Raw genomic sequence first — 47945 nt, 5'->3', positions numbered from 1 at the left:
ACATCCAGCCGATACATCCAGCCGATACATCCAGCCGATACATCCAGCCGATACATCCAGCCGATACGTCCCATCCAATGTATCCTAACAGACTACACACTTGCTATTCTGGGTAAAACCCCAACGGGGTTTCGTAATCCAGCCCGGGGTTGTGACCCGAAGGGGCGCTACCCCGGGGATTCTTTCATATTTTTATACGACCCCAACGGGGTCGCGTAAAACATCTAGCCGACTGTGAGATTCATTTCTCCATCACGGCACCACCTCAAAAGCCCTCTCGCCCTCAGATCACAGGCATGCTAGGCTCTGCCATCATGAGAAAGACCCTCATTACCCTGCTGGCTGGAATGGCCCTGCTCACTAGCTCTTCCTTGGCCACTCCCTGGACCCACCGCTTTGAAATGGGCGAGGATGCTTCCAGCACCATCTACCATTTCTATCAGGTCAAGCAGAACGGCCAGACCACCCGGATCCGCGCCGTCTGGAACGGAGGTGCGCAGAACAAGCCCACCGTCACCGACTACCTGCTAGAGGACGGCAAGATCACCATCCGCCACTCCACCGGCGAGCGCAAAGACATCGCCAAGCTCACCGCTGGCCAGGACGCCCCGCTCAAGCTGGACGAAGAATACACCATAGACGACAAAAGCACCAACGCCCCCACCGCCAAACCTAACATCAACAGCAGCCAACTCGTCGACCTGCAGAACCTCATCTACCTGCTCTCCCAAGAACGCGAGGCCATCAAAAAAGTCGCCAAGTAGGCTCCTGTCTCCATTCTCTCACCATGTGGTTCAAACACCAGAAATGCCCGGACTGTGGCAAACGCCATCCGGATGTACCACTCAGCTTCGGAAGCAACTGTCCCTGGGAAGACTATGCCCCCGCAGAGGAGTTCGATGACTTGGTCGACCTCACCGATGACCTCTGCGTCATTGGTGATGAGATCTTCCTGATTCGCGGACACATCGAGCTTCCCATCCATGGTCAAGATGAGCCCTTCATCTTCTCCGTGTGGTCCTCCCTGAGCGAGCAAAGCTTTGCGCATGTGACTGCGCGATGGAATGAAACTAAACGGGCACAGGATCCGCCCTACTTTGGCTGGCTGTGTACATCCATCCCCATCTACCCGGAGACCATGCATCTCAAGCTCTCAGTCCAGTCTTGTGCACCGGGGCTTACCCCCCTCTTCACCGTAGAGCCCACAGATCACCCGCTGGCCATCGATCAACACCTAGGCATCTCCGTGAAGCGATGGCACAAAATCGCCTCCCAATTGCTCAAGCAGAAATAAGAAACGCTCGATTTCCGCTACTCTCGGTATTCATGGCAAACCAAGAAGCAGCACCAGCATTCTGTCATTTTTGTGTATTCCGTGGTAGATCCCGCCCCTTTACCCTAAGAAACCCCCTGTCTCGTACGTTGCCCCATGCAACACACCTCAAACCATGAACGCCAAATTCCCGGAACTCCAAGGACTGAATGCTGAGCAGAGCAAGACCGCGCTGCGCTATGCCAACAAGCACTCGCTCCGCCAGCCCACCTTCCTGATCACCGTCATCATCCTCATCGTGGTGGCCATAGGTGCCCAGTCCCTGCTCACCCAGCACCTGAGCCCGGCGATCAGCGGGGCAATCATCGGCGCCTTTGCGGGACTGGTCCTCACCGTCTTCCGCATTCCTCTTATCAGGAAGCTCATCATCAAGTGGCGCCGGGAGAACAATCTCTAACACAGCGCTTACAAAAACCGGTCAGATTTCCCATCGACACCTTCGGCAGGGCCATGGCAAGCTGACGCCATGACTATCGCCCTGGCACTTGGACTCCTGCTACCCCAGCCTTCACTGGCTCCGGACACCGCCAACTACCATCTGCGCAAAGTCCGCCAGCACATTTACTATTGCTCTAACCCAGCGAATTTTGAACGCCAGGGGGGCTACTTGATGCTAGACCCCTCAGCCAGCGGCATCGACCAGGATTACCATCTCAAAAAGCTCGTCAAGATGGGTGCCGTCACCAAAAAGACCTTCACCTACCCCCACCTGAAGAACACCCGCATGAATACCCTTCATTGGATGCAATTCACCCACAATCAGCTAGAGATCCTGGACGCCATCGCCCCGGCCGGTGATGGCCCCGGTGAGGATCAGCTTAGCTTCACCCTTCACTACACCTGGCTTGCCAAAGACAAAGTCGAGGAGCTCGACCAGTACTTCCGCCAGCTCGAGTACTAGGCCGCTTTCATCCACCTAGTCAGAAAACCATTCCTCATGCGCCTGGACTCCACCACCATTCAACGCACGCTCTCGCTGATCATTTTCAGCGCGTACATGATCTATGAGTTCAGGTACGTAGGGGAGTACTCCCCCTACTACGTCAGCCCAGAGATCGCGATGGCCCTGGCAACCGGCATGATCTGGTGGCCTGAGCAATTTATCAAAGGACCTAGTCTGCTCTCAGTCATCCGGGGCATTGGGTGGTTCTTGCTGCTCATCATCCCCTTCGCTATCCTGCAGGCCCGCTACTGAGTGAGAGGAGGGTAACTACTCCCATCATTTCCCGTTGCAACGCATGCATGAAAATCGTTTTGCTCCTGCTCCCCCTGCTAACCCTGCCTCTCTGCGCCCAGAAGGCAGTCAAGCCTGTCACCGAACAGCAACAAACCCTCAAAAAGATCGAGTCCATCATCATCCCAGTCGTTGATTTCAACCAGATCAGCGCGAATGAAGCCTTCGACTTCCTCCGTATGCGCTCGCGAGAACTCGACGCCAGAGAAGACCCTAATAAAAAAGGCATCGGATTCGTTATCCAAACCCCGCCAGCCGCACCTCTAGCAGCCGGAATACCAGAGGATCAAAAGCCACAAACCATCGCCAAGCTACAGCTCAGAAACGTCACCCTTGGTCACGCGATCCGGGAAGTCTGCAAACACACCCAGCTGGATGCCTACATCACCCCCGGCAGAATTGCTATCATCCCCAGAGGCCAAGCCCCCACCACTGAAGACGGCAAGGCCATTCCAGATGTCATTCCTATCTACAAGCATCCCACCTCTAACAAACCCATCACAGACAATAAAGCGCAGCTGGCTTTTGAGAATCTGGATCACACCCTCCTCAAGGGCATTGATATCAGAGAAAAACCGCTCGACGAGGCGCTTGCCACACTCAACTTGGACAAAGAACCCAAAGAGAAGGCCCGGCACTATATCAATACTGTGATCCGCAGAAAGCCGGAGACGAAGAACCTGCCCAAGGTCACTCTGAGAACGCCCTACACTACCTTCACGATGGCCATAGACGAACTCTGCCGTCAGAGCCACTACCACTGGACCATCGAAACCAACGGCGACATCCCCATGCTGGTTCTCATGCCAGCCGAGTAGACTGCCTACTCAATCTGCTTCAGTCTCTTCACACGCGCTGCATTCGCGACGGCAGCCAGTCGCTCACGCAAACCATCCAGCTCTCGACCTTGCTGCCAGCTCAGCAATACCCGGTGCGAATAGGCAAACTCAAATCGTGTCGCATCCCCCCGGTAAACCACATGCAGATCATCAGATTCTGATCCGAGTTCTCGGAAATAAGCCCGCATCTCCAGCTCCAGCCTATCCTCCATCAACTGAGCATAGGCTTCACTGCCAAGCTCCTGGTACTGCTCGTAGCCTGTTCCTCCCTCAGTCACATACATGGGGACATCCGAAGACACGTAAGCGCCTCCACGCCACTTGGAAGTCTTCAGCCCGCAAGCTAACAGAAGAAACAAACCGCCTCCTAAAATGAGACAGGTCACGAAGCCCAGCACATAGGAACGCAAGTTCATCTCCCTATGAACGTCTCATCAGGCCGCTTTCTTAGATATCAGGACCTCTCCTCCAGTCCTAACAGCTCAAAACCCTTCTTGACGCTGAAGATAAAGTTCGCGTTCCCCACCAGCGGACCGCCAGCTACCTTGGCAAAGCCAACCTGCAGGCGCACCGTGCCGCCATTGGAATCAAAGAAGAGGCTCTCCACGGCACCCAGATGGAGCACGCCGGGCACCCCTCTCATCATCTCCTCCGGCACCACACATTCTTTCTCCCCGATCACCACACGGATGCTTGGCACCTCGCCATTCTCCAGCGTGTAGCTGTAGCCCTCGAAGACCTGGCTTACCTTAGCCGGTCCCGGATCCACCGCAGGCTGCTGCACCTGATTGTCAGCATTTCCATCGCAGCCCACCATGATCACACACAGGGGAAGAACTATCATTCTTCTAAACATCCCCAGCCAAATACACAATCAGCCCAAACTCACCAAGCCCAAAACCTACAGACCCAGCCTGCTGGCAAAATCACCAGCAATCCAGACTTTCTGGACACCCTCACTCAGCGCAAAAACCGCAATCGGAAAAATATAAAGACCCCTTAATATACAATCGTTTAGACCACGATTTTATTTGAGAAAACGCCTGCGTGGCTGATTTTTTATCTAGCTAGCAACCCACACACCCACCAAATGCTCAGTAAACTCAAACATAGTCTGGCCCTCCAGATGCTATTGATCACCATCCTAGGCTGCGGACTCTTCGTCCTGGCCTGCTGGCTGCGCTATCGCACGGACGACCAGGAGCAAAAGTACAAGAATCTCCAAACCCAGTCGGAGAAAACCTCTTCCCTCTGGCGCGGCTGAATCTTTTTCCCAATTTAAACACACACGGCCACCAGGCCCCATCACAGCAAAGCAGGAGCCCGTAGCGATTCGGGCTCCTGCCATTTTACTCATTTGTCACACTTCAGCCAGGGTCACCACCCTGGACCGAGTACTCAATCAACGATACGTCGCCAGCAGGCTTCATTGGGACAACCGCGACGAAAAAAATCCAAGGCCGGCGTGACATCCGGACACAAAGCAGGAGCCCACTCCTCAGTAGACCCCTGCTTACACTTAATACACAAGCATGAGGATACGTGCTCCTCACATACTCACACAGATCAACTGCTCAATCTGTACTAGTATATGTCTCAAGCTAAGCAGACGTTACGAAAAAAGTTTCGAAAAATGATTCTTTTAAACAAAGAGGCAGAGGCCCGCGCTCCCACGAACCTCTGCCCATACTCATAACACGCAGGGCTTGAATAACCCTGTTTACTCACGTGGATGCATGCACATTCCACAATGATAGATGATCATTCCCCAACATCCATTACACAAATTCTCACCACACCCCCCAAAAAAAGAAACCCCCGCCGAAGCAGGGGTCCCCTAAACACATAACCTCTATACCCTGTACCTCCCTCGGGTCTACTCAAACCATGGGAAAGTACACAATACTCGGTACAACAGCTACCAACTGTTGTTACTAGTAAATACCCAAACCCCACCAAATCTGACAAAAAATCTGAGATTATTTTACGCTTTTCTGTCTTCCTCAGCTGCCTCATTACCTCGTCTCGGAATATCTCGGCAGTTCTGACCCGCCGATTTTTTGCCATTCATGATGACCATTTGGAGCCTCTTCCATCCTCTCCTACCCTCATACACAGGCATCCGTTTTCCATGATTTTGCATTTTTCCGGCCCTGAATTCGCGCTCGCTAAGCACTCGCCGAGGCAAAGCCATCGCCTGACCGTAAATTTTTTGTCGCGACTGTTAGAAAAATGGAATTAGTCACCTTTCGGCACGCTAAATCCTCAAACCACTCTAATCAGACAAGATAGAAAAGACACCCACTAAGCCCTAGGGATGCAAATGCATCCGTTTTGCATGCACTTTGCATACCTGTTTGCATACCATTTGCAATGCTCTACATCTCCATCTTCATCTACGGATGAAGATAGAGAGATAGAAAAAAACGCGTGGGCGCGCGCACAAGAAATAGTTAACTGTTAGGTAACTCCCAGCACACTCAAAAATACCTGTGGACAGGAATTCCCGGCCTGGGCTAAGGTCGGTTTAGTGCTTCAGTTGTTTTCCATCATCACCGCCCTAGCCGGCTTCATCGCCACGCTCACTCTCCCACTCAGTGCTGAGGTGAAAAAGGAGAGCAAGCCCATCGAGCATCAGCTGACCGGCCGCATCACCATCCAGGGCGCCACAGACATCGTGGACGGCAAGCAACTCCCTGGGGAACAGATCGTCTACGGGGCTGACCTCAGCTGCACGGAGTACTTCAAGTACACCGTCACCGAGAAGAGCAAATTCGTGAACATGGTGGACGGAGTCAAAACGAGCTACCAGTCCGACACGATCACCGTGAAGCTCGGTCCCATCAATTACTCTACCCTGCTACTCATCTCCGCTCCCATCATCTGCCAGGCGGTCCCTCATCGCACCACCATCCAGCCCTTGGCAAATAACGCCAAGCAACTGAACGCCAGAGACGTCCTTCACATGGGAGCCAACCGAGGCATCGTCAAGAAGACCACCGCCACCCACCAGCTCACCTCCCCGGAAGGGCACAAAATCACCATCACCGTGGACCTCCTACCGCTCAAATTTCCGGCGAACAAAACGCTCTTCACCAAGATCCACTCCCCTAAATAAAGGCTCTCCGCGACTCCGCACCATCCCTTATGAACACCTTTCTCAAGTACCTTCTAGCCTTCGTGTTAGGCTCTGCAGCCACTTCGTTCAGTATCACGGGATACCAAGCATATCAGACATTCAAGAAGGTGCAGCCGGGAAGCAAGACCGGTGGCAGTTTCGAACCATCCCCAGACGAGAAGTATCGTGCTGAATTTTTTACGTACATAGAAACCCTCAAAGACGGAAAAAAATCCTACTACTACGAGCTCAAGGTACAGGATAGGTCCACCGAACAGATCCTGCTCTCACACCGCCAGCCAGCTGGCAACGATGCGATCAATCCTCGCGGCCCTGAGCACATCTTCTGGTCTCCGGACTCCACTGCCATCGTCTTCGGCACGGCAGACGTAGAAGTCTTCTCCCATCATTTGAGCACCTATGTTTCCCCCTTTGACCAGCATGACGACCAGACATCCGGCATAGAAAAACCAGCCAACGACATCGCCGAGCTGCCGGCTCTGCTGAAGCTCATTGAAGCCGATCCGCAAATCTACCTCTTCGAAGGGCCACCCACTGGGTACTATCGCCACCCTAACAAAATCAACCTCCCCTTGCTCACCCGCTTCGGATACCTCTTCAAACGCCAGGGCGACCATGTGCTCAATGACGAGCACGAGAAGGAGTTGATCCAAGTACTCACAAACCCATCCCACTACAGCCCCCTAACGAGTAGAAACCACCACAAGCCTTATCGCCCCGATTACGCCATCCAATTCAGCAGCGGCCTAGGCAAGGTAGAAATCGCTCTCAGCTACCGCAATCACAGCGCACGCATCTCACACAATGGCAAAGAGACCCACTACCTCAACTTCCATTACACCACAGAGGATCCATCCGAGGACCCGTTCAAAACGGTTTTACACGAATACCGGGATTTCATCTTCGTCACCCCACTCACACACCCCGAGGAAAACAGTGATTTCGAGCACTAGGCATTAGCTCCAAGTAAGTACGAGATAGCCGCCCAGTAACCACACTGTATCGTCACCTTATTACCAATACATGGGCCACGTCTTGAAATACCTGTTAGCAGCTGCCTTGGGTTCTCTGGTCACCCTGTTAGCCATCTCAGCCTTTCAGAAACCCAAGATAGAAACTCCAACTCAACCAGCGGAGATTCCTACAGCCACAATCAGCAAGGACTCACCAGACGGCCGCTACCACCTGTCCGTCTGCTACACAGAGGAAACTCTCTCAGACGGCAGCACAACTCACTACAATCGCTTCACCCTCACAGAGAAGTCCACCGGCAGGATCCTCGAGTCCCTGAAAGAACCAGCCTACCTGAGCCCCGATAGTCCACAGTGGAGCCCATCCTATCTTTATTGGTCACCGGAATCCACCACTGTCATTGTTGGCACCTTTCCTCTATTCCGATCAGAAAAACCATACACGGCTATCTACGCCCATGATATCGAATACTACCACTCGCGCTTTGACGAACCACTTGACGAATACATTGGCCTCTCCGCAGGTAACGACCCTTTTACAGACCTCGCAGAGAACAAGCCATCCGATGATGACAATGAGAAGATACCAGTCGAAGAACCCAAGCGTTACACGGGTGATTTCATAAAACTCCCAGGACTGTTAGAAGAATCCCCTTCGCACACGACTATCACTGTCCACATGGGCTTCCCTCGGAACTACTATGCAACTATAGACCCGCCGATAGACTTTAGCCTGCCGCGCTATGGCCACACCTACTTCCGCAGGCATCATGTGGATCTCAATGAGCAAGACCAGCAAACACTCGTGCAAGTCCTGACAAACCCAGACAGCTATCTTCCCCACCCAGGAACGTTCGGAGAAGAAAACTATTTCCCGGAATTCGCCGTCCAACTTCAGAGTCCACAATCCTGTCTGGAAATCTCCCTGGCCCTCGGCCAAGGCGAAGCCCGCATCGCCCACAACGGCAAAGAAACCCACTACACCCGCCTGCAACCAGCCGCAGTCGACAAACTCAAAGTCCTCCTCATCCCCCACCATCAAGTGGATGGTCTATTTGAGGAGGAGTAACTCCAAGGTAAACCATCACTCAGCCAGCGCTTGCCCCCCTCACTCAACCGGCATGGCTTGTTGGGCCTTTTTTAAAAGAGCTGCATCTTCCTCAGGAAGTCCGGCTGTCTCCAGGCGTTCCTCCACCAGCGGTTGATAGACTTTCCAGTGATCGTTGACCAGCTTTGCCTCGCTGGCCTTTTTGGCCACGCCCTCGCCCAGGGGGTCGATCAGTGGAGGGCGGGATGTGAGCAGGGTCACCAAGTAACGCTCGTTACTCAGCTTACCCCACTCGCCGTTAAGCCCCTCCTGATGCATAAAACGGTTGCACTCCAGCAGCGCATCCAGGGCCTTCTCTCCCGGGAAATCGCTGATCAGCGCCTCATACTTGCGCGCCACAGCCCGGCGGCTGCTCTCCGTATTCTTGATCCGCCGCATATCTGTCTTGAGCCCTTCCACTAACAGCGGGATCACACGCTCATCACCACACTGCTTCAGACCCTCCACCATCCGGAACTCCATGAGAAACTTTTCACGGCTTGGCGGGGCCAGCACCCAGATCATCCAGGCCGCCCGGCTATCCTCCCCCGCATGCTCCTTGCGCAGAGGGACCACCTTGTCACCGCCGATCCTGCGTCCATCGAAGTGGCGCGCCTTCGCCTTCAGCTCACGTCGCAGTACCTCGACCTCCTTTTTCTCCTCTTCTAACAAAGTCTTAAAATTCCCCTTAAACTCCGCCTCTGGAAGCTCATACTCGAAGCACCCGTACCAGCGGCCCAGCTCCCGCACTCTCTCCCTCACAGCCGCCTCCTGCATCTCCAGAGCCAGCTCCAGCATCACCTGCTCGGCACTAGGGCGCTCCACCGCGCGCAGCTTCGCTAGCATGCTCTCATCTGCACGTTTTGCCTTCCAGCCCAGAGTGATGAGAGCTTTCGCATACTCCTCATGCGTCATCCTGATCTCTTTGCCGTCCTCGCCCACACTACCCTCACGCAGCGTCTTCATGAAATCCTGCAGCTCACTCTGCACCGCCTCCGGCATTTTCACCTTGGCCTCCTGGGACCATCCCTCAGAACACGCTCCGAAGACACACAGCCCGGCCAGCAACGCAGCCAAACCTCCCTTGCACGAAAATCCCTTCATCATAGCCTGCATCCTACGCTCAAGGCATGCGGGCAAGCAATCAAAACTCCAAATATTACCCTAGATAGAATGAGGATGAACTAGCAGTTCATGTAAGTATCCATACTCACCATCCAGCATCGGATGAATCAGGCGATAAACCTCTCTCACCTTATCTGAATCTGCGCTATTTCTAACAGCGAAATTCACTCGTTTCACTATCCCCAATCTCCTATCTTCACTGCCAGAATAGAATTTACCACTCGTCTCCAGACGATTTACCAAATCATCTAGATCTACTGCACGCTTGGCCTCTCGAATCAGCAATTCCAGTTCGGCCTCACACACCTCTACCCCCTCCATGTCATGCCTAGCATTTTTCAGTGATCTTTCCTGACCAACACAAGCAGCCAGACAAGCAAACAGAACAGACAGAAGAATGATTCGAGGCACTTTCATTCTCAGCATCCTACTAACCAGCTACACGGGCAAGCAATCAAAACTCGCCTTGCCGTACCCACTTGGTATACTCGCGCCAATCTTCACCATCGTCGTATGCACTTTCTCCGTACCCTTACTCTCCTCCTGCTCTCTCTAACCACCCTGAGCCACGGCGAGGAACGCCCCGCCATCTCCCTGGATGCCCCTGAAGGCCGGCCCGGCATCTACGCCCACTATTTCAGCCTAACCATGATTTACTACGGCGGAAAGAACGCACACTTCAAAATCATCCTGAAGAACCCCACTCCCGATACCCAGTACATCCGCTGTAACAAAGAGATCTTTCTGGGCGGCATCCACGGCACCACCAAGGATGGAAAAAAGATCCGGCTCTATCAGAAGCCCTACATCACCCACCTCCTCACCGGAATCTTTATGCCTGATAGATTCCCTTTCGATAAGAATCAGTCTCTCACCTGGAAAGTCCCCGTGGATTCCCTCGTGCACCTCGACGGCCACAGCCTTGGAGACGAGTGGCGCAAGCTGAAGCCGGAGGAGCTGGAGGGCGCCACCCTCACCGCAGACCTCAACTGCCTGGGTCTGGTCAACAACCGCCACCGCTACCTCCACTCGACCAACAACGCTGCCCTGCGTAGCACTCCGATCACCATCCCCAAGCCCTGATCACCTGACCCGCCCCTTCATGTCATCGAGCCGACGCATCACCCCGGGGAAAAGCTTTCTCATCCTCGGCATTCTCTACCTGATAGTCTACTGCCTCATCAGAACCGTTTTCACTCCGGGCGCTTACGGCATCAGAGTCTTCGGAACCACCGAGAGCATCATGGACGTTACCCGTAAGCCGATCAGCGCCAAAGGCCGTATCCAGTGCTACACAGGAGCCGCCCTGACCACCCTCTACTATCCATTCATCATGATCGAGGAAACCATCACCGGCTGCGCCTTTGTCAAACCCTCCGACTTTATCAAAGTCAGCAATGGTGGCACCTACACTCCTCCCCCATGAAACCCTCTACTACCGCCAGCAAGGCCTTTCTCACCCTGGTCTTCCTTTACTTCTGCAGTTTCCCGATCCTTCGCTTGACGCTCGTTCAGGAATTCGGAGTATGCACAAACGACCGAGTCTTTGGCATGACGCATGACACCTCCGTAGCCCTCCGCAAAGGCCACTACACTGGCTACCGCACCCAGTGGAAAATAGCCGGCTACCTGAGCCTCATCTACTACCCACTGCTCATGGTAGATGAGCAAATCACGGGAGTGGATTATCCATCCCTACCCCACATGTTCACTTCCATTTAGAGCATCCACGCTCTAAGAAGTAGAAGAACAATCGACTCGATACCACCATGCTCCGCACACTCATCCTTTCCCTGCTGCTCTCTCTGCCACTACAGGCCAAGGAAGTCAGCATTGGTGAGAACAATGACAAACTCAGCGGCACTCTAGAAACCCCAGAGACTCCCACCAAAAGCGCAGCTCTTTTCATCTCCGGCTCTGGCCCCACAGACCGCGATGGCAACTCCTTTGCCCTCCCCGGTAAAAACGACAGTCTCAAAATGCTGGCCGAGGGACTGACTAAAAACGGCATTGCCACTCTGCGCGTGGACAAACGCGGCATCGGCCAGAGCGCCGCAGTCGATGAAAAGAAACTCACCATCCATACCTACGTAGCAGATATCAGGCGCTGGATGCACTACCTGCGCTCACAGGGATACACGGACCTCACCCTCATTGGTCACAGTGAGGGCGCACTCATTGCTCTGCTTGTAGCCGAGCAGGAGAAAGACATCGCGCGCCTCATCTCCATCTCTGGTGCCGGCCGCCCGGCGGTAGACATCGTCAAAGAGCAGCTAAAAAAACAGCTCAAGGAGGAAACCTACCTACAGGCACTTCCGGCGCTCGATCTTCTAGCCAGTGGCAAGCAGGCCAAAGACTACCCACTCCAGCTTGTCGCCTTCCTTCGCCCAAGCGTGCAGCCCTATCTCATCTCCTGGTTCCAGATCGACCCCGCAGTCGAAATCGCCAAGCTAGACATTCCCATCCTCATCCTCCAGGGCACTACAGACCTCCAGATCACCGTCAAAGAATCTACACTGTTAGATCAAGCTGCGACACAAGGAACCCTTGAGGTCATCCAGGGCATGAACCATGTGCTCAAAGAATCCGGAGGAAGTATCCAGCAGCAGCTACCATCCTATTCAGATCCCACGATCCCGCTGCACAAGGATCTCTTGAAAGCCATACTGAGATTTTTCAAGGCCACCAAGTAACAATCAATGTCCAACCAATCCCCATTGTCCCTGAGCTACGTGCGCACCGAGCAAGATTTAGTAGAACTACAGCTCTATTCTATCAGGAATTCTCCAATGCACAGAAAGCAACGCATGAAAACTTTAGCTATACCTCCCATAGTTCTTCTTTTGCTCGCTTATTGGACCTACGTCGCCACAGAACAAGACATCCGCTCTTTCCTCCCCGCCCTCATCTTCAGCACAATCTGGGTCATCATACTACTTGTCAATTACGAGAAGTATACCATCAATGGACTTCTCGCCAGCTTACGCACTCCTGGCCACGAGAAAATCTACGGATCCTACATACTGAAGCTTGATGATAACGGCCTTTACTCCATCTCCCCGCTAGGTGAGTCCAGTTATCACTGGCACGCTGTAACTAGCGCTGAGCTCTCTCGCCAGTATCTTATCATCAATCTAATCGGGAATACTGCTTTCCCCATCCCCATCGATGCCATCGGGCTCTCCAAAGCCCAGGCCGCGCGTGACTTCATCCAGCAGAAAATAAGTAGTCCACCTGCTTTGCCAGCCAAGCCTTCCAGCATCTAGTCACCCTAGTGCCTTAGCCCCCCTCACCCTTTATCCTTCCCCCGCCTGCCATTATCCTCTACCCCATCTACATGCTAAAAACACCAATCGTTCTCCTTGCCGCCTCGGCACTCCTCAGCTCCTGTGGCAGCGACATCACGCCTGAGGAAGAGGCCAGCGTCCAGACCGCCGTCGAGTTCGCCAAGGAAAAGACCGAGCACACCTCACCTACCCAGACCCTGGAACAAGCACGCAACATCAAGGTACTCCCGGTCCAGCGCGAGCGTCTGGTGGATGTCTTCCACCTGAAGAATGTACCGAGCAAGCGCTCCCTCACCTCATCCCAGGAAGGCGTGGTCGACCACACCGAGGCCTGGCTTCTGCCAAACGGACTCACCCTCCGCGCCTACAACTACAAGGTCCTCACCAAGCAGCAGTATTTCAACACCCTCTCCCTGATCAACAACGACCAGGCCTCCAGCCCGGAGCAGCCCTTCTTCCGCTTCTTCGATATCAAGGACTCCAGCGGCAAAACCATCTACGCCTCACTCGAGCAGAAAGACGTCTCCCCTGGCAGCAAGCCCTGAGCCTGAACCTTCTGCCGACTAGACCCCACTCCAGCGCTTCAGTACCGCAGCGGGTAGGAATTCTCGATAGTATTCTCCTCGTCCTACCCGGCTGGTCATGACTTTGCCCGTGGCGCTGGCGTAGTTCGGTGAGTGGTTCACATGAATGTCATCGCGCAGCTTGGGTTGCTGCGCATCTTTGCTTCTCACAAAGTCTTCATACTTGATGACCTGCAGCCCCAGCGCACCGCGACCTAACAAACAATCCTGAATGTCCATGGAGGCGGCTACAGAGGCCGAAGCCCCCTCGGCATCCAGAAAGGCTGCACTCCAGGCATTCATCGGTAAATAGGTGAACAGACAGCTCACTAACAGATCCAGAGGATCACGCCGCACCACCGTGACCTCCGCCCCGGGAAAGGCATGCAGCCAGAGATCCAGCTGCCACTCCATTCCCGGATTCTTATCCACCCAGCGCTCCGCATGACTCAAGCCGGGCATGAAGGCGAGCATCTGCTCACGGTAGCGGCTACGCACTTTCCCTGCCAACTTGGGCACCCAGCCATCTGGCTGTTGAGCCTCCAGATCCAGCTCATCAACCACACGCGCAAAAGCCCCCACCTCATCGGCAACACCAATCCCCATCTCCACGCCGCAATGCACAGCGACCACCGAGGTCCCCGCACGTGGATGGCCTGTGACCAGATGGGGTGCATTCTCCACAGGATCAGACGCTGGCAGGACAAACTGAGAAATTCGCTCACGGCACCGGGCTTGCTCGCTCTGCAGCTTTCTCACCTCACCCGCTAGAGCAGCTCTCTGCGGCTGCATCAGCTCCTTAGCCCCACACATTTCCTTCCAGGCATCGGCATACCTTCCCAGCCTTTCGAGCGCGTTAGCTAGCGTCAAGCGTGCCCGGTAAACGGTGCGCAGCTCCACACCCGCCAGGCCCCCAGTCAGGAATCCTTCTAAAATTTCAACCGCCTTCTCTGGATCACCGGCACGCATCGCCAGCACAGCCTGCATCATCACCGCACGCGGCTCCCTCCCTGCAAGGGTATCCGCCAAGCGTCCGGCCAGTTCCATTTCACCCGTACGCTCCAGCACCTCCAGTAGTCCGCTTCCAGCCGCCACCTCACCACTCCGTTCCCAAACTCCCTCTAACAGGCTTCTCGCCGAAGCATAATCCCCCATTTTGAAATACAGTGAAGCCACCTGAACGCCGAGAGCTGCATCCCGCTCACAGCCTCGCTGCAGCCTCTGCAGTTTCTCCCTGGCCTCACTCACCTCACCCAAAGTCGCCTGAAGCATCGCGCTTTCCAGCAGCAAGCCCACATGAGCAGGCTGCTGCCTGAGCAACTGGCGGTACATCCGCGCAGCCTCACGCAGTTTCCCTTGCTGGTACGCGGCTCTAGCCAGGTGCCATTTCTTTTCCAGTCCAGTCATTCTTCTCAAGCGATCATCCGGCCTCTCTATTCCAAAGACCAAGCAGATAGCAGACAACACCTCATCACCCATCAGGCCAAGTGCAAACTTCATTTCATATGCAACGCAATTTGCAAGTGCACACATTTTTACTTGCCAGACCTTAAGACAAACCACTATGACATAGGACGATCTCTCTCTCTTTATGAAAGAGCGTATCTGCTCATCATCTCCGTAACACGCAAAATAATGAAGTATAAATACCCAATCCTCCTGCTCACATTCGGCCCCGTAAGTACGGCCAGCGCTGCCAATCTCATTCTCAATGGCGACTTCGAATCCGGCCTGACAGGCTTTCACAACTACAACGTCAGCTCAGAATTAGGCACATTCAAATATGGCCCCCCAACCTTTGGCTCCACTCTCCCAGACGACTGGTCCAAGAACGGATCACGAAACTGGGTGGTGACCGACAATGGAGCCGCCGCGAGCTTCGATGACCCTGATAGCAACTACGCTGTCCGCTTGGACGGCGCTGTCAATGGCGTGAACACGGGTAATGGTGATATCTTTTTCCAGACAGGCATTAACCTTGTGGCAGGTCAGGATTACCGTTTTGAAATTGATATGTGGTCCGAATCTGGCTCACAGGGTGCAGATTTGGGAGCTCTACTTACAGGCTCTGGCCTGGATACCATCACCTTGCTGGACAACTACATCGATGCGGTCGATGGAGTAGAGAGAGTCGGCGTGAATTTCACCGCCAGCCAGACAGGCTCCTTCACCCTGGAACTCTTCAATGCCAACCAGCTGTCTGCATCCAGCAGCAACCATACCTGGATCGATAACGTATCTCTGGAAGCCGTCCCCGAGCCAACAAGCACCTCGCTGCTGGGTATCGCCGGACTCACGCTGATCCTGCGCAGGCGCCGCTAAGCCATACCATTTCCAGAATTGACCAAGCCGCGGCCACTTAGGGTTGCGGCTTTTCTGTACTCTGTGCTAAGCTACAGGGTATGAAGTCGTTATTGCTCCCCCTGCTGGCGCTTCTCTGCGCCCTGCCCTTGTCTGCCTCTGAAGATTCCAGGCCTGCGTTCGCGGATGTCCTGGCGCGCCGTGTGGAAAGCACGGTCATCCCCAAGGTGGATTTCCGGAATATCACCATGGACCAGGCGCTCGACTACCTGCGCCAGCGTTCTGCGGAAATCCAGCGCGAGGGACGTGCTGTCCCCTCACGCATTCCACAGCCCACTCCCGGCAAGGAAGGTGAACCAGAGGGCATCGGCCCCGGCGCCAAGCGTCTCACTTTCCAGGCTAGCGATATCACCACGGGAGATGCCCTGCGCGCCTGCTGCCGCCTCACCGGGAATGATGCCTACGTGACCTCTGTAGGCACCCTCATCGTGAAGAAAGGCCATAAACCCTTCGCCAGCCCGGATGAAAACCGCACCCTGATCTGGTACTCCGTCCACCGCCAGCACACCTCGCTCACCAAGCTACAGGACAGCGCCTCCGAGCAGATCCTCGCCCGGCTGGAGGACACCATCCTGACTGAAGTCGCCATCAACAATCAATCCCTGGCCACCGCTCTGAAAACCATCAATTCCCGCAGCAGCCCCACCGCGACCTCCCCCACCATCATCGATATCAAGCTCCAATCTGGATCCACCCAAAGCTCCACCGGCAGCTCCACCTCCACCCAGAATCCTCCCACCGTCACGCTGAACGCCCGTACCATCCCCTTTGCCCAGGCCGTGGACTTCCTCTGCACCCAGGCGGGCTACACCTGGACTCTCAGCACCCAAGGCGGCGACCTCGCCCTCATCATCAAGCCTCACTAACCATCAGCATACTCAGCCCGAACTCACCCAGCATGCCATCCGGCATGCTTTCTTTATGGAATGATACAAAACGAACACCAAAATGTTCTCGCTTCTTGAGCACCACTGACTTACTCTGCGCATCCTGTCGTCGTTTCGTCCCCGCTTATCACCCCTGAAATACCCCAAGCCAAAAACAATCGAACCCTACCTCAAGGAACATGCACCGCATTTATATCTTCGGCCCGTCCGGCTCCGGCACCACCACGCTCGCCAAAGCTCTCTCCAGCAAACTAGCCTGCCAGCACATCGATACAGACGACCACTTCTGGCAGCGCACGCCGCAGCCCTACACCAGCAGCCATCCTGTAGATAAGCGCATTTCCACCATCCGCTCCGCCATCGAGGACCAGAAAAACTGGCTCATCTCCGGCTGCATGTGTTCCTGGGGCAAACCCTTGTTAGACAAGACCACCCACGCCATCTACCTCTACCTTCCCTGGCAGATCAGGCGCGAGCGCCTCAAGCAGCGTGAAATCCGCCGCTACGGCAAGGGCTGTCTCTCACCCGGCGGCCACCGCCACGCCCACTTCCAGAAATTCATCGACTGGGCCTCCCTCTACGATACCGCGGACGAATCCATGCGCTCCCGCCGCAGGCACGATACCTGGCTGCACAACTACCAGCTCAACAAACCCGTCCTCCGCCTGGAGAGCGACCAATCCGTCCAAGACCGCCTGCAGAGAGTCCTCCACTTCCTGGACAAGACCTCCCGCCCAGCCCTCGTCTGAGAGATCAGGAGCATTTAGACAGACTACCCCCCTTTAGAATACCAGCCTATGCCTGCGCGGCCGGCTGATCATACGGGCATTTACTTATGCCTAAAGAACAAGCCCGCATTCTGCCGCAGCCACTTGGCCTTGTTCTGCGTGTCATCTTCCAGGCTCTTCAAAGCCTCCATCTGCTTCAGCGTAAAGCGCCCCACCTGCGGCTTCTCCTCTTCAGGCAGCAGCACCACATTGACACATTGCTCCTTCAGGTTCGCATCCACGCGGTACTTCATCACGTCATGCTCCTGTGAGCTCACCTCAAAGGCTTGCCCCTCCCTCAAGCGACTCTCCACCAGCCTCATCCTACGGAGTAAACCCTGCACCTCTCCACCGCTGATAACGCGCTTCATACCGAACTCAGCATAGTGAAGATTACAGTCACAGTAGGCCTGGCTCACCTCGCCCCTTACGCTGAAGCTCAGGCTCAGATCGCCACTCTTGAGGGCTTCACTGGTAAATCCTACATGCACCCACTTGGACAGAGGACGGCGCATCACCTCACTCTCCTGAGGAAGTTTACCTCCACCTAACAAAGCTATGTACCACTGCTCTGCCGCCTTAGCCTCTCGGATGGCCTCGGCCACTTTCTTCCCCTGGCCCGGCATAAAAACAAGCGCTGTTCCTCCACGGCTCACCCTAAGCTTCCATTCTCCATCCAGCACCATGGATTCATAGATGGTGGTCATTTCGCCAGCATCCGCCTGGGAGCGCACCGATCCTAAAAAGCTCTCCTTCTTCACCGCCAACTGAGCGGCCTTGATAAACATCTTCCAGTCTTCCTCAGGCATTATCCTGAAACCGGGCTCAAACTCATCACACCTCACTTCCACACTGGACTCCACCACACCTCCCTCTCGCTTACCATACACCATCACCTGCAGGCGAAACTCTCTTTCAACTTGGTAACGGCGATTCGTATCCACATAGACAGACAAATCCCAATCCCCCGGCACCACTTTTTCTTCTGCCCGCAGAGCCATAGGCAGCAACAGCATCACACAACACACGCTTAAAAAACCTCTCATCACGACAAACAAAGTCATTCTATTTCTTCCTGTAAAACAAGCCCGCATTCTGCCGCAGCCACTGGAGGCTCTCCTGCTTCCGTTCTTCAAGACCGATCACCTTGGCCAGCTCTTCCACACTCACCACGCCGCGGTAGCGCCGCACCAGCCCTGCGTCCGCTGGGGTCGAGTAGTTCAGCCACATCTCGGCCTGATCTCCCCCGGCATACTCCAGCTCAAGTATGTCTCCGGCCTTTCCTTTGAATTGATGGGCATAAGCCTTGCCTGCCTCGAGAGCTTTCTTCGCCTCCGGGATCAACCTAACAAGCTCTCGCGCTACATCCTGGCCGACCGGTGGATCGCGCTCCACCACATTCCGGCTCTTATGGAAAAGCTGCCAGCGTGCCTCATCCGGCCAGTCACCGCGGCCACATTCAAACTCCTGCTCCAGGATCATCCGGCCCAGCTTCACCCTCTCCGCCCGCATGATCAGCCTCACCTCCTGCACCTGTGGAGGCTGTCCCTCACGCTTCTCATACCAATCCCGCGCCTCCAGCACCTTGGCCAGACTCTCCCGCCAGACTAACAACTGATCGCCCAGAAAATTCATCACCCTCCCCTCTTTCTTCACCAGCACCATCCAGACCCCATACTTCCGGCGCGACTCGAACACCGCCAGATTCGCCTCGCACTGCAGGGCCTTCTGCTTCACTGCCGCCTCACACACCTCACCAAAGGCACGCAGCTCGGCATCCTGAAACCTCCACTCCCCCTGATGCGGGTCTTGCAGCACCACTCCCATCTTCACCTCACCGGCCTTGCCCTCCTGCCCGCTTGCAAAGTCGCCGATATCCACAACTACCGACACCACCGGACACACTCCCCCAGGCTTCCCCGGATGAAACAACAGCCGATACCTCCCGCCCTGCGGCATCGCTTCCTCCCCACCTAACAAGGCAAGGGATAAACCCCAAAACATCCCCAACACAGCAAGAAGACTCTTCATACTAACGAACTACTGCTTCTCCCGCACCAAGAGCCCTCGGTTCTTCTCTAGCCACTGCTTCACCACCTGGGCCTCCTTCATCTGACCAGATATCTCAAGCACCTGATTCATTCCAAACACTACTTCATAGGCAACTTTCCCATCATTCAGCTCCACCTTCACCCACTCCCTATCAGCATCACCTCGTACCTGGAATGTCCCCACCTTCTTAAGAACCAGACTTCCCTCGAAGTCTTTGCCCACCTTCACTTCAGTAGCAGCCTTACCCAGCATCTCTAGCACACCCTCCAAATTTTCTTCCAAATGTTTCACGCGAATAGGCTCCCCTCCAAAAGGGTCACGCACCTGGCCATCCTCAATCTTCTCGTCCATACTGAGTCTCTGCTTGCACATGATCTCTCCCTTCTCATCGGGGGCACAAAACAAGACACACCATCCTCGCCACCCCTCAACACGGCGATACACTTCCCATTTAAGTACCTCAGGAGGCCTCATCCCCTTAGTCTTCTCCGGCAATTCCCCCGCCACCAGCAACTGATTGTACCAAGCCTTAGCCACCTTTGCCTCCTGTACTTTCTTACACCATTTCAGTCCCTCGGTCGGAGTATATAGATTCCCTTCGTCCACTTTCCTCCCATTAGCGGAGATACGCACCCACCATTTCTCCTCCAGCTTAACGGACTCAAACACCACATCATAGGCAGGCAGTCGGGCATAGCTCACCTCTAGCTTGCCAAGTTTACCTGCCAGTGCCATCTCACACACTTTGGCAAAGGCATCAAAGAAAGCCATCTCTCCATGCTGCACCACCGATGCAATTTCAGAATCCCAGTTTAAAAAATGATCCTTCGCATACACCTGCCACTCCACCGCCCTCGCACCTGTCTGATCATCCTCATCGACAATCAAATAAACACCCTGGGTCCCTGGTTCAAACTTCTCATCCGTTTCTCCCTTTGTCACCACGAATAAATGCCATCCCTTCGGCAGAATCTTCTCCCCACCTAACAAAGTAGTCGACATCACCAGTATGAGCCACACGTAAATTACCTTTTTCATACCCCTCATTTTTTCTTACAAAACAAAGCTTCATTCTTCCGAATCCACTTCAGTCTGTCCATGCAGTCGTTGAGCAATTCGTGGATGCGCTCCTGGTCCTGCTTCGTGAAGCGTGCTTTATAGATTTCTCTTTCCCCATGCAGCGCCGCAGGAGACATCGCGACACTCAGGCTTTGCTTCTCCACATTCCCGCGCACCAAGTACTCTTCCCCGAGGATTGCCGCCCCCCACTCCTTCTCGTAGGGTCGCCCCTGCATCAACTCCATCCTCCCGGAAATCAATAATTGAAGCAAATGCTCCCCCCCCAAACTGCCACTCATCACCCCATTCTTCACTCCATATTCCAGCCTGGAATCAAATGCGTAAGGGCGCTCCTCCGTGCTGTAGCCTCTCAATGCAAAGCGGAAGCCAAGCCCCCCAACCCTCACACTACCACCATCATATTCTGCATACGTAGCCGTCCCGACCGGCCTCCTCAGCTCGGGTGTTTCCTCAGGCACCTTCTCCGACTCCAGCAACTTCCAGTACCAGGCTTTGGCCATCTTAGCCTCGGACAAGGCATGCTTCAGCTTCTTGCGCGCTTCTTGACCCAAGACCAAGTTCTTGTCCTGACAACTCAGCTGCACCACCCACTCATTCCCTTCCTTCTTCACCTCACAAAGCAAATGCCTTTGCTTACCTCCCAGCATACGCTGCTGCACGAAATCCCGAAACTCTTCACCCAATCTGGCCTTGTCGCAGGCCTTGAGCACCAACTTCAACTCAGCATCACTAAGCCTTCGCTCACCTCTCGGCAGTTCGCTCCAGTTCACAGCTGCCCTTACATCACCCAACTCTTCACCAGGCTTTTTCATCAATGCCGTAAAGACATTCAATGCCTCCCCTCGCTCGTGCGTGTAAACTCCCATCATAAACTCTCCCCCAGAAGGGATCAACTTCTCCCCACCTAAAGAAACGAGAGGCAGAGCCAAAAACATCCAGAGTACACACAGCACCTTCATCCGGCCATCCTACTCACCCTGCACCGTATAAAACAATCCCAGATTCTCACGCACCCAGGCCACCTTGCAAAGCTAGCTGAGATGGACTATGCTTTCCCCCTGTCGTTTATCAGCACTAAACCCCTTCTAAACCATGAAAACCCCAGCCTTCCTGATCCTGCTCTGGATCCTCAGCCAGTTCGCCTCCAGCGCCCAGCAAAGCACCCAGTGGGAGTACAAGCTCTGGGAGGCACCGAACGGCTATGGCAATGATCGCATCGAGCGCGTTCTCAACCAATATGGTGCCCAGGGCTGGGAGCTCACCTCTGCCGTATGGACCCAGCATCCGCGCGGCAGCACACCGGCCGGCAAACTGGTCTATCACTTCAAGCGGCCTCTCTACGCTCACTACCCCAGCCGCCCCGGGCATACACGGCCCACCCCACCCGCTGAGCACCACCACTCGCTGAACATCTATCTGGACAAAAACGGACACCCCTCACTGCCTCGCCACTTCCATGGCAGCTTCAATGACACCGTCAAAGCCATCATCAAGCGCCAGCCGGACATCCCCATCACCATCTACGCCCTGCCCAGCAACAAACCCTCCCACATCACCTCGCTCCACTCCCGTCTGAAAAGCTACGGCGCCAACCAGATCCAGGTCAAAGTCGACCGCTGAGACTTCTGCCTGGCATCCAACAGCCCAAACCACCCGCTCCTTGACCTGAGCTAGAGGACGGAGCAGAGTGACAGACATGAACTCTCTGGCATCATGGCTCCCCTTGCTTTGTCTGCTGGCAGCCAGCTGCGTTCACCTGGACAACTCTAACACCTTATCCAGTCAGACTCAGGACACGTTGGATCGCGCGCACAGCATCCCCCAGCGCCCACTCACCCGCCCGGAGCTCGTAAAACACTTTCAGCTTGAGAACATTCCCAGCCGCACGGAAACCGGCTACACCCACCGGGGCTATCAAGCGATCCGGGAAACCTGGCAGCTCCCCAACGGCATCCAACTCACCGCCGACGGCTGGCACTACGACGGCATAGACCGCAGCACCTCCCTCCTCTCCGGCTTCAATCATCCTCCCAAGCGCCAGCCAGCATCTCCCCCCAAGAAAACCGTCTTCTCAAGTATCGAAATCACCGACGCCAAGGGCAAAACCCTCTACCGGAAGTCACCCGGAAAATACTGACCGAACAAACGTGCCCGAGAAGCCCACATCAGCTAGTCATCTCCTTGGCTGGTTGCTGAACTTCATTCTGAACAATTCTCTATGCCTCGTACATTCCAACCAGGAGACCACCCTGACGACTACCGTTATCTTTTCGAAGGTCACACCCACACCCTAACAGACCTTGAGATGAAGGTATGGAGGAAGATCATCGTTCAGAAAAAAATCGAAAACACCGAGGACGAGACTCATGCATCGTTGATGAGGCTAAAATGGCTCGACAACTCACCTGAAGTAGACGCTCTCCTCCAACAAGGGGTATGCCACTTTTATAAAGCCACCTTCGAGCGGATCCTCAGGGAGGCTCCTAGTGCCTTGAACACTTGTCCTCAATGCGGCTCCCTATGCCGTACCAGCAAAGCCAAGCTTTGTCCCTACTGCTCACATTCGTGGCGCAGCGCATAAGCCACCCTCACAAGACCGACCCATTCGTGAGATTCGTGGTAAAAGACGTTCCATCTAGCCCGCTTTCTGACTCTTCCGTGTATTCCGTGGTTCACAGCGTTTCATTTAGCCAGATTCGTGAGATTCGTGCTATTCGTGGTAAAAGACGCTCCATCTAGCCCGCCTTCTGTCCCTTCCGTGTATTCCGTGGTTAAATCCGCTCCATCTAGCCCTCATGAACGGCATATTAAAATGTCGTTAGATAGCCGGTAACGCAACAGTTTGAGCGTGCATTTTTGGTATTTTACCCTTACACTCTTACCCTCGTTTTTTATGGATGTGTGTGTGTCCATAAACTGTGTTTTGTGAATCCATAAACAACCTAACAGCCATGAAATCCCTCGTTCTGGCGACGCTGGTCAGCGCCTTCACCACTCAAGTTTTGCCTGCGACTGTCGTCAGCGGCACCAATATCGCCCTCGCAGGGTCTGGCCCCCAGTATGCTCTAGCCATCTATCAGGACAGTGCCGCGACCGATATCACCGAGATCATTTTCACCGTATCCGGATCCCAGCTCAGCTTTGACTTCGCGAATCTGGATAGCGGGTCGGACTGGTACCTCGTCTCCAATCTGGACACCTTCACCAATGCCACGATCGAGGCCGATACCTTCCAGACCTTTGCCCGTATAGAAAACCTGGTCTACGAATCCTTCGTGATCGACCCTGGATTTGGCCCCTTCTACCTGGGCGTCGCCACCACGCATACGGATACCATGTACACGGGTGACCCGCCGCGGGACGTCTTCGGCTGGGTGCAGCTCACCAATGCCGGTGGCAACCTTTCCATCGGCGCCAATGCCGTAGCCTATGAAGAATCCGGTATCATCATCGGCACCACCGACACAATACCCGAGCCCAGCACTCTCCTGCTCGTCCTGCCAGCCACCCTCTACGCACTTGGCAAGCACAGGCGGCGATAGCACTAACAAGTCCTTGCAAAAAGCAAACCCGGAGCCGCCTGAGCGACTCCGGGAACCCGTTTATATGCTTGATACTAGAAAACACAAACTTACTCCTCTGCCTGTGAGGCAGGTTCGTGCACCCCTCATAACGGGCGCCTTTAGGGAAAAATTAGAATTATTTTCATTATTTTTTTCATTTCAGCACCCAGAGAAGACAAGTCCTTCACCATAGACATCTTGCAGAAACCTTAGAAAATCAGTAGAGTAAGAGTTGCTATGAAAAAATGGACTCTACTCGTACTCTCCGCACTCGCTCTTGGCTCACTTACCAGCTGTGAACCGATCGATCCGGACTACCGCTACACCCCGACCTACTCCATCTACACCGCCCCTCCCCGTGACGACTACCATCACCACCACGGCGGCCACCATCACCACCACAATGAATCCAGACCCCACCACCACCCTAACAACCAATGGGACCGCGTAGCCTACAAAACCGCCAACCAAAGCCTAAGTTCACAAGACATCAGCAACATCAACAGCATGACGAAAAAGAAAAAACGCTAAGCTGAGTGCCTCACTCATGTAACCTAACACAAACCCGCGCTGGCAGCCTCAGTGCGGGTTTTCTAATTTAGATAGTCTCTGTCCTACCAGTAACTAAATAGAGATTTGAAATCAGTACAAATTTCTTCTGCTCCGTAGTAACCACCCTCCACTGACACACTAACAACCCCCTTGCATTCTTCACCACCTCGGTAATCAAGAGCCAAAAAATGATGTCCGTCTCCATCCAAAATAATAAACCTCTCCAACTCCTCTTTATCATTGGCTAGATCTTCATCATCCTCCACATCACCTCGTAACTCTAACCAATCATATACAGGAATCATAGCAAACAACCATCTATCCTCACTGGTATCCAGTGTCAGACTGCAAATAGAATCAAACGCGCATTCTTCATAGGGAGCAAACTCGTGAACATGACCTCCATTCTGGAGTTTCAGTAAATTCTTCAGATCTTCTGGCAATTTGACACCGTATTTACTTTCGTACTCTAGGATAGTCTGGTCCGTAACACTCCCGTATTGAGTGAAATAACACTCCCTACCATCTTCATAGGGTTCATTCGGCAAAAGAATCGACTTATAGTCACTTGTTGCCACATGCTCTTCATAGTTTTTCAGGAATTCTTGGTATTTGGCTCCGTTCACAAATAATCCTTTATCTAACAAATTTATATTTTTCAACTACACAGTAAGAAAATCTTCTCCCTAAAGGACTGAACTACCCCCAAACAATACCATTCCCAAGCACCGGGATTTATCCTAGCCTCCCTCCGTGCCGAACTCGCCGTCATCTCACCCGCTCTCGAAGCGCCCGAGACTGCTGCTTATTTTGAAGATCCTCACCTGGTGTGGACTGATCGCCTCACTCTGGATTTATTTGTTCGTCTCGCTGTTTGCCTATGCTTACGCCAGTGAGTTACTACCCCTTCCCATATCCATCCTCGCCACGGCCAGCATCTTTCTCTGCAGCATCTACGCCCTCACAGGAAAACTCCTCCCGCAGAAGTCCAAGCCCTACCTGATTTACTTCGGCCTCGTCTACCTGCAGACCTGCATCCTCACCTCGTACGAACACACCCTGGTCATGGGATCCCTCCAGATCAGCCCCATCCCTGACGACGGCGGCTTCCGCCTCTTCCTAGCCTCCTTGGTCCCACTTCTACTTCGCATCGCGCTGGACAAGGCATTCCCCAAAGCATCACAGGCATAATACCCCACCTTCAGAGTTCAGGCTCGACTCCGGTGGGAATCACTACCTAGAATCCCCGCATCGTTTCACCTAACCGTTTTGCTAGCATGAAAAACTTTTACTTCCTAGTCGTCACCTTCCTCCTGATGTTCCCTGCCGAAGTCATGGCAGGACCCGGCGGTTCCATCGTCAAAGCAGCTACCAAAACGATCTGGGGCAAAATCATTCTCGGTCTTCTCTTTGTCATCCTACTGCCCTTCATCATTTACATCTCCATCAAAGAGTACCTGGCCAAACGCAAGGCCATGAAGACACTCCGCGTGGCCGGACTCTCCCTGCCAGACTTCGACTGGATCAAGCTCAAGCGCCGTGTAGAGGACTGCTACACCCGCGTGCACGATGCCTGGGACAAGAATGACACCCATCTCGCAGCCGACTGGATGACCAACTGGTACTGGCAGAACCAGCAACTGGTCCATCTGGACCGCTGGGAAAGCGAGGGACTCAAGAACATCTGCGAAGTCTACAAGATCAAGAGCGTCACTCCGATCATGTTCGCCTACCGCAATGACGGCGGCACCCCAGGCGAAGGCTCCGAGCTCGCGGTCGTCATCACTGCCAAGATGGTTGACTACCTGATGCGCAAGAGCGACAGCCGAATCGTAGAAGGTGATGCCAAAGCCAAGGACGCCAACCACATCTGGTCCTTCACCTATGAGAAAGGCAAGTGGCTCGTCTCCAGTATCGCCCCCTACGAACAACTCTCCGACTACTTGGAAATCATGAGTGCCCAGCCAAGCCCGGACGAACTCAAGGCCTACCTGGCGACGAACTAGGGATTTCTAATCCCACAACACAATCCATGAAACCTCGCTACAATGAGCGCTACGCAAATGACCCTACATCCAGTCGAGCGTGCATAAAGCAGTATCGGAAATTTCTCGCAGAAGATGTGGAAGGAATCTCTCTGGCTCTATTCCACTACCGTGGCGGCAAGGAGGAGTTTGATATCGCGTGCGAGTATTGTCACAGCAACGACGCCAAGGACCGCGCCGCTGGAGCTGACGCCATGGGTCAGCTAGGCTGGCAAGACAGAACCTTCCTCCAAGAGAGCCTCGACATCCTCATTCCCATGCTTAAGGACGAAGACGACTACGTCAAATACTGTGCCGCCGTAGCTCTTGGTCACCGCAATCACCCAGACGCAATTCCCGCCTTACTTAAACTTACTAATCACCCAGATGATCAAGTGCGCTACGGGGTAGTATTCGGCTTACTGGAACATGAAGACCCTCGTGCAATCATAGCTCTCATTACCCTCAGCCAAGACAAAAATTCCGAGGTACGCAACTGGGCCACCTTTGGTCTAGGCACACAAATCGATACTGACTCCCCGGAAATCCGCCAAGCACTCATCAGCAACCTCACAGACAAAGACCATGAAATCCGAGGGGAAGCCCTCCTAGGTCTGGCCAGACGTGGCTACCCAAACATCACCCAAGAGCTCATTAACGAATGGCGTGATAATGACATCAGCTCCCTCAGCCTGGAAGCAGCCGAAGAAAGTGCAGACCCGAGACTGTTCAACCGTCTGCAGGAGCTGGCCTCTATTTTTTCTGACATCGACGACGAGTACTTCACGGATAGGCTAAACTGCGCCATAGCTGCCTGCACTCCAGCTCCTCACTAAACAACCACCTACTCCTCGACCGTTCTCACCCACAGATCCGCATTTCACTCACATACGCATTTCATAGCGCCTTCTGAGTTCCTCATTACGCCTCTTCCACTGCTCCAAGTTTTGAGCCACTCTCTTCCTGTACAGCTCGGCGTCCCCGAGTCGTCCCGCTTTAACAAAGAGATCATAAGCCTGCTTGGCTTCGCTTGTTTCTTTAGTATTCAGAAGCTCATCAAGCACCTCGCTCACCACCTCTGGAGTACTAGAGCCCTGCTCACTATCCATCAACGAAATAGCATTCTTAACCATCACCTCGTTCAGCAATTGCATTTGATAATAGCGGCCCTCTTTAGCCAACACTTCAGCCTTAAAATCCAACAAATGCCTCAACGCCCTCTGCGCATCCACATCATAGTGGTCCGCCGCATGAGCGGCCATTGCTAGAAAACGCCTGTCCCCCTCCTCAACCTTCTGGTAAACGAATTTCCGGTACGCCTCGAACTCCCCGCGGAACCACAGCCCCAACGCCTTGAGCATAGGGTGCCTGGACTCCGCCATCAGCTTGGCCACCTCTTGCCAAGGATCATCTGCCATACGTGGGACTTGAGAATCATGGTAACCGTCAGCAGGCACCGCAACATAGAGGAACCACTCTACATCAGAGGGCATATAGCGGGCGAGCTGTTCCCCATAACCATGCATGTGACAAAATAGTGCGCTGATTCCAGATTTGGGAGCCTTCCTCCGCATGAACGGCTTTCCAAGATACTCACTATCCCATCCGCCCAGCTTGTCCACCGCCGCCTCATACTCATCAAAGCGCTGCTCCATCTCCCTAACCAACGCCGCTCCATCTCCTCTCTCATGCAGCTCTTCAAAGCGCTCGGTCGCCCACTCTCTACCATAAACTTCCCCAAACGCACTACCCCGCGCCATCATATCCTCTACGGCAATAAACAGCAGCCCCACTACTGCCAGCACGAAAACACCCAGCGCCACACGCCCCCGACGGTCGGCACATCTAACACTGCGGAAAATCTTCATCCCCGCATGCTAGCCCCGGCCCCACTACCCACAAGCCCAAAAGCCACGCACCAGATAGTCCCCTCCTACTGATCCTTCTGGGTATTGCATCGTTCGATCTTTGCTTCATCAACCTGCCCCATTCGTGAGATTCGTGGTAAGAAGACCGCAACCACCTACTCCTCGACCTTTCTCACCCAGAGATCCGCTTTCCCCTCTTCAGCCTCGTACTGGATCTGCACGATGGCATGAAGTTTAGCCAGCAACTCCAGTCCCAGCTCGCCCAGGTCATTCTCGCTGGCCTTCAGCCGCTTCTCCAGCGCGTCTTCATAGAGGGTTTCATTGAGCAGCAGCACATCGGCAGGCGGACAATTGCGGAAGCAGTAGTAGAGGAAGCGGTCCACCTCCTCGGCATCCACATCCAGTCGCTCATCCACGGAGTCCAGCATCGCCTTGAGCTCGTCTAACAGCTTTAAGCGCTTCTCCTGGTCACCGTCGCGCACCTGCTCCAGTCCATTCTCATGGCGGTGCAGGACCAGCTTACGGTGAGTCTTCAGCACCGTGCCCAGGCGCCTATACATCAGCTTAGTCATTGAGGGTTTTAAAAATAGGGTTCCCTTACCCTAAAACCCTCAGCCTCAGCATGACAAGCCATTTCTAACACCCGTTTGACGACCTGACTAAATTCCAGCCAGGTCAGAGCCCTGACAAAATCCTACCCCCTCTTCCGGATCGCCCGAAAAGCCTTCTTGCCGCGCTTTTCGTACATCCGTTCCTCCTCGTGGCTGAGGCGTTTCTTCCAGCGCTCGTCTCGACTGACCAGATACAGCCCCTGATCGGTACAGAGCAGCAGGTAGTTCCGGTTAGAATCCACCAGCACATCATCCGATCCCTGCAAGACCCGGTTCCGAGCCCGGCTCACCTCCTTCACCCTGCGTTTATCCGCTTCTGAATCACTCCAGAAGACCACCACATCCAGCACGGCTTCCACCGCGGCACCTAAAAAGCTGATCAACATAACACAGCCTAACTACTAGCACTCTAATCATCCGCTTACAATCCCGCCTCTACAAAAAGCCTCACATTTTCCACACCCGGTCTCTAGGCCCATAAAATCCCGCTACCGCCAGCAGCCTATCCATGCTACAAACTTGGCCATGAACCGCGCCCTTGCCTTCCTCTTTGTACTTATTGCCAGCGCCCAAGCCGGGATCCATGCCGATGGTGTCTCCCTGGCGCCCATCACTGTCCTCGTCAGCCGTGGCGATCAGGCGGCCGAGGGCATCCGTGTGCAGCTCAAAGACGTCGGCGAAGGTAGCCTGACCGAACTAGACCCCGAGAAAGTCCATCACAGGATTACCAGTCAGCTGGACAAACCCTCACTCACTAGCAACTCCGGCACAGTCACCCTCTGGGCCAGCTTTCCCACGGCCTCCAGCCCTACGAGCCTCACCACCCGTCAGCTCAGAGGTCAGCTGATCATAGGTCCAGAGAGCCAGCCGCTCTTCAAAGCCCCGCTCAGCACCCTCATCCCCGCGGAGCAAGCTAACAACCCAGCCATCCTTCTGAGCATCGACCTCGACAAGCCCGAGCAGCAAACAGCAGCAGCGAACGCCGCCGCCATCCCCGACCTCAGCAAGGCCTTCCCCGGTGAAAAAATCTTCAGCCAGTCCAAGCTACAAGGCATCGAAACCTACAGCTACCTCACCAACGCCTCCTTCGCCGAACTCAAGAAACAGTTCCAGGCCTATCTGGGAGCGGAGTGGAAGGAAGTCGCCATCGATACCGAGGTAGCCAAGCAAGCCGATGAAATCGTGGCTGACAGTGAATTTAACATAGAAGGCAATACCCTCTTCGAAAACGCCAAGCACCCCGGCGTCCAAATCGGACTCACCCAGATGCCCATGGAACTGGAAGGCAAAAAGTACCTCGCCAACATCACCCTCCTCCGCCTTGGTGAGGGTGAATAGCTCTATGCGTTAGCTATGAAATTTGTTTCCGACAGTGACTACCAGAAACTCAAGGCTCGCGGCTTTTGTCCAGAGGCTCTCGCAGAGGCTCGCCAGGCCCGCAACCTTACACATAGAGCATTGGAGCTCATACCCAGGATCGAGAGAGCATTCGCGGGCATTACCCTGGGTGATGGTATCGGTCTTTGTGAGGCACGAGGCATAGATAACCACGAAGATGAAGCTCAACTCGCAGAGCGCCGCAAACACGACATTCGTGATGACTGGAGGAAGCTCACTGCAGAGACTCTCAATTTCTACAAAGGTTTCTCCTTTCTAGATAGAGACGGAATGATCTTTCACATCCCCGCCTTTCTCATCTGTGAGTTACGTGGTGAATTAGACTGCGGCAAACTTCACCACGAGTTCACCTGTCCTCGCTGCGACTACATCTCGCTACTCAGCATGGAGCAACGCCAGTGCATCCGAGACTTCCTGCTTATCATTCGCGAGGACCCAGAATACCAATCGGTGCAGTACGACATTGACAGTTCCCTCGAATCGTACTGGCAAGAAACCACCACCTAAGCTTTCTGGAAACTAAGAAGACTCCCCTCGACGCCGTTCCCCCTATATGAAGCACGTCACCCTGCTCAGCCTTTTCCTCACTGTGATCGCCTCAGCCGCCGAGCCGATCTTAAGTATCAAGCTCGGTGCTCCTACGACGACCCGTAGCCGGCAGGACATCATCATCACCAACCTCACGGACAAAACCATCTCCTACAGTGCGGATCTGAGCAGCAAGCATCCTCGATACCGCTTCCAGTACTCCAAGGACGGCAAGCCCGCTATCATGAATATCTTCCGCTGCGCCAATGGCCGTGGCTACGTGGATCTCAAGCCCCGCGCCAGCGTACGCTTTCCGTATTTCCCTCCAGAAATTCCCGGCCCCTACAAGATTCACCTCGATGTCCACCCGTATGCCGCCGATGCGATCCCCAAGGGCAGCAAACCCATGCCCATCGAAGCCCCCATCGCTCCTCCCACTGCGGACGAACAGAACCCTTGACCTCAACCAGCGCAAATGTTTAGGATGATAGACGCCTATTAGATTTGTGCCATGAAACCCTCTCACCTCATTCTATCTTCACTCCTCTGCCTAAGCTCGGTCCATGCCGCCTCAATCAGCATTAATTTCCGCATCGGCAGCAATGACAACAACTCGGTCGACTCCGACGAGTCAGCCACGTCATTGGTGAATGTCAGCGGCGCCAACTGGAATAACATCACCGTGCGCAACACGGGGTCCGCAGGAACATTCGAAGTCGACATTGATGGTACAGCTCTGGTGAACGACTCGGGCGCCAATGCCGCCACGCTCAATACCACCATCGGTATCGGCGGCGGATATTCCCAGTTCGGCGACGTAACCAGTGGCGCGAACCGCGGCCTCTTCGGCGAAGCCGGCCTGATGCAATCGTTCATGAACTACGGCGGCTCCGTAGCTGGCGAGACCATCACCATCAATGGCCTGGGCAGCGACTTCACCACCAGCGGCTACAGCGTCTACCTCTACTTCGACATCGGCGGATCCAGCCGCGTCTACGGACACACTGTCGATGACGGCAGCGTTTCCCAGACCTTTTGGACCAACGACACCTCCGGCACCGACTCCGATGCCAACGACGATGGCGTCATGGAATGGGTGCAAGCCACCGGGACCACCTCTGGCGATGCGACCACAGACGCTAACTACGCCGTCTACACCGGCCTTTCCGGAGACTCCTTCACCATCTCCGGCGTCTCCACCGGAGGCCGCGCCATCCTCAGCGGTGTCCAGATCGTCGCTATCCCAGAGCCATCCAGCACCGCCCTGATCGGTCTCGCCGGACTCGGTCTCCTCCTGCGCCGCCGCAGAGCGGAGTAAGAAGCCCGATCTAAGCTATCCATACTTTTCTGATGCCCGGCCCTCAGCCCGGGCATTTCTATTCTCTACTTGGTCAAAGCACCCTAGAACAACTCTCCCTCACCAGCTCCACGCTGCTGCACCTGTAACAGTCCCAAGCCTCTCAACAAACCTTTCGCCTCCCGTAGCACCTGGCTCGTAGTCGCATCCAAATTCCCCTGTTCACAGAGCTGAATCAACTCATTGATCCGTACAAGCCCCTGCGAGTATGCGGAATCCACCTTGAGATGAGGAAATTTCCCACGCGCCTTCTCTACCTCAACCGGCAAGGCAAGGTAATGATAGGCAAAAACCTTGTCCGTACGCAGCACCTCGATCCCCGCATCCACAATGAAAGGCAAAGCCGCTAACGAGGCCGTATACACATCACCCTGGTGGCAAAGACAACTCCAGGCATCAGTCCATAACTCACGACTCTGACCCCCAGCATACATCGCCTCCAGCATCGCAGGCACATCCCCAGCACGCCCATAAGCATGCTGCAGCTCACTCCAGTCGATTTGTTCTATTTCTAACATAGATAATTACTTCTAAACGCTCTTGTCACCATGAGAACCATTCCTCCAGACCTAATCTAAGATCCATGCCATAAATTCGTCAACTACCTGAACTTTTTCCAATAGTGCAAAGACTCCAAAGATCAGCGCACTCAGTACCATACATACGAGCCCTCGGAGCTTTTCCCGTCTGCAGAACAGCACCCCACCAAGGCAGAAGCTGCTCAGCATAGCTGGCAACAAGAATACCAGACCTAGCATCACCAGACTTTGATGCACGGGCCAATCAAGCTGTTTAGGGTCGGGATTCCCATAGCTCGGCGCATAACCCAAAGACCAGCGCGCCCGCCAGTAGAAGCTAGCACAGAGCAAGGCCGTAACCAGCGGCAGTGATAGCATCACCATTCCCCAACGCCACAGACATTTGCTTAATGATTCCATACGCTTGGACTACCTTACGAAGTAACCCCTCCTCTCATCTCAAGGGTGTCAGCTTGGTCAAATCATTGATCCCTCGCACCTCAATGAGCAACTTGTGATCCTCCCCCTTTTTCAGCTGGTACTGGTAAGCCACTTTTGCTCCCTCCCGAAAATGCTTCTCATCGATCTTCACCCTCACCTCACTCTCGCTAATTAGCGCCGTGGAATCCTCTTTTGTAAAATCCGTTAAGATCATCTCCGTGACGAAGCCCTTCGTCTTTAAACCAAATTTCTTCAGGAACAGATCCGGCTTCTTAGAAGCACATTCCACCAGAAGATCTGAGTCCAGATTGTAGACCTCTAGCTTTTCCGGATCATAACCAGCCACAAAGACAGGAAGATATTGTCTGGGCGAGCCATTACTAACAGCATAAACCCTCAACACCGGATCTTCTCCTTCCTCACAGATTACCCGGCACTTATAATACTGCTCACCTCTCAACCTTTTTTCCTCAATCTCTTCGATTGCTTCGCTGGAAATCTCCAGATCTGTTCTCATCGAGATAATCTGACAGGTTCCTTTTTTCTTATTGATGTTGGTCAAGTGCATCGCTGCGTATACCACCGCATCAGGATGCATGATCATACGCCCCATATGACGCGCTTCATCCTGCTTAATCAGCAGCTTGAACATTTTGCGCCTGTTATTGTACTTCGTGATCTCCTCCGCCGTCATGGCCGCCTCCTCCTCAGGCATTAACTCAGGAGGAAGCTTGTAGTTGCTTCTGCTCTTTCTTACCCTGTAAGAAGTCGGCCTCTTCTCCATGTCTTTCAGCAGCTCACGACCTTCCACTCGGAACACCTTCTTCCCCCCTTCTTCTTTGTAGTCTTCTAGAGGGTTCTTTTTGATTTCAGGTAACTTAACTCCAGGAGGCAAGTCAGGCCTCTGCGCACACAGTTCCCCACTCATCGCCGTCAGCAAACAGCACAAAAGCAAAATCCTCATAGGCTGAAACTAGCAATCACAAAGCCACACTGTCCACCCCTTTCGCCTGACACGAGTGTCTCATTAATCATAAAAACTCTGGCGCCACACAGGAGATAGCGGCACTGTAGGCGATACACTAGCGACTCACTCTGGTTGCTGGTTTCAGCTCTCAACCAGCGATCGAACTCACCACTCTCGATGTACTCACGGGTGGATTCCAAAGCCATCGCGTCAGAAGGTTCCAATGGATAACTCATGCGTCTCTTCATTCTCTCCAAGCCCACCTTACCACCGTAACTATAGGCTACTCCCTCGTAAGAGAAGACAGGCAACAGAGCTCCCGTACCGTTATGGCTCGTCTCTACCTCACTGATACCCAGCTGCAGCATCAGCTCGGGCAGGAGCAAGAGCAGCACCACCATCATGCCAGCAAGGCACCAAAGGCATTTCTTCATCCGGGACTTATTCTGCTCACTCCACATTCCTGGTAATCAATTAGACTGACTTTCAAAACTCATACCATCAGAACTCAGCAAATCCCACCCAAAAGCGACCCTCCTCATTGTTTCACCTGTTAGCCGCCCCGCCAAGGAGGTGACGAAGCGGCTGGGTGCACTCACACTATTTAGCGCCTTCTGCGCACTAAGAAAGCCAATCCTGCTAGAGAGAACAGCGCGACACTACTTGGCTCGGGAACCGCAATCGCGTTGGAGCTATACAGATTGCCAATCTCCTGGGTGGAAAGGTTCCCGCTGAAGAGCCAGAGTTCATCCATGCCACCATTGAAGGCCTCGCTGCCTTCGCGTGAGATCTGCACATTCGTGGTGGCACCGGCCAGCTCGGTAAATGCCCCACCTACGTTGGCACTGCCAGCCGCAGCACCATTCACATAGAAGTCAGCCTGACCATCGCTATAGTTCACCACCAGGTGGGACCACTCACCGGTATTGAGCGTGGTTCCGCTACTGAGTACCGCGGTAGAGCCATTGCGGGCCTCCATGGTCACCGTACCATTCACCAGGCGGAGGTCCCAGCCGTTGCCCGCCCCATAGGTGTTTCCATAGATCACGTCATTGCCCAGAAAGGCTGTCGGGTTCACCCACACACTGATCGTAAAGTTGTTGAGAGTCTGGCTGGCGATGTCTCCATTGGCATCATTCACCCGGGGATTGCTCGCCCAGGAACCACGGGCAAAGAGGTAGAGTTTGTCCCCGTCTCCATCAAAGGAAAAGGACTCACCAAATTTACCTGTTAGACCAGTCGTCGTATCCCCTTCGATGTTCCCGTCTGCCAAGGTTCCAGAGCCCTGCTGAGCCAGCAGGACATTGCCCCCGGATTCACCGGGGCTAGCGATCGAGCTGTCATCGAAATCCCAGTGGGAGAGTACGGTGGCTGCGTGCAGTGGCACTGCAGCGGTGAGGGCGAGAGCCGTCGTGAGTATGCGTGTTTTTGTTTTCATGCTAATTGTATTTAGGGTTCTTGCACACCATGAGAGGGGCATGCAGCAGAACAGCTATTAAGCTCTGAATCCGCGATCCTTGGAAATAGATGGAAGCAGCATAAAGATGTCTGAAATTCACCTTTTCCAGGTTTACTCTTCTCCTCACAAGCGCTTATGATGCAGTCTCTTCTATGCTCAAGCCGCTCTCAGACGACGAATTCCTCCGCTCCAGTATCGATCTCGACCGCTTCTCCGGCCGCAGCCGTCTTGGCAAGGTCATCTACAAGCCGAACGGCTATTGGTCCCCTAGAGTATCCATCAGCTACGAGCTCTTCGGCATTCTCAGCGGCAGTGCCGAGCTGGAAATCGACGGCAAAACGATTCCCGTCCTCCCGGGAGAAGTCGCCCTGGTCCGGCCGGGTGTCCACGTGCATCGCCGGTTCTCCTCCTCGCAGGACACCCACCAGTTCTGGATTTCATTCCTACCTGAGGTTATCACGCCAGAATTAGCGCAACTGGCAGCGGAGGCTCCCGTCAAGCAGGCGTACTCCAAGACATTTCAACACTTGTTAGACGCTGGCTACAGCGTGCACAAAGTGCACACCCCGGCAGCCTCCATGTTCATCGATCAACTAGCGGTCACTGCCCTCAGCGAGTACATCCGCATGGCGAACTACACCCCGGTCGCACGCCGCATTTCCACGCCGATGCACAAGGCGGTCGACTACATCGAGGAACACTATGCCGAGGAAGACTGCCTGCAGCAGGCCATTGCCGCATCCGGCGTCACCGACCGCCACCTGATCAAAACCTTCAACAAGGAAATGCAACTGACCCCCAGCCGTTTCCTGTGGAAGCTACGCACCATCCGCGGCATCGAACTCCTGCGGGAGACCGGGCTCACCGTCAGCGAGATCGCCTACCAATGCGGCTTCAAGAGTCCCTATCATTTCTCGCGACTCGTCAAAGAGCAGCAGGGAAAATCACCGCGCGATCTGCGTAACGAAGGCACGGTGTCTTAGAGAATACTCTTTTCCTCAGGTTAGTTGGCCTTGATGATCTCCTGATAGGTCCAGGGTGTCTTACGGTCCTGGTACTTCTTGCGCCAGCCTGCCACCTCTTCCTGCTTCAGCGGTTGCTTCCAGCCACCCCAGCGCATACCGATGTAGTTGGCCAGTTCAGTAAGCTGCTTGTCATCATACATACTTTCCAGCGGCGGCATCAGTCCCGCGGCATACTCTTCCTTCTGCTCGCCAAGAGGCCCCATCATCCCTTTCATGATCACATTCACCAGATACTCGGGATCCTTGATCCGTTTATTGTTAGAGAAAACCGGAGCCATCAGCTTACCATCTGTCAGCAAACCCTTTTCTCCGTCGCCATGACAGTCACCGCAGAAGCCTGAGTAAGCCTTATAACCCGCCGTGTATTTCTGCAGATGCCTCGGCAGACTCTGGCTCTTCTTCACCATCGCTGCCAGACCTTCATGCTTCGCATGCTTGGCTAACAAAACCTTGCGCAGCATCTGCGCTCTGGATTCACGCATATTCCCCAGGCTCAGGTACAACTGGCACAAGACTATCGAGGACGCATCATCAGCCAGCGGCTGCAGCGCATCCACCAGGGCCGGATGCTTCGCCACCATTTTCTCAGTGATCGCAATCGCGGTGGTTCGCACACGGGCATCCTTGTCCCGCAGCGCTTGCGTTACCTGTCCAGGCTCCAAGGCATCAAAGGCCTCCAGACTGCGCAGGGCGAGCAGCCTCGCCATCGGCTCGGGTGCATCCAGCTTCTCCACCAGCGCCGGAACTACCGACCGATCACCTCGGCACACAATCAGCTTGTGTGCGGTGTCCCGCCACCAGGCATTGGCATGGGAGAAATACTGCACCAGCTCTACACTGGATTGGTTCGCAAGCTTCGGCTGGACATCAAGCTGAGAAGCATCCTCCGGAATGACCCGATAAATGCGCCCGCGACTATTGACCCCAAGCATGTCCCATTCCTTGGTACGGTAATAGCGCTCGATCCAGCGCTGCTTCGGATTCTCAGTCCTCTCCGTAGGAAACCACTGGGACTCCTGGATAATCCCTCGGGACATGTCGGCGATGTACAGCCCTCCATCCGGCCCCATCTCCAGCCACACTGGACGGAAATAAGTATCCGGGCTACGGACAAACTCGCTCTTCTTGAACTCCTCTGGCACTGTCGCCACGCGCTGCCCGTTCTTCTCCTCAAACTTGACCATCTTCACCATACGGCGCACAGGATCAGGGATCACATAGTGGCCGTACCACTTGCCTAGCTGAGCACTGCGGATCATCGTCTGCCCGCCGGTCGCCGTCACATTATGGCCCGGGTCTGTGGCATCATCCACATCACAGAGGAAGTTAGCGTAGAAGACACTCTGGTCCTTAGGCGGGTTCAGCATCGGGTAACCACCTAACAAAGACCAAGAACTCACCGGCACACTATTCCCACTGCCATAGATGCCCCCTACATCATCCCGTGCCAATCCCCACTGACCGTAGCGCCCGGATCCCTTCTGCGGAGTCAGCTTGCCATCCTGGTAGCGATAGATCTGCCCGGTCGCATAAATGCGGTTATCCGCATTCCACACCAAGCTATTGTCCTGGTGCTCGATGTTTCCTCCCACCCTAGTCCCCTTGTAGGCCATCTCGCGACGTTCAGAAACCCCGTCCTTATCCTCATCAAAGAACGACCAGATCGTACTGTCGTGAGACATTCTAACAAGAATACGGTCATGCAACGCGAGTATCGATCGTGGCATCATCAATCCATCTGCAAACACCGTCCGCTTGTCCATCTTGCCGTCACCATCCGTATCCACCAGCTTGACCACCCGGCAGACAGCCTTGTCCTGCCCGGTCCCGTACTGATCCTGCATGTAGGTATTCCACTCACACACGAACAGCGCCCCGTCCGCATCGAAAGTGAAGCAAACCGGCTCCTGCACCATCGGCTCACTCGCCACCAGCTCGATCCTGTACCCCTCCGGCACCTCGATCAGTTTCAGCCCCTCCTCCGCACTCAATGGCTTCAGAGTACCGTCAGCCTGACGGTTCGGGTTCACGGGTTCCGCCGCCTGCAAGATGCCGCAGCTTAGTCCAGCCGCCAAAAGCAGCCTGTGTATCGAATACCTGGAGATCATAGATGTGAGAGTAGAAATGTGAAAGCTGGCCTATTCCTACGCCCTCATTTGCAATCAACTTGCAAACAAGACGCACTTGGCCAGCGGACAGCGATTAAAACCCAATGAGATTCACCTGTGAATAGACTAGAGGCTCAAAAACATGCCTGATATTCATCTCGCCTCCACCACACGCCAATTCACCTCCAAACTTTCAGCCCATTCACGCCACATCACTTTACACCACACTCGACTAGGTGCAGAGACCTGATATCTTTATGTTCATGATGAGGATCATCATGAAGAAGACAAACATCACCGTGCTTATAGCAGCTCTTGTCATCGTGGCGGCACCCTGGCTCACCGTTCTGCTTCCGTGGGACTTCTTCTCAAATTTGCGTATCCAAGCTAAGTACGAAAACACAGAGTCCCAAATGCAAGAGATGGCTGACTCCATTATTCGTATGGAAAGCGATGGCCATCCTCAGCTTGGAGAACTCAGTGAGCTTAATCCACCCTACTTCGAAGGAAGCCTAACTGATAGCTGGAACTCACCTATCCACTACAGCCCCACCACCCGCACCCTCACTTCTGCCGGCGCAGACCAAACGCTCAGCACAGGTGATGACTTGTCCTTAGTGGTCGCGGGTAAACGTTAGCCCCCCTTCCATTCGTGAGATTCGTGAGATTCGTGAGATTCGTGAGATTCGTGAGATTCGTGAGATTCGTGAGATTCGTGCGATTCGTGCGATTCGTGCGATTCGTGCGATTCGTGCGATTCGTGGTGAGAAAAAATACCCTGCCTAGACACCACCCCCCTGCGCCAGACACAAAAAGCCCCGCGGTTTCCCGCAGGGCTTTGTAAAAATCATTCCTTGATTCGACTGCTTAGAATGCGAAGTCGAGGTAGAAGTTGAACTGACCACCTTGGTCAGACTCATCATCCGGAGAGGAAACTGGCACCGCGTAGTCGAGAGCCAGTGGGCCGATTGCCGGGATGTTCAGGCGGAGACCAACACCAGCATCGCTGTAGAGATCATCCGGACCGAAGTCCCAGCTGTCCTCGTTGACGAAACCTGTGTCGTAGAAGATCGCACCACGGACTGTTTCCACGATCGGGAAGGACCACTCGACGGTCGCGTAGGCAGCGGTATCACCACCGTAAACTTCGTTCGTGTTACCTACACCAGTGTCACGTGGACCGATGTCGCGGTATTCGAAACCGCGGAGGTCACGGGCACCACCGAGGAACTGGCGGTCAAAGATCGGAGTCACACCATCGGACTCTACCACGGAAGCGCGGCCACGAAGAGTGAGGATACTGTCGAACCAGAGGTTCCAGTGCTTGGAGCCTTCGATATTCAGAGTGATGGTATCCACATCGCCACCGAGGAACTGACCGGCTACGTCCAGACCTGCTTCGAACTTGTGACCACTGCGTGGAGTCACCTGAGCGTCGCGGCTGTCGTAAACATAAGTCAGACCGAGGGAGCTACGTACATAGTCGCCATCGAACTCCTGGAAGACAGAAGTCGGAGCCACATCATCTTCCACATCGATGCGGATTTTCTGCAGTCTGTACTCACCACGGACGTAGGATTTGCTGCTGAGAGGCTTGCGGAGGAAGACCGCACCACCGAAGTCGCGCTGGTCGTACTCGTCGGAAAGGTAGAGCTGGTCGCGGTAGAAGAGCTCACCACCGAGGGAGAGACGCTGACCGAGGAACCATGGCTCCACGAGAGAGATCTTGAAGTCACGACGCTCGGTACCAAGACGGAGGTTCATGCCGAAGCGCTGACCACCACCGGTGAAGCTCCATGGATCAGTGATATCGAAGTTGGTCTGCTCGAGGTTAATGTAACCTACGATGCTGTCGATGGAGCTGAACCCGAGACCGAACTGGACGGAGCCAGTCTTCTTCTCGTTTACCAGCACGTTGATGTCACGGTAGCCTCTCTGGCCACTTGGCTCACCTTCAGCGTAGACGTTGTTGAAGTAGTTCAGACCACGGAGACGCTTGCGAGTGGTTTCCAGGTCCACGGTGTTGAAGTTGTCACCCGGCTTGAGCGGGATCTCACGGCGGATCACCTTGTCTTTGGTCACGTTGTTACCTTCGATGGTCACGCGGCCTACTTTATAGCGTGAACCTTCGATCACGCGGTAAATGATGTTCACGCTGTTTGGACCAGCGTTGCGGATGTCCGGATTCACCTCGGCATCGGCATAACCACGGGAGCCGTAGTAGCTGCGGATGGTGGTGATGTCCTGGCGCATCTTCTTGGAAGAGTAGCTGTCACCAGCATTCAGGGTAAGTACCTTGCCCATTTCCTCAGCAGTGAAGACGCTCATCTTGCCGAAGCCCACGCTATTCACGGTGTAGCGGGCGCCTTCGTTGATAGTCATCACGAGATCCACGCGACCACCCTTGACTGGCACACGCTGGAAACCAGTGCTGCGCACGCGGAGGTAACCATTGTCACGGTAGAACTCGAGCACAGCCTCTTCGTCTTCAGCGAGCTGGTCCAGATCGATACGGCCGGACTTGGTAAGGAAGGAGAGGAGACCTTTTTCCTTGGTCTTCATCTGGTTCTCCAGCTTGTGGTCAGGGAACGCGTTGTTGCCCTCGAAGCGGATCTTGCGGACCTCGTTTTTGGAACCTTCCTGAATCACGAAAATCAAATCAGCATAACCGGCACGGTCAGTCTTCTGCAAGCGGTGGTCGATAGCCACCTCAGGATAGCCGTAGCCCTGGTAGTACTCCTGCAGGTTCTTGCGGGCTTCAAAGATCGCCGCGTCACTGAGTGGCACACCTACCTTGATCTTGGTAGCCTCAGCCATCTTCTCCTTGTCCTGGAGAGCCACGTTGCCTTCGAACCCTACACCGGCGAGACGAGGCTTGGTTTCCACCACGAAGGTTAGGCCTACGCCATTGCCTTGCTCTTCCGCCAGGATGCGCACGTCATCGATCAGGCCACTCTCTACGAGGGAGCGGATGTCATCATCCAGCTTTTCAGCACTGTATTTCTGGCCAGTCTTTACAGACATCATGTTACGCACGCGTGCTTCGTCCACATTCTTGGACCCAGCGTAACGGATAGAGATGGAGTTGATCGTCTTTCCGGAGAAGTCTTGCCCGTGCACCGTGCTGGCCAACATGCACAGAGCAAGCAAGCTACACACAGCGGCAGAGACCCAACGGGATGCCGTTTGATAGAAGTAATTCATTTTGTAAGGAATGGTGTTGTCTAACCAGCGCTTAAACGCCAAGCAGATAACAACCATTCCCACATCCCTCGTCAAGGGTCAAATAAGCCCCCACGAGACATGTTAGCCACTTGGAACCCTAGTGGGAAGGCGATTTCGTGACGGCCTTGTCACCAATGCAGCGTGCGATCAGCCCTTTCAGGGTCAAACCCTGCACCGAGATGGAGAAAATCACGATCACGTAGGTAGCTATCAGAATGATCTCACGCGCCACTCCGGCACTCTGCGGGATCGCCAGCGCCAGCGCCACGGAAATCCCTCCACGGATGCCGCCCCAGGTCAGGATCTTCTCCACTCCGGGCGTAAACTCCCGCCTACTACGCATCACGCTAACTGGTACAAGCACAGACATATAGCGAACAGCTAGAGTGATAGGAATCAGGATCACGCCCGCCAGCAGCGCCGCTCCGCTGAACTCCAGCAAGAAGATCTCCAGACCAATGATCAGGAAGAGCACCGCATTGAGCACCTCGTCAATGATCTCCCAGAAAGTATCCACGTACTTGCGGGTGCGCGTACTCATCGCCGTCTCACGGGCATGGTTGCCGATCATCAGACCAGCCACCACCATCGCCAGCGGACCGGAAATGTGCATCGCCATCGCCAGACGGTAACCCGCCGTCACCAGCGCCAGCGTGAGAAGCACCTCCACGTGGTAGTTATCGATGCTCTTGAGCATGTAGTAGGCAATGCCACCCAGCAGCGCTCCCAGCAGGATACCTCCGCCGGCCTCCATCGCGAAAAGCTTCACCACCTCCATCACCGGGCTGTCATGACTCTCCGCATGACCACCGACTCCCGCAAAGCCCAGCAGGGCCAGATAGACGACCACGCCTACGCCGTCATTGAAGAGAGATTCCCCGGTAATCTTGGTTTCCAGGGACTTAGGAGCCCCCGCTGTTTTCAAAATACCCAGTACGGCCACCGGATCCGTTGGTGCTATAAGCGAACCAAAAACAAGACACCAAATATACGGGATATCGATGCCTAATAGGCCGAACAAGAAATACGCGGCACTTCCCACCAGGAAGGTCGTCACCACCACACCCACACTCGCCATCACCGCCACCAGCTTCCGCTGCTTCTTCAGGTCCGTCATGTTCACATGCAGGGCACCGGCAAAGAGCAGGTAGCTCAGCATCCCCTCCATCAGAGTCTCATTAAAATCAATCAATCCCACGAAATGGTCCGCAAAATCATCCATGTAGCCCCACACCTGGCCGAGCAGCAAAAGCCCCAGGCTCAAGCCCAGAGATATCAACATAATACCAATCGTCGTCGGCAGTTTGATCCATCTATGATTTACATAGGCGAATAGACCAGCCAAACTCAGCAATACGGCAGCAATATCGAGTAACTCCATGCGATGGTAACATCCATAAAGCGGGACGATCTCCAACCAAAATCGCCTGAAAAATTTTCCGCTATGAAAAAACCAATTACCTTTAGCCCTCACTACATGGAAAGAGTCTGGGGCGGGCGCTCACTCGAGAGCACCTACGCCCGCAAGCTCCCCAAGGCAGATACACCCTACGGTGAGTCCTGGGAAATCTCCGACCGCCCGGAGGCGCAGTCCGTCGTGGACCACGGCCACTACGCAGGCAAATCCCTCCACGACCTCTGGCGCGACTACCGTGGCGAAATCTTCGGCGAAGACATTGAGGGCGAGCGCTTCCCGCTCCTCATCAAGATCCTCGACGCCCGCAGCGACCTCTCCATCCAGGTCCACCCACCGGCACAGATCGCCCCCGCCATGGGCGGCGAGCCAAAGACCGAGATGTGGTACATTGCCGATGCCGACCCGAACGCCAAGATCTACGTCGGCCTCAAAAAAGGCGTTACCAAGGAAAGCTTCGAGCAGGCACTCAAGGAAGGCAGATGCGAAGAAACCGTCCACGCCATCCACCCCAAGACCGGTGAATCCATCCACATTCCCTCCGGCCGCCTCCACGCCATCGGCTCCGGCCTCCTCATCTACGAGATCCAGCAGAACTCAGACACCACCTACCGCGTCTACGACTGGAACCGCCTCGGCCTGGACGGCAAACCGCGTGACCTTCACATCGAAGAATCCCTCGAGTGCATCGACTTCGAAGACTTCGAACCCACCATGGACACCCCGCAGGGCCACACCCTCGCCAAGTGTCCCTACTACCACGTCGAGAAACTCGCCCTCAGCGAAAGCGCCTCCGTCGGCAACCCCGACCCACTACGCTTCTCCATCATCACCATCGTCTCCGGCAAGCTCATGGACTCCGAAGGCCGCGCCTTCACCCCCGGCTCCTTCCTCCTCATGCCCAAAGGCGCCACTCCTCTAACAGCTACCAAAGACACCACCATCCTCCAGACCACGATTCCCGATTAAAAATCGGAATTACTGATCGGTGATGACTAATTACTGATCAGCATTCGCCCTCAGTCCTCACCCCGGCGGGGTGGTGGAAGCATTGCATCCCCTTACCTAGAACCGCCCTTACCTGTCATGCCTGAAACTCCTCCCTTAAAAAACGTCCATCAAGTCACCGAGGCGTTCGGTTACTTTCCGGTGTTTCATGATGCGGAGGTCATCAGCCTGTCATGCCACCGAGGCGCACCAGATACGGGAAGCCCGTCGATTGACTTCACCCTCCATGCTTGGGAAATGACTTCAGAGCTTACCGAGTCAGGCCACTATCAACTCGGTAAACACCACCTGATTACATTTCGCTTCCATGGAGTAGACCATGTAAAGCTAGATCATTGGAATTATCAAAACGTCCTCTTCGAGCTCATCATCCGTGAAATCGAAGAACCTAGCGACCACGCCTTGCTAACCGTTGATTTTTCATCCTCGTTCGGCTTGGAAGGCGGCTTCCGTGCCATAAGCGGAGAAATCATCTCTGTCACCCCGTGTGATGAAGACGGAGTAGCACTCAAATAGATTCTAACCCCTTCGAGGTCGAAGAAAATACGATTCCGCCTTCGCTATTCCCCTCGCCGGCCGCAAACTTGCTCCCCCTTGAAAGATCCCCCCGTCCCGGCATGTAGCCATCCAATCCGCTCGTGCGCCGACCGTTCTTGCAGTCACGCGCGATAACTGGAACACTGACGGTCACCCTGTGACTGTCTGGCTGCTGCTCTCATGAAATCGACCAAGCTCATCTTCGCCCTTGCTCTGCTCTCCTCTCATGCCTTTGCCGATGAGATCCCGCTCTTCGACGGCAAATCCCTCAAAGGGTGGAAAGGAGATACCACTTACTGGAAAGTAGAGGACGGCGCCATCACTGCCGAGTCTACCCCAGAGCACCCCTGTAGCAAAACCACCTACCTGCGCTACACAGGCAAACAATTTTCAGACTTCGAGCTCACTCTCTCCTTCCGCTTCCTGAGCAAGCAAGGCAACTCCGGCATCCAATACCGCAGCCAGGCTAGCAAGGACAGTTTCGCCATCAAAGGCTATCAGGCCGACCTAGAGACCGGCACCAACTACAGCGGCATCCTCTACGATCAGGACGGACGCGGCATCGTCGCCAAACGTGGCCAGAAGATGCGCATTTCGCCCGATGGTAAGAAACAGACCGAGCCCCTACCCTCTGGCGAACTGGCCCAGAAATCCATCAAGCCCGGCGAGTGGAACAGCTACAAGATCGTAGCCGATGGGAATAAACTCATGCATTTCATCAATGGCCACAAGACCGTGGAAGTCATCGATGAGGACAAGAAGCACAAGGACGCCAAGGGCTGGATCGCCCTGCAGCTCCATCAAGGCCCGGCCATGAAAGTCCAGTTCAAGGACCTCATGATGCTGGAGCTTGACCACGACAAGAACGACAAGCCGGAGACTATCACCACCCTGCCCGGATTCCAGACAGAGAAACTCTACACCGTTCCGAAGGAGCAAGGCTCCTGGGTCTCCATGACTTTCGATGACGCTGGTAACCTTTATGCCTGCGACCAACACGGCGCACTCTACAGGATTTTGTTAGAAAATGGTAAGGTTGTCAAAGTCGAGCAACTTGAATCCCCCGGCATGGCCCAGGGACTCTGCTGGGCCAATGGCTCCCTCTACATGGGCGTCTCCATGAAGAACCCCGGCGTCTACCGTCTTACCGATACTAACAAGGACGGCAAGTTCGACCAACAGGAGCTCCTCATCAAGCTCAAGTCCGGCGGCGAACACGGCCTGCACGCCATCGTCCAGTCACCTACTGGAGAACTTTACTACAGCGCGGGCAACCACACGCCACTCCCCGCTGGCGCCACCTCACCCAGCAATGGAAACTGGCAGGAAGACCACCTTCTCACTCGACTGTTAGACCCACGCGGCCACGCCACCCAGATCAAGGCACCAGGCGGCCACATCGTCCGATTCGGCGCTGATGGCTCAAACCCGGAAATCATCGCCACCGGATTCAGAAACGCCTACGACATCGCCTTCTCACCACAAGGTGAACTCTTCGCCTACGACTCTGACATGGAGTGGGATGCCGGCACGCCCTGGTACCGCCCCACCCGCGTCATGCACGTCACCAAGGGTGCTGAATACGGCTGGCGCACCGGCACCTCCAAGTGGCCGGCATACTTTGCCGACAGCCTCCCCGCGATGATCGACATCGGCCCCGGCAGCCCGACAGGTGTCCTCTTCGGCACCCAGGCTGACTTCCCGCAAAAGTACCGCGATGCCCTCTTCATTCTCGACTGGACCTTCGGCCGTATCTACGCCCTCCACCTCAGCCCGCAAGGCTCCAGCTACACCGCCACCAAGGAAGAATTCATCTCCGGCAAACCACTCCCCCTCACCGATGCCACCATCGGCCCGGATGGCGCCATATATTTTCTCACGGGTGGTCGCAGACTCGCCTCCAGCCTCTACCGCGTCAGCTACAAAGGTAAACTCTCTGAATCACCCAGCACACTCGAGCGCCCACCTCTGGCAGGCCTGACCGATACCCTCACCAAGTCTCCGAACCTCGACACTGTCTGGAAACACCTCGATCATCCCGACAGACGAGTCAGCTACCACGCCCGCCTCGCCCTCGAAGGTATTCCACTCAAGGACTGGATAGACCAATACAGAAGCGAAACCAATCCCTACAAAGTTATCCACGCCTCCATCGCTCTTGCCAGACTGGGCAAGAACGGAGAAACCTTGTTAGAAAAACTCAATACACTTCCCTTCGACGAGCTAGACCGTGAGAACAAGCTCGCTTACCTCAGAGCTCTTTCCCTCGCCTACATCCGCAACCAGCTCCCTGTCGACTCCCCTGCATCGATCAAGACAAGAATCTTGTTAGAAAAATCCTTTCCCACGGATGACTTCGCCAGCAACGTCGAACTCGCCCGCCAGCTCATCAAACTGCGCTCCACTGATGCCCTCAACAAAACCCTCACCCTGATGGAGACCTCGGTCAATGAAGCGCAGGACATCGACCAGAACCTCATCAAAGGAAACGACCGCTACGGCAAGGACTTTGAGAAGATGCTCGCCAACCAGCCCAACGCCAAAGGCATCCAGTTCGCCCTCATCCTGATGAGTGCCGAGCAGGGCTGGAACCCAGCCACCACCACCCGCTATTTCC

General features: G+C 54.6%; 58 protein-coding genes (1 of these 58 cut by a window edge). 36 read left to right on the top strand and 22 right to left on the bottom strand.

The annotated features are described in order from the left end of the window. Window positions 1-314 precede the first annotated feature (314 nt). The 6 genes from BUB27_RS16695 to BUB27_RS16670 all read left to right on the top strand — a co-directional run bounded on the left by BUB27_RS16695 (window position 315) and on the right by BUB27_RS16670 (window position 3385). The gene (locus tag BUB27_RS16695; protein WP_143185026.1) at window positions 315-764 is read left to right on the top strand and encodes a hypothetical protein; all 450 of its coding nucleotides are present in this window, start codon (window positions 315-317) and stop codon (window positions 762-764) included. A 23-nt stretch (window positions 765-787) separates the two neighbouring features. After that, complete coding sequence (locus tag BUB27_RS16690; protein ID WP_143185025.1) at window positions 788-1294, top strand: DUF2199 domain-containing protein; 507 nt, start codon at window positions 788-790, stop codon at window positions 1292-1294. Between the two features lie 154 nt (window positions 1295-1448). Next, window positions 1449-1730 carry a hypothetical protein gene (locus BUB27_RS16685; protein ID WP_143185024.1) on the top strand — a complete coding sequence of 94 codons (282 nt, stop codon included), beginning with the start codon at window positions 1449-1451 and terminating at the stop codon, window positions 1728-1730. A 69-nt stretch (window positions 1731-1799) separates the two neighbouring features. Next, window positions 1800-2234, top strand: a complete 435-nt coding sequence (locus BUB27_RS16680; protein ID WP_143185023.1) for a hypothetical protein — start codon at window positions 1800-1802, stop codon at window positions 2232-2234. Window positions 2235-2270: 36 nt separating this feature from the next. Next, window positions 2271-2528, top strand: a complete 258-nt coding sequence (locus BUB27_RS16675) for a hypothetical protein (RefSeq protein ID WP_143185022.1) — start codon at window positions 2271-2273, stop codon at window positions 2526-2528. Between the two features lie 47 nt (window positions 2529-2575). Further along, window positions 2576-3385 (top strand): hypothetical protein, encoded by an 810-nt coding sequence (locus BUB27_RS16670; protein WP_143185021.1) that lies wholly within the window; start codon window positions 2576-2578, stop codon window positions 3383-3385. Between the two features lie 5 nt (window positions 3386-3390). Here the strand turns inward: BUB27_RS16670 and BUB27_RS16665 are convergent, their stop codons facing one another. After that, window positions 3391-3822 carry a hypothetical protein gene (locus BUB27_RS16665; RefSeq protein ID WP_143185020.1) on the bottom strand — a complete coding sequence of 144 codons (432 nt, stop codon included), beginning with the start codon at window positions 3820-3822 and terminating at the stop codon, window positions 3391-3393. 38 nt (window positions 3823-3860) lie between these two features. Beyond that, complete coding sequence (locus BUB27_RS16660; RefSeq protein WP_143185019.1) at window positions 3861-4250, bottom strand: hypothetical protein; 390 nt, start codon at window positions 4248-4250, stop codon at window positions 3861-3863. A 246-nt stretch (window positions 4251-4496) separates the two neighbouring features. On the opposite strand from BUB27_RS16660, the gene BUB27_RS18970 reads away from it, so the two are divergent. The 4 genes from BUB27_RS18970 (at window position 4497) to BUB27_RS16645 (ending at window position 8585) form a co-directional block, all read left to right on the top strand. Further along, window positions 4497-4670 carry a hypothetical protein gene (locus BUB27_RS18970; protein WP_159435042.1) on the top strand — a complete coding sequence of 58 codons (174 nt, stop codon included), beginning with the start codon at window positions 4497-4499 and terminating at the stop codon, window positions 4668-4670. Between the two features lie 1266 nt (window positions 4671-5936). Beyond that, window positions 5937-6524 carry a hypothetical protein gene (locus BUB27_RS16655; RefSeq protein WP_143185018.1) on the top strand — a complete coding sequence of 196 codons (588 nt, stop codon included), beginning with the start codon at window positions 5937-5939 and terminating at the stop codon, window positions 6522-6524. Between the two features lie 29 nt (window positions 6525-6553). Further along, complete coding sequence (locus BUB27_RS16650) at window positions 6554-7498, top strand: hypothetical protein (protein WP_143185017.1); 945 nt, start codon at window positions 6554-6556, stop codon at window positions 7496-7498. Between the two features lie 82 nt (window positions 7499-7580). Further along, on the top strand, window positions 7581-8585 hold the full coding sequence (locus tag BUB27_RS16645; protein WP_143185016.1) for a hypothetical protein: 1005 nt from the start codon (window positions 7581-7583) through the stop codon (window positions 8583-8585). Window positions 8586-8624: 39 nt separating this feature from the next. Here BUB27_RS16645 and BUB27_RS16640 read toward each other — a convergent pair whose 3' ends face one another. Together BUB27_RS16640 and BUB27_RS16635 are read right to left on the bottom strand one after the other, a co-directional pair. Beyond that, a complete protein-coding gene (locus BUB27_RS16640) occupies window positions 8625-9710 on the bottom strand; it encodes a hypothetical protein (protein WP_143185015.1) in 1086 nt (361 codons plus the stop codon). A gap of 57 nt (window positions 9711-9767) precedes the next feature. Continuing rightward, the gene (locus tag BUB27_RS16635) at window positions 9768-10145 is read right to left on the bottom strand and encodes a hypothetical protein (RefSeq protein WP_143185014.1); all 378 of its coding nucleotides are present in this window, start codon (window positions 10143-10145) and stop codon (window positions 9768-9770) included. 96 nt (window positions 10146-10241) lie between these two features. Here BUB27_RS16635 and BUB27_RS16630 point away from each other — a divergent pair, with 96 nt between their 5' ends. The 6 genes from BUB27_RS16630 to BUB27_RS16605 all read left to right on the top strand — a co-directional run bounded on the left by BUB27_RS16630 (window position 10242) and on the right by BUB27_RS16605 (window position 13560). After that, a complete protein-coding gene (locus BUB27_RS16630) occupies window positions 10242-10811 on the top strand; it encodes a hypothetical protein (RefSeq protein ID WP_143185013.1) in 570 nt (189 codons plus the stop codon). A 19-nt stretch (window positions 10812-10830) separates the two neighbouring features. Continuing rightward, entirely contained in the window at window positions 10831-11154 is a 324-nt protein-coding gene (locus BUB27_RS16625) for a hypothetical protein (protein ID WP_143185012.1), read from the top strand. Continuing rightward, complete coding sequence (locus BUB27_RS16620; RefSeq protein WP_143185011.1) at window positions 11151-11450, top strand: hypothetical protein; 300 nt, start codon at window positions 11151-11153, stop codon at window positions 11448-11450. The genes BUB27_RS16625 and BUB27_RS16620 overlap by 4 nt, the downstream gene beginning before the upstream one ends. A gap of 47 nt (window positions 11451-11497) precedes the next feature. Next, a complete protein-coding gene (locus tag BUB27_RS16615) occupies window positions 11498-12421 on the top strand; it encodes an alpha/beta hydrolase (protein ID WP_143185010.1) in 924 nt (307 codons plus the stop codon). Window positions 12422-12535: 114 nt separating this feature from the next. Further along, complete coding sequence (locus BUB27_RS16610; protein WP_159435041.1) at window positions 12536-12994, top strand: YcxB family protein; 459 nt, start codon at window positions 12536-12538, stop codon at window positions 12992-12994. Window positions 12995-13065: 71 nt separating this feature from the next. Further along, on the top strand, window positions 13066-13560 hold the full coding sequence (locus BUB27_RS16605; protein ID WP_143185008.1) for a hypothetical protein: 495 nt from the start codon (window positions 13066-13068) through the stop codon (window positions 13558-13560). Window positions 13561-13578: 18 nt separating this feature from the next. Here BUB27_RS16605 and BUB27_RS16600 read toward each other — a convergent pair whose 3' ends face one another. Next, complete coding sequence (locus BUB27_RS16600; protein ID WP_159435040.1) at window positions 13579-15078, bottom strand: tetratricopeptide repeat protein; 1500 nt, start codon at window positions 15076-15078, stop codon at window positions 13579-13581. Between the two features lie 135 nt (window positions 15079-15213). Here BUB27_RS16600 and BUB27_RS16595 point away from each other — a divergent pair, with 135 nt between their 5' ends. From BUB27_RS16595 to BUB27_RS16585, 3 genes are all read left to right on the top strand, one after another. After that, on the top strand, window positions 15214-15900 hold the full coding sequence (locus BUB27_RS16595) for a carbohydrate binding domain-containing protein (protein ID WP_159435039.1): 687 nt from the start codon (window positions 15214-15216) through the stop codon (window positions 15898-15900). Window positions 15901-15980: 80 nt separating this feature from the next. Beyond that, the gene (locus tag BUB27_RS16590) at window positions 15981-16805 is read left to right on the top strand and encodes a hypothetical protein (protein WP_143185006.1); all 825 of its coding nucleotides are present in this window, start codon (window positions 15981-15983) and stop codon (window positions 16803-16805) included. A 200-nt stretch (window positions 16806-17005) separates the two neighbouring features. Continuing rightward, the gene (locus tag BUB27_RS16585) at window positions 17006-17575 is read left to right on the top strand and encodes an AAA family ATPase (RefSeq protein ID WP_143185005.1); all 570 of its coding nucleotides are present in this window, start codon (window positions 17006-17008) and stop codon (window positions 17573-17575) included. An 80-nt stretch (window positions 17576-17655) separates the two neighbouring features. Here BUB27_RS16585 and BUB27_RS16580 read toward each other — a convergent pair whose 3' ends face one another. Genes BUB27_RS16580 through BUB27_RS16565 form a run of 4 tightly spaced genes read right to left on the bottom strand, consistent with a single transcriptional unit; the run spans window position 17656 to window position 21684 of the window. After that, window positions 17656-18609, bottom strand: a complete 954-nt coding sequence (locus BUB27_RS16580; protein WP_143185004.1) for a hypothetical protein — start codon at window positions 18607-18609, stop codon at window positions 17656-17658. Window positions 18610-18658: 49 nt separating this feature from the next. Then, entirely contained in the window at window positions 18659-19624 is a 966-nt protein-coding gene (locus BUB27_RS16575; RefSeq protein WP_143185003.1) for a hypothetical protein, read from the bottom strand. Window positions 19625-19633: 9 nt separating this feature from the next. Beyond that, window positions 19634-20683, bottom strand: coding sequence for a hypothetical protein (locus BUB27_RS16570; RefSeq protein WP_143185002.1), 1050 nt, complete (start codon window positions 20681-20683; stop codon window positions 19634-19636). Window positions 20684-20688: 5 nt separating this feature from the next. Further along, a complete protein-coding gene (locus tag BUB27_RS16565; protein ID WP_159435038.1) occupies window positions 20689-21684 on the bottom strand; it encodes a hypothetical protein in 996 nt (331 codons plus the stop codon). Between the two features lie 133 nt (window positions 21685-21817). On the opposite strand from BUB27_RS16565, the gene BUB27_RS16560 reads away from it, so the two are divergent. The 5 genes from BUB27_RS16560 to BUB27_RS16540 all read left to right on the top strand — a co-directional run bounded on the left by BUB27_RS16560 (window position 21818) and on the right by BUB27_RS16540 (window position 24819). Continuing rightward, window positions 21818-22345 (top strand): DUF4177 domain-containing protein, encoded by a 528-nt coding sequence (locus tag BUB27_RS16560; protein ID WP_143185000.1) that lies wholly within the window; start codon window positions 21818-21820, stop codon window positions 22343-22345. A gap of 76 nt (window positions 22346-22421) precedes the next feature. Continuing rightward, window positions 22422-22862 (top strand): hypothetical protein, encoded by a 441-nt coding sequence (locus BUB27_RS16555; RefSeq protein WP_143184999.1) that lies wholly within the window; start codon window positions 22422-22424, stop codon window positions 22860-22862. A gap of 81 nt (window positions 22863-22943) precedes the next feature. Then, window positions 22944-23306 (top strand): hypothetical protein, encoded by a 363-nt coding sequence (locus BUB27_RS16550; RefSeq protein WP_143184998.1) that lies wholly within the window; start codon window positions 22944-22946, stop codon window positions 23304-23306. A 370-nt stretch (window positions 23307-23676) separates the two neighbouring features. Beyond that, complete coding sequence (locus BUB27_RS16545) at window positions 23677-24267, top strand: hypothetical protein (RefSeq protein ID WP_143184997.1); 591 nt, start codon at window positions 23677-23679, stop codon at window positions 24265-24267. A 258-nt stretch (window positions 24268-24525) separates the two neighbouring features. Further along, window positions 24526-24819 carry a hypothetical protein gene (locus BUB27_RS16540; protein WP_143184996.1) on the top strand — a complete coding sequence of 98 codons (294 nt, stop codon included), beginning with the start codon at window positions 24526-24528 and terminating at the stop codon, window positions 24817-24819. Window positions 24820-24902: 83 nt separating this feature from the next. On the opposite strand, the gene BUB27_RS16535 is transcribed toward BUB27_RS16540, so the two are convergent. Further along, window positions 24903-25487 carry an SMI1/KNR4 family protein gene (locus BUB27_RS16535; protein WP_159435037.1) on the bottom strand — a complete coding sequence of 195 codons (585 nt, stop codon included), beginning with the start codon at window positions 25485-25487 and terminating at the stop codon, window positions 24903-24905. A gap of 106 nt (window positions 25488-25593) precedes the next feature. Here BUB27_RS16535 and BUB27_RS16530 point away from each other — a divergent pair, with 106 nt between their 5' ends. From BUB27_RS16530 to BUB27_RS16520, 3 genes are all read left to right on the top strand, one after another. After that, on the top strand, window positions 25594-26031 hold the full coding sequence (locus tag BUB27_RS16530) for a hypothetical protein (RefSeq protein ID WP_159435036.1): 438 nt from the start codon (window positions 25594-25596) through the stop codon (window positions 26029-26031). Window positions 26032-26117: 86 nt separating this feature from the next. Then, window positions 26118-26846: a TIM44-like domain-containing protein gene (locus BUB27_RS16525; protein WP_143184993.1), complete on the top strand. Its 729-nt coding sequence runs from the start codon at window positions 26118-26120 to the stop codon at window positions 26844-26846. Window positions 26847-26872: 26 nt separating this feature from the next. Further along, window positions 26873-27700 (top strand): HEAT repeat domain-containing protein, encoded by an 828-nt coding sequence (locus BUB27_RS16520; RefSeq protein ID WP_143184992.1) that lies wholly within the window; start codon window positions 26873-26875, stop codon window positions 27698-27700. A 48-nt stretch (window positions 27701-27748) separates the two neighbouring features. On the opposite strand, the gene BUB27_RS16515 is transcribed toward BUB27_RS16520, so the two are convergent. From BUB27_RS16515 to BUB27_RS16505, 3 genes are all read right to left on the bottom strand, one after another. Further along, entirely contained in the window at window positions 27749-28732 is a 984-nt protein-coding gene (locus BUB27_RS16515; RefSeq protein WP_143184991.1) for an ATP synthase subunit B family protein, read from the bottom strand. 155 nt (window positions 28733-28887) lie between these two features. Continuing rightward, a complete protein-coding gene (locus BUB27_RS16510) occupies window positions 28888-29304 on the bottom strand; it encodes a hypothetical protein (protein ID WP_143184990.1) in 417 nt (138 codons plus the stop codon). A gap of 122 nt (window positions 29305-29426) precedes the next feature. Next, window positions 29427-29729 (bottom strand): hypothetical protein, encoded by a 303-nt coding sequence (locus tag BUB27_RS16505; protein WP_143184989.1) that lies wholly within the window; start codon window positions 29727-29729, stop codon window positions 29427-29429. Window positions 29730-29868: 139 nt separating this feature from the next. Between BUB27_RS16505 and BUB27_RS16500 the strand changes: the two genes are divergently transcribed. The 4 genes from BUB27_RS16500 to BUB27_RS16485 are packed head-to-tail and all read left to right on the top strand — an operon-like array spanning window position 29869 to window position 32587. Then, on the top strand, window positions 29869-30681 hold the full coding sequence (locus tag BUB27_RS16500; RefSeq protein ID WP_143184988.1) for a hypothetical protein: 813 nt from the start codon (window positions 29869-29871) through the stop codon (window positions 30679-30681). 15 nt (window positions 30682-30696) lie between these two features. After that, window positions 30697-31248 carry a DUF6714 family protein gene (locus tag BUB27_RS16495; RefSeq protein ID WP_143184987.1) on the top strand — a complete coding sequence of 184 codons (552 nt, stop codon included), beginning with the start codon at window positions 30697-30699 and terminating at the stop codon, window positions 31246-31248. Between the two features lie 46 nt (window positions 31249-31294). Then, window positions 31295-31729, top strand: a complete 435-nt coding sequence (locus BUB27_RS16490; protein ID WP_143184986.1) for a hypothetical protein — start codon at window positions 31295-31297, stop codon at window positions 31727-31729. A 51-nt stretch (window positions 31730-31780) separates the two neighbouring features. After that, window positions 31781-32587 (top strand): PEP-CTERM sorting domain-containing protein, encoded by an 807-nt coding sequence (locus BUB27_RS16485; protein WP_143184985.1) that lies wholly within the window; start codon window positions 31781-31783, stop codon window positions 32585-32587. Between the two features lie 83 nt (window positions 32588-32670). Here BUB27_RS16485 and BUB27_RS16480 read toward each other — a convergent pair whose 3' ends face one another. The 6 genes from BUB27_RS16480 to BUB27_RS19130 form a co-directional block, all read right to left on the bottom strand. Next, window positions 32671-33144: a hypothetical protein gene (locus BUB27_RS16480; RefSeq protein WP_143184984.1), complete on the bottom strand. Its 474-nt coding sequence runs from the start codon at window positions 33142-33144 to the stop codon at window positions 32671-32673. A gap of 51 nt (window positions 33145-33195) precedes the next feature. After that, window positions 33196-33564 carry a hypothetical protein gene (locus BUB27_RS16475; protein ID WP_143184983.1) on the bottom strand — a complete coding sequence of 123 codons (369 nt, stop codon included), beginning with the start codon at window positions 33562-33564 and terminating at the stop codon, window positions 33196-33198. A 34-nt stretch (window positions 33565-33598) separates the two neighbouring features. Continuing rightward, window positions 33599-34513 carry a hypothetical protein gene (locus tag BUB27_RS16470; protein WP_143184982.1) on the bottom strand — a complete coding sequence of 305 codons (915 nt, stop codon included), beginning with the start codon at window positions 34511-34513 and terminating at the stop codon, window positions 33599-33601. 32 nt (window positions 34514-34545) lie between these two features. Continuing rightward, window positions 34546-34986 (bottom strand): hypothetical protein, encoded by a 441-nt coding sequence (locus tag BUB27_RS16465; RefSeq protein WP_143184981.1) that lies wholly within the window; start codon window positions 34984-34986, stop codon window positions 34546-34548. Between the two features lie 170 nt (window positions 34987-35156). Continuing rightward, window positions 35157-35990, bottom strand: a complete 834-nt coding sequence (locus BUB27_RS16460) for a LamG-like jellyroll fold domain-containing protein (protein WP_159435035.1) — start codon at window positions 35988-35990, stop codon at window positions 35157-35159. Between the two features lie 188 nt (window positions 35991-36178). Further along, window positions 36179-36406, bottom strand: coding sequence for a hypothetical protein (locus BUB27_RS19130; protein ID WP_234991778.1), 228 nt, complete (start codon window positions 36404-36406; stop codon window positions 36179-36181). Between BUB27_RS19130 and BUB27_RS16455 the strand changes: the two genes are divergently transcribed. Then, window positions 36311-36994, top strand: a complete 684-nt coding sequence (locus BUB27_RS16455) for a helix-turn-helix domain-containing protein (RefSeq protein ID WP_234991777.1) — start codon at window positions 36311-36313, stop codon at window positions 36992-36994. The two genes, BUB27_RS19130 and BUB27_RS16455, sit on opposite strands and share 96 nt — an antisense overlap. A gap of 20 nt (window positions 36995-37014) precedes the next feature. Here the strand turns inward: BUB27_RS16455 and BUB27_RS16450 are convergent, their stop codons facing one another. Then, window positions 37015-39144: a DUF7133 domain-containing protein gene (locus BUB27_RS16450; RefSeq protein WP_143184978.1), complete on the bottom strand. Its 2130-nt coding sequence runs from the start codon at window positions 39142-39144 to the stop codon at window positions 37015-37017. A 278-nt stretch (window positions 39145-39422) separates the two neighbouring features. Between BUB27_RS16450 and BUB27_RS16445 the strand changes: the two genes are divergently transcribed. After that, a complete protein-coding gene (locus tag BUB27_RS16445) occupies window positions 39423-39782 on the top strand; it encodes a hypothetical protein (RefSeq protein ID WP_143184977.1) in 360 nt (119 codons plus the stop codon). Window positions 39783-40011: 229 nt separating this feature from the next. On the opposite strand, the gene bamA is transcribed toward BUB27_RS16445, so the two are convergent. Next, window positions 40012-42348: an outer membrane protein assembly factor BamA gene (gene bamA, locus BUB27_RS16440; RefSeq protein ID WP_159435034.1), complete on the bottom strand. Its 2337-nt coding sequence runs from the start codon at window positions 42346-42348 to the stop codon at window positions 40012-40014. A gap of 118 nt (window positions 42349-42466) precedes the next feature. Beyond that, window positions 42467-43750 (bottom strand): cation:proton antiporter, encoded by a 1284-nt coding sequence (locus BUB27_RS16435; RefSeq protein ID WP_143184975.1) that lies wholly within the window; start codon window positions 43748-43750, stop codon window positions 42467-42469. Window positions 43751-43813: 63 nt separating this feature from the next. Here BUB27_RS16435 and BUB27_RS16430 point away from each other — a divergent pair, with 63 nt between their 5' ends. From BUB27_RS16430 to BUB27_RS16420, 3 genes are all read left to right on the top strand, one after another. Continuing rightward, complete coding sequence (locus BUB27_RS16430) at window positions 43814-44752, top strand: type I phosphomannose isomerase catalytic subunit (protein WP_200797155.1); 939 nt, start codon at window positions 43814-43816, stop codon at window positions 44750-44752. 117 nt (window positions 44753-44869) lie between these two features. After that, window positions 44870-45307 carry an Imm50 family immunity protein gene (locus BUB27_RS16425; RefSeq protein WP_143184974.1) on the top strand — a complete coding sequence of 146 codons (438 nt, stop codon included), beginning with the start codon at window positions 44870-44872 and terminating at the stop codon, window positions 45305-45307. A 201-nt stretch (window positions 45308-45508) separates the two neighbouring features. After that, window positions 45509-47945, top strand: partial view of a 3-keto-alpha-glucoside-1,2-lyase-like domain-containing protein gene (locus tag BUB27_RS16420; RefSeq protein ID WP_143184973.1) — the 5' portion only. 647 nt of this gene lie beyond the right edge of the window; 2437 of the gene's 3084 nt are visible here — the first part of the coding sequence; the start codon lies at window positions 45509-45511; the stop codon falls past the right edge of the window.

Source organism: Rubritalea squalenifaciens DSM 18772 (assembly GCF_900141815.1).
Classification (GTDB): Bacteria; Verrucomicrobiota; Verrucomicrobiia; order Verrucomicrobiales; family Akkermansiaceae; genus Rubritalea; species Rubritalea squalenifaciens.
This window is presented reverse-complemented; position numbering and strand designations above follow the sequence as displayed.

What these genes read in the sequence shown, in the direction of transcription:
- bamA (WP_159435034.1), bottom strand. Translation starts at nt 42,348, where the DNA reads ATGAATTACTTCTATCAAACGGCATCCCGTTGGGTCTCTGCCGCTGTG.
- BUB27_RS16465 (WP_143184981.1), bottom strand. Translation starts at nt 34,986, where the DNA reads ATGAAGAAATGCCTTTGGTGCCTTGCTGGCATGATGGTGGTGCTGCTC.
- BUB27_RS16445 (WP_143184977.1), top strand. Translation starts at nt 39,423, where the DNA reads ATGAAGAAGACAAACATCACCGTGCTTATAGCAGCTCTTGTCATCGTG.
- BUB27_RS16675 (WP_143185022.1), top strand. Translation starts at nt 2,271, where the DNA reads ATGCGCCTGGACTCCACCACCATTCAACGCACGCTCTCGCTGATCATT.
- BUB27_RS16585 (WP_143185005.1), top strand. Translation starts at nt 17,006, where the DNA reads ATGCACCGCATTTATATCTTCGGCCCGTCCGGCTCCGGCACCACCACG.
- BUB27_RS16615 (WP_143185010.1), top strand. Translation starts at nt 11,498, where the DNA reads ATGCTCCGCACACTCATCCTTTCCCTGCTGCTCTCTCTGCCACTACAG.
- BUB27_RS16450 (WP_143184978.1), bottom strand. Translation starts at nt 39,144, where the DNA reads ATGATCTCCAGGTATTCGATACACAGGCTGCTTTTGGCGGCTGGACTA.
- BUB27_RS16565 (WP_159435038.1), bottom strand. Translation starts at nt 21,684, where the DNA reads ATGAAGGTGCTGTGTGTACTCTGGATGTTTTTGGCTCTGCCTCTCGTT.
- BUB27_RS16485 (WP_143184985.1), top strand. Translation starts at nt 31,781, where the DNA reads ATGAAACCCTCTCACCTCATTCTATCTTCACTCCTCTGCCTAAGCTCG.
- BUB27_RS16540 (WP_143184996.1), top strand. Translation starts at nt 24,526, where the DNA reads ATGAAAAAATGGACTCTACTCGTACTCTCCGCACTCGCTCTTGGCTCA.
- BUB27_RS16490 (WP_143184986.1), top strand. Translation starts at nt 31,295, where the DNA reads ATGAAGCACGTCACCCTGCTCAGCCTTTTCCTCACTGTGATCGCCTCA.
- BUB27_RS16670 (WP_143185021.1), top strand. Translation starts at nt 2,576, where the DNA reads ATGAAAATCGTTTTGCTCCTGCTCCCCCTGCTAACCCTGCCTCTCTGC.
- BUB27_RS16555 (WP_143184999.1), top strand. Translation starts at nt 22,422, where the DNA reads ATGAACTCTCTGGCATCATGGCTCCCCTTGCTTTGTCTGCTGGCAGCC.
- BUB27_RS16515 (WP_143184991.1), bottom strand. Translation starts at nt 28,732, where the DNA reads ATGAAGATTTTCCGCAGTGTTAGATGTGCCGACCGTCGGGGGCGTGTG.
- BUB27_RS16610 (WP_159435041.1), top strand. Translation starts at nt 12,536, where the DNA reads ATGAAAACTTTAGCTATACCTCCCATAGTTCTTCTTTTGCTCGCTTAT.
- BUB27_RS16510 (WP_143184990.1), bottom strand. Translation starts at nt 29,304, where the DNA reads ATGACTAAGCTGATGTATAGGCGCCTGGGCACGGTGCTGAAGACTCAC.
- BUB27_RS16635 (WP_143185014.1), bottom strand. Translation starts at nt 10,145, where the DNA reads ATGAAAGTGCCTCGAATCATTCTTCTGTCTGTTCTGTTTGCTTGTCTG.
- BUB27_RS16520 (WP_143184992.1), top strand. Translation starts at nt 26,873, where the DNA reads ATGAAACCTCGCTACAATGAGCGCTACGCAAATGACCCTACATCCAGT.
- BUB27_RS16600 (WP_159435040.1), bottom strand. Translation starts at nt 15,078, where the DNA reads ATGAAGTTTGCACTTGGCCTGATGGGTGATGAGGTGTTGTCTGCTATC.
- BUB27_RS16690 (WP_143185025.1), top strand. Translation starts at nt 788, where the DNA reads ATGTGGTTCAAACACCAGAAATGCCCGGACTGTGGCAAACGCCATCCG.
- BUB27_RS16650 (WP_143185017.1), top strand. Translation starts at nt 6,554, where the DNA reads ATGAACACCTTTCTCAAGTACCTTCTAGCCTTCGTGTTAGGCTCTGCA.
- BUB27_RS16685 (WP_143185024.1), top strand. Translation starts at nt 1,449, where the DNA reads ATGAACGCCAAATTCCCGGAACTCCAAGGACTGAATGCTGAGCAGAGC.
- BUB27_RS16695 (WP_143185026.1), top strand. Translation starts at nt 315, where the DNA reads ATGAGAAAGACCCTCATTACCCTGCTGGCTGGAATGGCCCTGCTCACT.
- BUB27_RS16545 (WP_143184997.1), top strand. Translation starts at nt 23,677, where the DNA reads ATGAAATCCCTCGTTCTGGCGACGCTGGTCAGCGCCTTCACCACTCAA.
- BUB27_RS16475 (WP_143184983.1), bottom strand. Translation starts at nt 33,564, where the DNA reads ATGGAATCATTAAGCAAATGTCTGTGGCGTTGGGGAATGGTGATGCTA.
- BUB27_RS16425 (WP_143184974.1), top strand. Translation starts at nt 44,870, where the DNA reads ATGCCTGAAACTCCTCCCTTAAAAAACGTCCATCAAGTCACCGAGGCG.
- BUB27_RS19130 (WP_234991778.1), bottom strand. Translation starts at nt 36,406, where the DNA reads ATGCACGTGGACACCCGGCCGGACCAGGGCGACTTCTCCCGGGAGGAC.
- BUB27_RS16525 (WP_143184993.1), top strand. Translation starts at nt 26,118, where the DNA reads ATGAAAAACTTTTACTTCCTAGTCGTCACCTTCCTCCTGATGTTCCCT.
- BUB27_RS16500 (WP_143184988.1), top strand. Translation starts at nt 29,869, where the DNA reads ATGAACCGCGCCCTTGCCTTCCTCTTTGTACTTATTGCCAGCGCCCAA.
- BUB27_RS16505 (WP_143184989.1), bottom strand. Translation starts at nt 29,729, where the DNA reads ATGTTGATCAGCTTTTTAGGTGCCGCGGTGGAAGCCGTGCTGGATGTG.
- BUB27_RS16580 (WP_143185004.1), bottom strand. Translation starts at nt 18,609, where the DNA reads ATGCTGTTGCTGCCTATGGCTCTGCGGGCAGAAGAAAAAGTGGTGCCG.
- BUB27_RS16625 (WP_143185012.1), top strand. Translation starts at nt 10,831, where the DNA reads ATGTCATCGAGCCGACGCATCACCCCGGGGAAAAGCTTTCTCATCCTC.
- BUB27_RS18970 (WP_159435042.1), top strand. Translation starts at nt 4,497, where the DNA reads ATGCTCAGTAAACTCAAACATAGTCTGGCCCTCCAGATGCTATTGATC.
- BUB27_RS16430 (WP_200797155.1), top strand. Translation starts at nt 43,814, where the DNA reads ATGAAAAAACCAATTACCTTTAGCCCTCACTACATGGAAAGAGTCTGG.
- BUB27_RS16560 (WP_143185000.1), top strand. Translation starts at nt 21,818, where the DNA reads ATGAAAACCCCAGCCTTCCTGATCCTGCTCTGGATCCTCAGCCAGTTC.
- BUB27_RS16550 (WP_143184998.1), top strand. Translation starts at nt 22,944, where the DNA reads ATGCCTCGTACATTCCAACCAGGAGACCACCCTGACGACTACCGTTAT.
- BUB27_RS16495 (WP_143184987.1), top strand. Translation starts at nt 30,697, where the DNA reads ATGAAATTTGTTTCCGACAGTGACTACCAGAAACTCAAGGCTCGCGGC.
- BUB27_RS16640 (WP_143185015.1), bottom strand. Translation starts at nt 9,710, where the DNA reads ATGATGAAGGGATTTTCGTGCAAGGGAGGTTTGGCTGCGTTGCTGGCC.
- BUB27_RS16660 (WP_143185019.1), bottom strand. Translation starts at nt 4,250, where the DNA reads ATGATAGTTCTTCCCCTGTGTGTGATCATGGTGGGCTGCGATGGAAAT.
- BUB27_RS16630 (WP_143185013.1), top strand. Translation starts at nt 10,242, where the DNA reads ATGCACTTTCTCCGTACCCTTACTCTCCTCCTGCTCTCTCTAACCACC.
- BUB27_RS16620 (WP_143185011.1), top strand. Translation starts at nt 11,151, where the DNA reads ATGAAACCCTCTACTACCGCCAGCAAGGCCTTTCTCACCCTGGTCTTC.
- BUB27_RS16435 (WP_143184975.1), bottom strand. Translation starts at nt 43,750, where the DNA reads ATGGAGTTACTCGATATTGCTGCCGTATTGCTGAGTTTGGCTGGTCTA.
- BUB27_RS16665 (WP_143185020.1), bottom strand. Translation starts at nt 3,822, where the DNA reads ATGAACTTGCGTTCCTATGTGCTGGGCTTCGTGACCTGTCTCATTTTA.
- BUB27_RS16470 (WP_143184982.1), bottom strand. Translation starts at nt 34,513, where the DNA reads ATGAGTGGGGAACTGTGTGCGCAGAGGCCTGACTTGCCTCCTGGAGTT.
- BUB27_RS16680 (WP_143185023.1), top strand. Translation starts at nt 1,800, where the DNA reads ATGACTATCGCCCTGGCACTTGGACTCCTGCTACCCCAGCCTTCACTG.
- BUB27_RS16480 (WP_143184984.1), bottom strand. Translation starts at nt 33,144, where the DNA reads ATGTTAGAAATAGAACAAATCGACTGGAGTGAGCTGCAGCATGCTTAT.
- BUB27_RS16590 (WP_143185006.1), top strand. Translation starts at nt 15,981, where the DNA reads ATGAAGTCGTTATTGCTCCCCCTGCTGGCGCTTCTCTGCGCCCTGCCC.
- BUB27_RS16605 (WP_143185008.1), top strand. Translation starts at nt 13,066, where the DNA reads ATGCTAAAAACACCAATCGTTCTCCTTGCCGCCTCGGCACTCCTCAGC.
- BUB27_RS16595 (WP_159435039.1), top strand. Translation starts at nt 15,214, where the DNA reads ATGAAGTATAAATACCCAATCCTCCTGCTCACATTCGGCCCCGTAAGT.
- BUB27_RS16460 (WP_159435035.1), bottom strand. Translation starts at nt 35,990, where the DNA reads ATGAAAACAAAAACACGCATACTCACGACGGCTCTCGCCCTCACCGCT.
- BUB27_RS16575 (WP_143185003.1), bottom strand. Translation starts at nt 19,624, where the DNA reads ATGAAGAGTCTTCTTGCTGTGTTGGGGATGTTTTGGGGTTTATCCCTT.
- BUB27_RS16570 (WP_143185002.1), bottom strand. Translation starts at nt 20,683, where the DNA reads ATGAAAAAGGTAATTTACGTGTGGCTCATACTGGTGATGTCGACTACT.